Source organism: Streptomyces sp. NPDC005794, assembly GCF_042871445.1.
GTDB lineage: Bacteria > Actinomycetota > Actinomycetes > Streptomycetales > Streptomycetaceae > Streptomyces.
The window spans coordinates 1-55,661 of the sequence record NZ_JBIAIN010000020.1; the positions used below are offsets into that span (position 1 = coordinate 1).

Below are 55,661 nucleotides of genomic sequence, written 5' to 3' on the forward strand. Positions count from 1 at the left end.
ACGGCCGCCTTACCGCCGGACGAGTGTAGGCCGCACAGCCCAACCAGAAACCCGTAGGCCAAAAAGACGAACCACACCTGAATCCTGATAGACCCGTTTGTCGACATTGGACCGGAGGCGAAGCCGTATGCCTGTCGGGCAGCCGTGTCGTCCTCAGCGAGCGAACTTTTCGATGGCGGCCGGCGTGATGGGGGTGAAGAAGTTGACGAGGTTGCCGTCAGGGTCGCGGAACAAGAGCGCGCGGTTGCCCCAGGGCATGGTGGTGGGTTCGTTGACGAAGTCCTCCACGAAGCCGGTCAGGTTCTTGTGCACGCTGTCCACGTCGTCGACAAGGAATTCGAGGATGATGCTGTGGTTGTCGGCCGGGCGGGCGGAGCCAGGCGCGAACAGCGGGACAGTGCGGGTGCTGCCGATCGCGAGGGTGGCGGAAGTGGTTCTGAGCTCAGCAAAGTGCTCGTTGGACCAGTTGGCAGGTACTCCGGTGGCGCGCTCGTAGAAGTCGACGAGGCGGGCGAGGTCGCCCGTGATGATGCGGATAGAGACAAAGTCCATGGGTTTCTCCCTGGTCGGTCGGCGTTTCTGATCGCACGCTACGACGGATACCGGGCGGAATCCGCCCGGTATGTGCGGGAGACTTCTGGGCATGCCTCGCCCCATTGCTCGCGTGCTCGCCCTGCTGGAACTCCTGCAGTCGGGGGGCATCCGGACCGTGACCGAACTCGCCGATCGGCTCGACGTCGACGAACGCACCGTACGTCGCTATGTCGGACACCTCGTCGACCTCGACGTGCCCGTCGAGTCGGTACGCGGCCGTTACGGCGGCTACCGGCTCGCCCCTGGTTACCGCATGCCTCCGCTCATGCTGAGCGACGACGAAGCGCTCGCCGTGCTGCTCGGTCTGGTCGCGGGTCGGCGAGCGGGCTTCACGACTGCCACGGGCACGGCGAGTGAGACGGCGGCGGCCAAGATCCGGCGAGTGCTGCCCGAGCGGCTGAGCCTCAGACTCGACGCCGTGCTCGGGTCCCTTGCCTTCACGGCTCCGCCCGGCGAGGCAATCGCCCCGGAATCCATGGTCCTGCTCTCGATCGCCGACGCGGTGAACCATCACCGGCCGATCTGGATCGGGTACACCGCCACCGACGGCCGGCGCAGCGAACGCACACTGCACCCGCACGGGGTCGTCGCCCACTCGGGCAGGTGGTACGTAACGGCTGCGGATCTCACGACGGGCGAGGACCGGACGTTCCGGCTGGATCGCATCACCGGTGTGAGGCCCTTGCCCGGCTCGTTCGAACCACCCGCCGGACTCGACCCGGCGAAGCGCGTTCTGACAGGGCTCGCCACGGCTCCGTACCGGCATGAGGTGACCCTGTGGGTCCAGGGGACGGCCGAGCAGATCCACACCCGCCTTCCCGCCAGCGTTGCGATCGTGGAGGAACTGCCGTCCCCGAGCAGCGCAGATCCGGAGACCGAGCGCTGGTCACGCGTCGAGCTGCGTGTGGACCGGCTCGACTGGCTGCCTGCTGTACTCGCCTCGCTGGACCGGCCCTTCGTCATCGAACGTCCAGATGAGCTCCGCGGCCTCGTCGAGGCTCTCGCCGAACGGCTCACGAACTCTGCCCGGCGAAGCCCACCTCACGTATGACGGATCGGTATGCCCCTGTGCCGGTCAGTCCTGAGCCCCTCGGAGACGTGGGCTGTTCGGCGCCGTCGAAGCTGCACCGCCGGACGGATTTACGGTCCGACTCCGATGGTACGGTCCACCGCGCGCGAGCCGTGATCATCGCTACCGGCTCCGCTACCGAATCGGGCTGCACGAGGAGACGAGCTCTCCGGCCGAGGAGTGTCCTGGTGCGCCATCTTGACGGGTTCTTCCGCGGCCGGGACACCGTCGTGGTCGGCGGCGGCGACGCCGCTATGGAGGAAGCCACCTTCCTCACCCGCTCCGCCCGCTCCGTCAGCGTCGTCCACCGCCGCTCCGTCTTGCGCGCCTCCAATGTCATGCAGGACCGGGCCCTTCTCCGACGACAAGATCGCCTTCGCCTTCGCCTTCGACAGCGAGATCGCCGAGATCAAGGAGACCGGCGGCATGGTCTCCGGCGTTGTCCTGCGCGACGTCCGTACCGGCACCACCCGCGAGCTCGACGTGATGGGGATGTTCATCGCCATCGGCCACGACCCCCGCACCGAACTCTTCACCGGTCAGCTCGAACTGGACGCGGAGGGCTACATCAAGGTCGAATCGCCACTGGCGGGCATTGGCCCGTCACCTCGGCCGCCGCGAGCACATGAGCGACACCGTCCAAGCCGTCACCGGGCCTGCTGTCCCAGCAGCAGACCGCAGACCTGATCCTGGCTTGGCAAACGTGAGCACCGAGGCCCCACCGGCCCTTCGACGTCCCACCGCTAACCGTGCACAAGCTCGTTAAGGGCTTGCAGATCATTAACACGTCGTCTTGATCTCGTTGTGGGGCCCGCCGGTTTGGGCGAGGACCCGGGCCTGGAGGGCCGCAAGGACGGCTGGTGGCGTCGTCGTGGGCGGGATGACGATGCCGTGCGCTTCGAGCAGTTTCCTGTTCTTCAGAAGTGTGCGGTGCATCGCGGTCCGGCTGCTGCCGAACAGTACGGCGAGAGGTTCCGGCGGCAAGGGCGACCTGCAGATGGAGCACGGTGGCCAGGACCTGCTCGGGGAAGGCAAGCCGGGGTGGACGACCACGCTGAGTATCGCCGTGGGGGGTCAAAGTCCGTGTGAGGGCGTCCAGTTGTTGTCGGGACATGCCGGTCAGTGCGGGATCGGACAGCAGGGCATGGTCCCACCGCGGGGCCGGCTCCTGTGGAGCCCGGGGCGCCGGGACTGCGGGGCAGGGCTGCGGGTGCAGGGCATAGTTCCATTCGCCATGGAATGCGTGCCGGGTCAGCGGCAGAGCGGCCATCTCGGCGTCAGCGATACGGACTCCGGTGGGATATGTGTTGGTGTCGAGTGCGGTACTCACGCTCAGCCCGGTGCGGGTGGTGGTCGCGGCAATGGACTGGACGATGACTTCGTGGCTGGTCAGCGGGCGGCCGCGCCAGTTCATGGTGACGTGCGAGAACAGCCGGTGCTCGATCTTGTTCCACTTCGATGTGCCGGGCGGCAGATGACACACGGTGATCGTCAGTCCCGTTTCGGAGGCAAACCGGGCCAGTTCGAGTTTCCAGGCCCGGGTGCGGTAGCCGTTGGAGCCGCCTGCGTCGGCGGTGATCAGCAGTTGTGCCGCCTGCGGGTAGGCGGCTTGGCCCTGGCCGTGCCACCAGCGGCGGATCGACTCGGCCGCGAACGCGGCGGTGTCGTGATCGGTGCCGACGTTGACCCAGCCGGTATTTGCCGCGACGTCGTAGATGCCATAAAGGACGGCCTTGCCCAGCTGCGGGTCGGCGAAGTCATGCACGCTGACCGGCACCGGCTGACCGGTCGGCCGCCACTGCCAGCCGTTGTTCTTGAACTCGCCGACCAGTTCCTTCTTCTTGGTGTCCACGCTGATCACCGGCTGGCCGGTGTCCCAGTGCTGGCGGGCTTGCTCGTTGAGATAGCGGAACTGGGCATCGCGGTCCGGGTGCTGGCTGCCCTCGATCGTCTTGGCGTTGGCCTGCGGGCTGAAGCCTTCCTCCCGCAGCAGGTCGGCCACGGTGTCGGCGCTGACGCGGTGCCCGGACCCGTTCAGCTCCCGCGCAAGCGTGCGGGTGGACTTCACCGTCCACCGCAGCGGCGACATCGGGTCGCCCCGCACATCCGGCGCGACCAGCGCCAACAGTACCGGCCGAAACCCCGGATTCAGCTCCGTGACGCGTTTGCGGCCTCCGCCCGGACGCCGCACCCGCCCCAGAGGCTCCTCACCTGCTTCGAGTTCGAATACGCCCATGCGGACCGTCGTCTCGCTGACCGCAGCGGCCTGGGCGACGGCCCGGACACCGCCGTGTCCCAGCACCCGGGCCTCCGCAGCCATCAACAGCCGTCGCTGCCGCTCGTCCGAATGAGGAAGCAACACCGCCAACTTCACAGCGAGTTGACCACGGACCCCGCCAGATATGCGCATACCACACCAACGAGCTTCAGGACGGGAAGCAACACCTTGATTCCCCGCAAGCCCTTAGCGCCGAGGTCTGACATTGCCGGCGTCACATGAGGGGCTGGTGTGGCTCGTCGTCGTCCGGGGAAACGACCCCACTTGTCGGGCCAGACAACTTGCCAGACGGGCGGCTGTTCCCCTTGCCGGGCGCGCATGCTGTGGAAGTCGCTGGTATCGCTCGCGGGCCGCAGACGGACCGTGTAGCCGATCAGGAGGTCTTCGAGCTCCAGGCCGTCAGCGGGGTCGAGCTGATCGGCCCGTCTGCGTCGAACACCCACAGGACGTCGTGGCTGTGGGCAGAGGTGAGAGTGCGGACGTCGTTCTCCGAAGCCGCTTCTTGCAAGATTTGCGACGCTGCTGGGGTGGTGTTGTCCTGGAAGGGGGAGGCGTAACTGCATTCCTGCGATCCTCAACTAAAAGGTTGCGTACGACGTACCGGCGGCCCCGATAGGTCGCGCCCAGGGCGCTCGGCGCGAGCCGCAAATTCGGGCTCTCTTGTGCGCCAACCGAAAAGAGGAATCACGATGACACCCCACCACCCGGATATCCGCCCTCGGCCTGACGACCTCATTCTCAGCTGGTCTACTCAGCAAAGAGATCTACGTCACTTCGTCACAGACGCCCGTACACATCCGGAGAACTACCCGCCCATCGATTACTCCGAACCCGCGCAGCCCGAGCCCTCAACCTGGCCGCCCACTTTCCCGATCATGCCGCCCGGGGTCCCAGACTTCCAGCTTTCAGCGAGGTTGACCCATACAGCGAGCGCCCACAGCATATTCTTGACAGGCCAGGACAAGGACTGGGCGAATACTGATCTAAACATGCATCGTGGTCCTGACGGGACACTGGTCTGGGAAGTCGGACAGCCGATGTGGGAGGCGGGGTACCACGCCTGGCGGTCGGAAAACGTAGCCTATGAATACGACGACGCAGAGGAAGTAGTTCGCTTCTGGATGCAACATGATGCGCCGTCGAAATGGGGCCATCGAAACAACATCCTGTACGATGACTGGTATGCATCAGACGACATTCGTGAGGCTGGCTTTGGATATGCGGAAGGTGGCCCATGGGCCCACTACTGGGTGCTAGACATGGGCAGGAAGGAAGGACCGTTCTAATGTCCTCCGGGTTCAGGTGCGGATTGTTTTAGGCGAGGGTCCACGGTTCAGACGGGCGTCCGGGGTGATGCAGTCCATGGGGCGTTCCTCGGACCAGGGGGCGGGGCGGGTGTAAGTGATGTCCGCGACCCAAAGCTGGTTGGGGGCGGTGGCGGTGAACTGCCGCTCAACCAGGTCGGCGGGCCGGTCGGTCTCGGGGCGGGGCGGGTGGTGCGCGGGCTCTTGCCCCGGACCACCCCGCGTAATCCGGCCTGGCGCATGAGGCGTTCGACCGTGCGTCGGGCCACCGTGAAGCCGTCGCGCACCAGGGCAGGCGTGGACTTTGCGGGCTCCGTAGACGGCGTAGTTGGCGGCGTGGATGCGGCGTATCTCGTCGGTGAGTTCCTCCTCGCGCCCGCTGCGGGCCGACGGTGCGCGGGTGTGGTAGGCGTAGTAGGTGCTCGGCGCGATCGGCGCGTCCGTCTCGGCGAGGACGTCGCAGATCGGCTGGACGCCGAACAGTTGTCTTATATCGTCGATGTAGGCGACCTTCATCGCAGTGGACGGTCCAGCTCCGCGGCGAAGAAAGCCGAGGCGGACTTCAGGATCGCGTTCGCCCGCCGCAGTTCCTTCACCTCACGTTCCAGCTCCGCGATCCGGGCGGCCTCGGCGCTGGTGGTCCCGGCACGATGCCTTCGTCGGTCTCGGCCCGCTTGACCCATCCCCGCAGGGCCTCAGGGTGCACGTCGAGCTGGTCGGCGACGCGCTTGATCGCGCCGACTCGGCCGACCGGGTCCTCACGGGCCTCAACCGCCAGACGCCTCACGCGCTCGCGTAGTTCGTCGGGGCATTTACGGGGAGCAGCCATGATCGGCATCCCGGGGCGATTCAATGTGAACTGAGCACTCGAGGCTTTCCCCGCCTGCGGCTTCCAGGAACGCATGGTATGAAGTCGGCAGGGCAAGCCCGATCTCCGACGGTGGTGGTCACCGTCCGCTCAAGGTGGTGGCCGTTACGGACCACCAGACGGCGGCCGGCCTCGTCTAGCACGCCCGCCAACTCGGCTATGTACTGGCTGGCTTCGGCTTCCAGGGCCGCGGCAAGCATCCGACGGGCGCCCTCACGGACGATGTCGTCCATCAGGGAGCCGCTCTGGATGGTGCCGTCCTCGTTGACTCGCTCAGCACGGGCGTGCCTTCCCGACCCGCGCTGCAACGCGGGCCTACTCGATGACCAGAAGTCGATCACTCGGGAAGGTACGCCCTCCGCGTTCCGCGAGGCACGCCTCCCGAGTCCGATCCACAGGTCTTGAGCATTGCTCCCTTTGTCCAGCTGTCTCAGCGAGAACATCGGCTGTGAGCTGTCCAGTCGGTGTTGCGGATGTCCGATGAAGGCCGCGCCCTGCGCTCAGCTCCACGACGGGCTGCGGGATGGGTGCTGCGCATGCGACGCCGGCTCAAGGCAGCCGCCTCTATCTGCGGCATCTGCGACGGCCATGGGCGAGCTGGACCGGCCGTGGATATGAATCGAGCCCCGCAGATGTAGCGACCGGCCTTGCCCCGGTCGTCATGGAACTCAGCAGCCGCATTCCCGCGAGTCACAGGCGGTGACGAGGGCACGGCGCTGGGGAGACTGTCGCGCCTTGACCGGGACAACCGTTTTCGGCCGATCTTGTAGACGCAGGCGACAGCTTGGCCAGGCCTCGGGCGACATGTTGACCGCCGTCGTCACCGTGCTGTCGCACTGGGCCACGACAAGCAAGTCTGGCACGGGCAACGGCCACTCGGTCACCCCGTAACAGCAAACACAACCCCGCCTGCACCCACTACCAGGACAGCAAAACGCCGAGCCCACTGACGCCCACCCACCACCCACTCACAGCCGCCGTGACCACGCCCTTCCTACTATTGTTTAGGCGTGCATCAGAATGTCGGAACAAGGGTGATGGGGTGGCGAATTGAGCATGATTGCGATCGTCGGCGCAGGTCCGCAGTTGGGGCGTGCGATCGGTCGGCGGTTCGCCGCCGAGGGGTTCGATGTGGCGTTGATCGCCCGCAACCGTACGACGCTCCGGGCGGTGGCCGACGATCTGTCCGACACGGGCGTCCGGGTCGGGGTGTTCCCCGCCGACGTCACCGATCGTCCCGCTCTGCACGCGGCGCTGACCGCCGCCGAGGAGCGGCTGGGGCCGATCGACGTACTCGAGTACTCGCCCGCGCCCTCCCCGGCTGACCTGCGCCGCGCGCCGCTCGTCGAGGCCACGAAGGTCACCGTCGACTCGGTTCTGGCCCAGCTGGATCTCTACCTGCTCGGCGGTGTCGCGGCGGTGCAGCACGTCCTGCCCGGCATGCTGGAGCGCGGCAGGGGGACGGTTCTGGTCAGCAGTGGCGCGGGGTCGGGCCCGGTGATCGCCCCGCACGTGGCGAACGTCCAGATCGCCACCGGTGGGATGCGCAACTGGATCCTTAACCTGCATGCGGCACTTTCCGGTACGGGCGTCTACGCCGCGCACGTGGCGATCGCCGCGTTCATCGGCCAGGGCGGCCACGATTCCCAGCCTCAGGCGATGGCCGACGCCTACTGGCGGCTGCACACCGAACGCACCGAAGCCGAACTGGTCGTCCGGGACCTGCCGGACGACTACCTGGAACGGGGCCTGGCGGACAAGTTCGTCGAGTCCTGAGCCGCTGACGGCTTCGCGGGTCGTTGTCAGGCGCGCCGGACGTGGGCGTACTCGTCTTCGTCCTTCCACATACACGTGCTGAGGTCGGGGTCGATGACGAGGTCGACGGTCAGGTCGAAGGTGTCGCACCCGGCCCGGGTGCGGCAGGTGGGGTGCTCGAAGTTGACGTACCAGTTCCTCAGCCCGCCCGCGGTGAAGAAGGCGTTGATGCTGAACCACGCACCCGGCGGCTTCCACAGCAGCGGCTCCGTCTCCTGCCACACCCCGGGCGCCAGCTCCCACTCCCCCGTCGTCATCGCGTCGAACGCCTCCGTGCGCACCGACCGGTCGCCGTCGGCGCGGGCCCTGGCGTACAGGGCCGGCCACAGCGCCTGAGCGCTGGGCGCGCAGGCGGTCACCAGCGCCTCGCTGGTGTCGGCGAGGACGCGTAGTGCTTGCTCGCTCCACACCTGCCCGGAGCGGTGCACATCGCGCCGCGCAGTGGGTGGGCAAGCCCGGTCGCGTCGCAGTGGAAGCACCCGCCGCCCTCGCGAATGTTGCGGGCACTGACGGTGTTGGCGGCGTCCTGGAATAGCCGGGTGAGGCCGGTGGTGTGTGCCGCGTGGATCGGGAGCTCCTGCCGTCTGCAGAGCGTGAGCTCCAGGGCGACGCCGGGGCCGGTGAAGTGGGCGTGGGGGAGGTTGCCGGTCATCGAGCGGAGCGTCTCGTTCACTTGGTGCATCGTCTCCGCGCCGGTCAGCTGCACCCGGGCCGCGAGGATGGTGTCGGCGGCCGCGGTGAAGGACAGCAGTCCGGTCGGACGGGCGAGCGGCCCGACGCGGCCCACCGGGTCAGGATGAGTGTGCTGAAGCTGGGCCAGGGCGTGCCACAGATCACCCGGCCGATCGGGGGTGATGGCTTCTTCTCGGCTGCGTCTCATACGGCCTGTGTACGGCCTCCCCTGGGTTGTGGCCGCCGCGTGGCCCGTTTGTCCCGCGCCGTGACACGGGGACTTCGGTACCCGTTCCGCCCACCAGGCGGAACGCCGGACAGCCCCTCCGCAACGGGGACGTGTCCGGCGTCGTGCGCGGTGTCAGCGGCCGACGGGCTCGGGGTAGCGCCGGTGGCGCCGGTCCGGGTCGTCGACGCCGATCTCGTACCAGGGCTCGCCGCGCTTCAGCCGGGGCAGGGTGTTCACCCACACCGCGACGGCGATGCCCTTCACGTCGGCGGCGAGCGCCTGGCGGCGGTTGTCGAGCAGGTGCTCCTCCTTCCCCGCCAGGACGGCATACAGCAGCGGGAAGCTCTCGGAGCGGGTGTAACGGTGGCGCTGCCAGAACGGGTACGTCCTACCGATCGTGCCGCGGACGCCCTCCCAGACGCGGTGCCCGGCGTAGCGCTCGTAGTCCCAGACTTCCATGGCGAGGCGGGCCTGGGACATGGTGCCGTTGTCGAGCTCGAAGAGGCGCACCTCGCTGGTCTCGGTCGGCACGGCGAGGACGGCGTCGGTGTTGAAGCTGAGGCCCGGTCTGCTTGATGGCGTGGTTCACCTCCACCTGCCAGTCGGTCAGGCACTCGCGGTCGCCGGACAGGACCGTGTCGGCGCAGGCGAGGATCATGTCCGTCACCGCGAGACCGTGCGGGCCGAGCCCGGCTCGGACGGCCTTCGCTCCGGTGCCGGCCTTCGGACGCAGCGGCAGCTCATTGCCATCGGCAAGAGCCTTCTGCCCCGTCACCGTCAGGTTCCAGATCTGGTGCTTGCCGTCCTTGCCGTTCGTCTCCGCCAGTCCGAGCTCCTCCAGTTTCACCATCGCCCTGCGCACGTACGACCGGCCGTCCGACTCCTCCTTCGTGATCACCTCAGCCATCTGCCGAACCGTCGCTATCCGCACACACCCCAGCAACCTCAAGGCATCAGCCCTCACCTTCCCGGCTGTGGGAGTAGACCTCTTCCCCTTCGCCGGTGTCTCAGGTGAGTTTAGAGAGGTGTCAGCCTGCCGGTAGGCCCCCTTACGGGCGGGCTGAGCTGCGGTGATGGGCACGACGTTGGAATCGTTCGCGGCATTGGAGGCGGCACTGGATTCCGGGCCGCCCACAGGGCGCTCAGCACCCCTTGTCCAGGTCGGGCGCGGCTCCGGATCGAGCTGCCGGGCGCGCTGTTGGTGTACGTCGTGGCGAGGCTCCTCACGCAGGTGGCGCGGGGGCCCGGATGGAAATCCCCCGTCAGTTGCTGGAGGTGTGGCGAAATCCAACGGTGTGACATCCGCCCGGACACCGTTACCGAGCCGTGATCACCCGGCGGGCGCCGCTGACCTGTGACAGCGAACCTGGACCGGTTGCCGTCGAAGTTGGACTGGACTGCAATCCGAACAAAGAGGATGGGGATTGTCGGCGCCAGCCCGTGACGCCCAGCCCGTGACGGCCCGTGACGGCCAGTGGCGGGATCGGCCGGTCGCGCGGGAGGATGCCGACCATGACGATGAACGAGAGCCGCCCCTGCGGCTGCCGGTGCGGGGGAGTCCCCGCCCGCGGAAAGTTCTTGCCAGGCCACGACTCGAAAATCGTGCCTCAACTAGAAGCAGACCATGGCAGCCTGATCGACTTCTGGGCTTGGTACGAGAAGGCCATGGTCGGCACACCGCCCACGCCCCCTACCAGTTGAACGACTGCTTCTGAGCTTGGCGTTTAACCTGCGGCGGCCCGGTGCTCTTTGATCGATTCGGCGCGTTTGACTGTCTTGCCGACGCCGTGACGGGTGGCTGGGTGCTTGTTCTTCGAGCCGGGAGGCCCTCCCGGTCCTGGCCGGGACGGTTTCGGTGCGGCCGCCGGATTGGCTGCGGTCGCCCGGATGTTGCGAAACCCCCGCCGGACGCGGGCGGGGGTGAGCCGACGGGGCTCGGTTCGTCGTTCCCAGGGGCGTTTCAGGTCCTCGGTGAGGAGCCTGGCGAGGCGGAGCTGGGTGTGGGCGGCGATGATGAGCCAGGTCCACAGGTCGGCGGTGGCCGCGCGGCGGATCTTCGGGGCGGGCCAGCCGAGGGTCTGCTTCATCAGGCGGAAGGTGTGTTCCAGGTCGAAGCGGCGCAGGAAACACTGCCACCAGCGGTCCACGTCCGCCGGTGTCGCGTTGGCCGCCGAGCTCCACAGCCAGACCGGTTTCGGGTCGCGGTCGCCCGGCAGTCGCTCGACTTCCAGCCGCACCAACATGCCGTGGAGCACGGGGAGTTCTTCCTTCGCGTGTTTCCAGCCAGGGGCCACGGTGGGTGAGCCGGGGGTGCATCCAGTCCCAACTTTTGTGGCGGCCTTGCCGTAGCGGGTGGTGTCGGTGGCGGTGGTGACGTCGGGCTCGTGCCAGATGTCGGGCCGGGCGAAGGCGAGGACGCCGCCGTGCCGGCGTGGCCGCCCGCCCTTCGCTCCCGGCCGGGCGGGGCCGGGGTCGCGGAGCATGACCCGGTCCGAGCGCAGGCGCCCGACCAGGTCGAGGGGAAGGCCGGCCAGGGCGTGGGAAAGGTAGGCGACGTCGTAGCCGGAGTCCATCACGATCAGGATCTTCGGATCGCCCGGTTTCCAGTGCCCGGCGGTGATCAGCCTGCCCACCACCTCGCGGAACTGGGCGGCGGTGACGAGCGTGGCGTCGTCCGCGGGGCCCAGACGCACGGCGTCCAGCAGAGCACACCAGGAGGTGCGGCCCGTCTCCAGGGCGGCGACGAAAGAGTACTGCCAGCCGGGGATGAACTGGTCGGTCTTGCGGTCACCGCGTCCATAGACGTGGCAGAACAACCTCTCGTCGCTGGTGGAAGCGTCGGGGCGGAGCCAGTTGGACACATCCACGGCCAGCACGATCCGCCCGCCGGCCGCCCTGGGCACCGGCAGGCCGATCAGCGTGCGACGCAGCCGTGCCAGCTCGGCCCAGCCCCGGTCCCGGTCCAGGGCTGCGTACAGGGCGCCGTGGCCACGCCGGTACTCGGCGGCCAGTGACAGCTCGACCAGGGAGCGGACCGGACCGTCGGTGCACAAGATCGCGTCGGTGAGCTCGAAGAGCGTGTCCGGGCGGGCGTAGAGGGAATCGTAGAACTCGACCCGAAAGCGGGACAGTACGCCCAACACCTCGCCTGCGGACATCTCACCAGGGACACTCATGGGCAGCGGCCGTTCTCTCGCACTTCCTGACTCGACAACTCGAAGCGTGAAGAACGGCCGTCTCCGCTGTCCTGGGAAGAACCACAGATCAGCAGGCCGAGTGACCTGCGATGTTAAACGCCAAGCTCAGTATCCCCAGCCCGCGTAGATGGTGACGTTCTCGCCATTGTCCCTGGCTCCGACGCACACGTCACGCCAGTCGAGCAGCCAGCCGCTGGAACGGCAGCTCTCCTGCTGGAGGCCCAGTTCGCGGATGATCTCCGGGCGGGACAGGCCGCCCCCGCTGGTGACCGTCGCGGCGCGCCAGCAGCCGCCGGAACCGCAGCTGGTGCCTTCGTCAACCATGCTGAGGCCTGGCGGCAATGAGGGGAGGGCCTTGGGCGGCGGGGCGTCCGATCCTTCGCCGATCATCAGGGCATACAGGAGCCCGGCCACGAGGGTGAGGGCGAACTGCATCCCCAGGAAGCCGATCGCTCCGTTGCGGCGGGGAATCCATTCCGGGGGAGGGGAGTTCTCGTGCCGTCCTTCCAATCCCGCACCGCAGGCGATGAGCAGAGAGGCCAGGGCTGTGAACACGAGATGGGCGTCGGGCCCTGGGGCCTCGATCCAGCCCTGCTGGACACTGATCAGCAGACCGGCTCCGGCGAGCAGCGTGCCGCCGATCGCGAAGCCGACAGGGCGGGTGCGGGCGATCATCATCCAGACGACGGCGGGCGCGACGGCGAAGAGTATCCCCAGGATGATCAGCATGTACGGGGGGACGTGCGGCCCCGAGCGCCCGGTTCCACAGGGCCGGCACTGTCGGTAGGTTCCGATATTCGAGCGTGCGGAATAGAGCAACGAGGCCCATGCCTCCAGCTCGGCAGGGACACGGTGCCGCAGGAGGCGCAGGGGGCCGGAGCCTGCGGCCCCGGGGCTACTCGGTAGCGTCCTTCTGGTGAATCTCAACCTCTTCAACGATGTGCCCGACGGCCTGACTCAACGAGCTCGATCGTTCGTCTCAGTGCACGGAGTCAAAGTCGACGTCAGGCACGTCGAGGACCACAGACAGTGGTGGCTTGAGCGAGATATCCCGGCGGCGGTCATCGACCGGATGGCGGCTTATGAGGAGCGATGGGGCGGTCTGGTCCTACCACCCGCATCGCGGTACGACGGCGGCCCGAGGTACCTCGAAGCAGACTGCCCTGAAGGCTCTGAATCTGAAGGTTGGTGGTTCGAGGCTGGGGTGCAGAGGAGCGCGGTCCCATACGGGTTCTGGATCGGGCCGTCTGGCGAGTTCGGCATTCGCTCAGGGCAGTGGGTGCCTCTCCATGCCACCGTCGAGGGCTGGGTGGAGTCGCTCGCGCTGACCCACCACGCGTCCACGTGGGCAACGCAGATCATCAAGGTCACCGGCGACGATGTCGATGGCATCGTGCTGGACGGGTTCGAGCCGGTGCGCGAAGTGATGGGACTGGCCGACACCTGGTGGCGAGGAGCCGACTCGCTCGTGGCGGTCTATTCAGGTGAGGCCGAGGCCCTCTCCTTTCCGCGGGGCCGCACCGCGTTGATCTATTCCGGCTTGGATGAGTGGGGCCTGCGAGGAGGCGTCGAGGACAGCACCAGCTGAGGACATCAGGAGTATTCCCAGACGTTCGCCGGCGTCTGATCGGCGGGCCACCTCGGCTGCGTAGGCCGTCCTGACGGCTCCAGATGCCCATCGGTCAGCAGCGGCAGGACTGATACCGAGGAGCCGTTCGAGGACGCCCGCCGGCATCGTGGTGCAGATGTCGAGCAGGGCCGCGCAGCGACCGGCCTCGGAGGGAAGCCCGATCTTCCGGAGTCGGGCGAGGAGCTGGCCGCTGGTCAGGTGCTTCCCCGGGTGCTGGGTCGGGAAGAGCCAGGGTGTGTTGGACTCGTTCGCCGTCACGGTGTGCTGGTGATCATTGGCGATGTCGACGAGTCGGAGCACCAGGGTGTCCAAGGGCGGCGGCAGCCTCAGCGGGATCTCGTGGAGTTGAAGGGCGACGCCCTTGTCGTCCTGGATGACATGTGCGGTGGTCAGTCGGCAGGTTCGGGCGGGGGTCTGGCCATAGAGCAGGACCATCAGCCCGGCGACGCGGTCCTTGGTCTCGATCGAGTCGTCGTTGAGGAGCCGACGGGCAATGCTCCAGCGTGTGTCGGCGTCCAGCGGGGGATGGGAGACGCGCCGGGGGCGGGAGGGGATGTTGATGTTGGAGGCGAACTTGCTGCGGACGGCCCAGGTGACGAACGGTGCGGCGGTGTAGGGGCCTTGGTGGTCTTCGGAGGTGAGCCAGAGGTCGATGTGTGCTTGCCGGCAGGTGGCCAGAGTTTCGCCCTGGTCCTTGATCCAGTCGAGCAAAGCGATGGCCTTGACGATCTGGGTCTGGATGATGTCGGCCGCTTGGGCGGATATCGGCTTGCCGCGGGATCGTCGCCTCAGGCGTGCGATGCGGTCCCAGCGAGCGAAGGCGGTGATCAGTTTGCGGTCCTCGGTGTCGTCGATCGTGTCGAGCTTCCGGTCGATCCACTGCTCCAGCCGGGCCATGTATTCGTCGCGGACGGGCAGGATGCCGGCGGAGACGAGGACGGCGCGGAAGTAGTCGAGGGCCATGTCCCTCTGCCCTGTCCTGCGGGCATCGAAGGCCTCGTGGGTGAGCTCGCAGGTTCCGGAGGCGAGGTCGGTGACCAGGCGGGTGGCGGTCGTCGACTCCCGCAGATAGAGCAGTGTCCGTCGCGAGTTGAAGTTCAGCAGGGCGTCCACGATCTTGTCGAGTTCGGGCCGCGTGGTGCCGTCCGGTGAGGTCAGCAGGTTCCGCAGGTGGCGTTCGCCGGCGCATCGGCGGCAGAGGCCGTGGTGGAAGAGCTTCTCGACAGTGCCGCACTGCTGACACGGCTTGCGGGCCTCCGGGGCGACCTCCCAGCAGTTCTCGCAGAACGGCCCCCGAGGTGTCCGGGCGACCACGCGCAAGGTGCGCCCGCAGTCGGTGCAGGGCTCCAGCGTGATCAGACAGGCCCGGCAGCGCGGCGTGCCGGCGGCGGCATGGAAGCAGGGACGGACCTTGCCGCAGCTGCCGCACTGCATCGTGGGCGGCTTGCGGCATGTCTTGCAGAGCGGCCCGTTCTCGGTGCGGGCCGAAACGGCCCGATGACGGCCACAGCCGACGCATACCTCCTGGCAGATGGCGTCCTTGTCGCGGCAGTCGCTGCAGATGGGCGAGCCGTCGGATGTGCGCCCGGCAACGGGCCGCAAGCGACCGCAGTGCGTGCAGGACTGGGCGGTCGAGCGGTTGTAGCAGGTGCCGCAGACTCGGAGCCGCTTGATGGAGTAGCCGAGCCGGACGGTGCGGTCGCAGTGCGGGCACCTCGGCGCCGGGACACCGTCAGCGCCGGCCTGGTGCAGTCGCTCGGCCAGAAGCAGAGTCCGAGGCCCGTGGTGGTGGGCCTGCCCGGCCAGAAGGCCCGGCTGGTTCTGAACATCCCAGAGAAGGCGCCGGGTGCTGGAGGCGCTGCCCTTGGTCACCTCTGTGATCACCTCCTGAAGCACGGACTCGCCGAGCCCGAGGGCAAGGCCGTTGAGATGGCTCAGGAGGTCGGCGGCCGGGTCCTCGGTGCACTCGGCCTGATAGCAGGACCGGCAGACTTCACGACCGGAGCGGTCAAGCCCGTACCGCGGGGTCTTGCTGTTGCCGCAGCCGCCGCACGCCCATCGCGTGTCGGCTCGCCTCCCGCCGCATGGGGCACAGGTCCGCAGGCCAGAGCCGTTGGTGTTCGTCAGAGGCCCCATCCTGCCGCAGCGCGAGCAGGGCGGCCGGACGACGTTGACGGCGCCGGCCTGGACGAGAAGACGGATCAAGCGCTCAACCGAAGCCGGGCCTTCGGCCCGGCCCGAGGTCAGCAGCCCCGGATCGCGCTCCAGCGTCCGGGCCAAAAGGACAGCACGCGGCTTGGCATGTACAGCCTGGGAGATCGCGTGCTGGACCGTCTGAGGCGGTAGGTCGGGCTCGACCGCGGCGACGAGGTCGACGATCACCGCGTTGGGGTCCGTCTCGGCCCTCGGGATGGTGGTCACGAGGGTCCGACGATCCGGGCCCGCTTGGGCCGGAAGGCGCCGACGCCGGTGGTCTCGGTGCCGTCCGCGGCCTTGTTCGCCCGGGGCCTGCCCGCGGCGACCGGCTCGATCAGGTCGTCCATCGAGCAGCCGAGGATGTCGAGGAGGGCAATCAGCACCTTGAGGTTGAGCCTTTCCGGCGTCTCGACCACCAGGCGGTAGATCTGGCTGGCCGACAGGTCGATGCCCCGCTCGGCCAGCAGGGGCCGCAGGTCGGTGGTGGAAAACATGCCCCGGGTCGCCATGACCTCGCGCAGATGCCACTTGTAGTCGAGCTTGACCGTCATCGTCATCCGTTCCGTTCCCGGCCCGTGAGGCCAGAGTCGTTGCCGAAGGCCAGGTCGATGGCCTTGAGCATCATCGTGTTCGCGAAGTCATCGCTGACCGCGGTGTAGAGGGCGGTCGTGGACGCGTAGAGGTGACCAACCTGTTCCTGGATGAACCTGGGGTCGACGCCGTCCTCGATGTTGTGCGTCACGTAGGAGTGCCGCAGGCAGTGCGGCACGAGCTCCTTGGGCAGATCCAGCTCGTCGCGGTAGAGCGCAAACCGGTCCTCGATCTCGCGGACCCGCAGCCGGCCGCCGCGTTCGGTCAGCCAGAGGGCTGGGTGGCCGGGGAAGCCATAGCGGGGCCGGAGGTTGACGACGTAGTCCTCCAGGGCCTCGACCGCCCACGGCTTGATGCTGGCGACGTTCCGCCGCCGGGGTCCCGAGCCCTTGGTGCCCTTGGCCTTGCGGACGTGCACCATGCCGTAGCGGCCGAACTGCGGGGCCTTCGCGTTGCGGTAGAGGTCGACGACGTCCAGGCCGGATGCCTCCGAGGCTCTCAGCCCCCACCCGTAGATCGTCTTGAACAGCGTGGAGTCCCGGTAGGCGGTCAAGGCCCCCTTGCGGCCCCGCTTGATGGCCTTCTCGACCCGCTCGTCGATGTGGTCGAAGAAGAGCTGGCACTCTTCCCGCGTCATCGGCCGGCGGTCTTCCTCGCCCTCGTAGTCCACAAGGTGCTCGCGCCGGTTGCCATCGTGGAGGATCGGCGTCGGGTGCGTACCGAACCGCTCCAGACAGACCTCCACCCACCCGTAGACCGGGTTGAGCAGATAGTCCATGAACACGCCCACGGCCCCCTGGTAGGTGCGGAGCGTCGTCTTGGCACGGTCGTGGCGCATCACCAGGTCGGCCATCCACTCGTCGATGTCCGCGGCCGTCCACTTCCACGGGTACTCGTTGGTGAAGTCCCTGAACTGCTCAACGATCTTGCGACGGTCGTGGACCGTCTTCTTCGCAAGGCCACGGCCGCCGATCTGCTGGCGCGCCCATCCCGCCAGCATCGCCTCCAACACCGCGTCCTCGGGGTGCAGCAGATGCACCCCCGAGACCAGCTCCAGCCGAGCCGAGCCAGCGACTTCACGCGTACCTTCGGACCTCAGGCCCGCAGGCCGGTCGTTCATGCCGTGTAGTGCGGCGGAGTCGTCGTTGTCAAGGTCTCACCCGTGCGCACCTACGGCCTTACCGGTGACAACAAGTCTGCCTACGTGACAGCTATCGCGCTTCGGCTCAGTACGGTGGCCCGCAGATTTGGTTTATAGCAGGTCCGGAATTCGGCTGGGCCAGAACCGGAAAGAGATTGACGACACGGACGTGAAATCCGCGCGGAGGCCATCGGCCCGTGTGCCCCATTCCGTGAAATACGACTCGGTGATGGCCTCCGCGACGATCGGATGCAGATCCTCCTCTGCCGCACCGGCCTCCTGGAGATCCAGGATCTGCTCCACCCAGGCAGATGAATCCGAAGTACGCCGTCACGTCCACCATCATGCCTCTGGAGGTGGCAGCCTTTGCGCGCTTGATTCGGTCTCCTCCACTGAGGTCAGGCCGTGGCAGGCCGGCCGGTGGCGCCGGTGATCTGGTCCCGGATGGCGAAGCGGACGGTCATCTCGGCTCGGTGGTCGGGTGTGGTCATCAGGTGGCGGCGGGGATGGAAGTGGGGTGAGATGCTGCTGAAGGCGGACAGGAACCGCTGGGCTCCGCCGACGCTGCGGAAGTCTTTCGTGACGCGCTCGCGTTGCCGGGGGCTGGTGGCTGTTCTCCGCCCGGTTGTACAGGCCCTTGTGGGAACGGTGCTCGACCGAGGGCACGACCTCGCGGTGGGCCGCGCCGTAGGAGCGGAGCTTGTCGGTGACCACCACCCGCGGCGCCGCCCAGGTCTTCTGCATCAGGTGGCGGAGGAAGTGTCTGGCGGCGGCCTTGTCCCGGCGGTTGTGCAGGAGGATGTCGAGCACGGTGTCGTCCTGGTCGACGGCCCGCCACAGGTACTCCAGCTCACCGTTGATCTTGACGAAGACCTCGTCCACGTGCCGTTTGTCCCCGGGCCGGGGCCGGCGGCGGCGCAGTCCGCTCGCGTAGGCCTGCCCGCTCAACGCTCCACAGCGGCAACTGCTCGAAGAAGCTGACCGCCTCGTCCCGCCACTGCGGCCGCCAGCCGACGGCCACCGCAGACGCCTGCTGCGCACAGCGGCGCATGTCCGCCCGCATGTGGTCTGCCACGCCGCGGTGTTCGCCGATCTCACGGACGGCAGCGATCGTCCCCGGCGTGCAGGACGCATCACCGAGCGCGCCTTCCACCACGCGCCGCTCGGCGTCGTCGACGGCCGCGAGGAGGGCACGGACGGTGTAGCTGTGCTTGCCGTCGCGCAAGTCGGTGCCGGTCTGCTTACCCATGGTGTCCGCGTCACCGAACAGGTCCAGGTAGTCGTCGCGCATCTGCCCGCAGTTCCCTACCGGCCTCGCGTACTCGCGCAGCTCCCCCTCGAAGAGTCGCGGTTCGCCCGCGGCCAGCAGGCCGAGCTGAAGGGCGGCGAGGACCGAGTACCGCTCTCGTGCGCGCTGCGCCTGGCTCGTGGCCATCTCGTCTCTGGCCAACCTGCTGTCCATGAAATCTCCAAGAAGAAGCCTGTCCGCGGTCAGGCAAGGTCCGCCGACCGCGTCGACTCAGTGCTTGACGGCCAGCGCCTGAGCTCTATCGGCGGTGGGGGGCGTGATCAGTGCGCTCCGGGGCTTGGGGCTGCTGCAACGTTCAGCTTCCGGGACTCTGCGGATAGGTGTGAACGATGTACGCCCAGCGTGCTACGCCGACCGCCAGGAAGATCAGTGACGGTGCCAGCCACCAGCGGCTGAGGGTCTGCCGCCGCACGGGGACCAGAGCAAGCAGAAAGGTGATGACGCCGAGTGTGATCAGCAGGGCTGAGGCGAACTCGATTCCTGTCAGGGTGCTTTCGTCCTAGGCGCCTTGTGGCTGGGTCACGAGTGCGCCGTAGGCGACGTAGGCACTGAGCAGGTTGGCGAGGATGAGGAGCACACCCCACGGCCCTCGCAGCAGGCCGGTCACTTCAGGGCGCTCCTCGCGTCGTCCAGATTCATGTCGAAGCCCCGGCCGTATGCCTGGGCGCTTTCATCCTGCCAGTAGGGGCCGCCGTTGTGGCGGGCGGCGAGTTCCTGGCGCTGTTCTCGTGTCATCTCGTCCGCCGGTACGTCGGCGAAGCCGCTCTCTTCCTTGAGCATGGCCAGGTATTCGGAGGCTATGAAGATGTTCTGGCCGGGGTCCTGGAGTGAGGCTTCGATGGTGTCCCGTTGGCCGTCTGTGAGGTTTACGGAGTCGTATCCGAGGACCTCCGCTGCCCTTCTCACCTGGATGGCGATGGGTCCGAAGGATGTCTCGTCCGGAGATCCGCCGAGCCGTGAGGGCAGGTTCTCCGGGGTGACGTCCAACCAGCCGTCCTCGGCCAGACCGCGGACGGTGTCGTCGGGGAAGGGCAGTTGGCGGCGGCATGGGTGAGCATCGCGTAGGCGGGCTGCCAGGTGCCGAGGATTGCGGTCGTCTCGCAGCGCAGCCAGCCCCGGCCATGTGTAGGTTCTCAAATTCCGTGTTGGCTTCTCAGGGCTGATGTCGGATCAGCGTCGGATACGACACCCTGCTGAGACCCGCAGGTCGCGGCCACCGCTCGTTTGGGTGAAGTCGTGAAGGTGTGCCCCTGTCAAGGGGCCGAGCTCTCACAGCTCCACCAGGACCGCGCCCACGTGGCGGCCTTCGACCAGTTCGCGCAGGGCCCTGGGGGCGTTGTCGAGGCCGTGCAGCCTGGAGTGCGGGAAGGTCAGCGTGCCGTCGCGCAGCCCGGCGCCGAACTGGTGGTACCACTCGGGGATCAGGTCGAGGTGGTCCGCATGCAGGACGGTACCGCGCAAGGTGATGCCCCGGGTCAGCAGAGAGAAGGTGTCGATGGCCGTCGTCGGGGAGCCGGAGGCCGCGAGCTGGGTGCCCAGCGCCCCGACGATGGCGATGCGGGCGCCTCGGTTGGCGACGGCGATGGACGCCTGTAGCTGCTCGCCGCCGACGTTGTCGATCACCGCGTCGATGCCCTCCGGAGCCACGGCGCGGAGTTGCTCCTCGATTGATCCTTCGCCGCGGAGGATCGCGGCGTCGTAACCGAGTTCCTCGCGCAGGATGTCCGCCTTGCGCTGCGAGCCGGCGCTGCCGACGACCCACCGGGCCCCGCGGAGCCGGGCGGCCTGCCCGGCGAGGGACCCCACACCGCCCGCGGCGCCGCTGACGAAGACCGTGTCCCCCGGGCGTACCTCGGCTCCGCGGGTGACGCCCATCCAGGCGGTGGGGCCCTGGGACAGGTAGGCGGCCGGGTCGGGCAGCAGGCCGGGGTCGACGCGCTTCGCGGCGGAGGCGTCCTGAAGGGCGAACTCGCGCCAGCCCAGATCGTGCTGTACGAGGTCGCCGGGGGAGAAACGGGTGCCGGGGGCGGACACGACCTCGCCGATCGCGGGGCCGTACAGCGGCTCACCGAGCGTGAAGGGGTGCATCGGCACGTCGGTCGTCTCGTCCATGAGCGTCCGCATCACGGCGGCCACGCTCATCACCCTGGTGCGTACGAGGAGTTGGCCGGGCTCGGGGGAGGGGGTCGGGACCTCGACGATCTCGAAGAGTTCGTCCGTGAGCGGCGCCCCCGGCGCGGGGCGGGCCGTCAGCCGGATCTCGCGGTGGGTGCCGAGGTCGTGGCGGGTGCGAGGGGCGTGGCGGCGGTCGGACGGTGCGGTGGTCATGGCGGTCGGCTCCTGGAGAAGTGGGCTCGTACGCCTTCCACACTCCGTCCGCCGGTGGATCACGTCCAACGAATGATTTTGCTCGCAGCCATCACCTTGAGAGATGATGAGGAATGGAACTGCGCCAGTTGGAGTGCTTTGTCGCGGTAGCTGAGGAGTCGAGCTTCACGCGCGCCGCCGCCCGGCTGCACGTCGTGCAGTCGGCTGTGTCGGCGACGATCGCAGCCCTGGAAGGGGAGCTGCACACCAGACTGCTGGAGCGCACGTCCAGGCGGGTCAGCCTCTCGGACGCGGGACGCGCGTTGCTGCCGAAGGCCCGGGCTGCCCTCGACGCCGTCCGGGACGCGCGTGACGCCGTCGACGACGTCAACGGTGGCGTCCGCGGCACCCTGCGCGTCGGGACGCTGAGTTCTCTCGGGATGATCGACCTGCCGGCGCTGCTGGGCCGCTTCCACCGTGAGCACCCCGCTGTCTCCGTGCGCCTGGCCACCGCAGCGTCAGGCGGCGGCTCACCCGGGCTCCTCGATGCGCTCACCGAGGGCAGGCTCGACCTCGCATTCGTCTCGATCCCTGGCTCGCCGCCGCCCGGCGCGCAGTGGAGAGACCTCACCACCACGCCGTTGGACCTCGTCGTTCCTGCGGGGCACCGGCTTGCCCTCCAGAGCCGGGTGGCGCTCGGGGATCTGGCAGGTGAGGCGTTCATCGACTTTCCCTCCGGTTATGGCAACCGCGCCGTAACGGATCGCGCGTTCGCCGCGGCCGGACTTCAACGCCATGTCGCCATCGAGATCACCGCGATCGGGGCCGGCGCCGACTTCGTCCGCCACGGCCTGGGCGTCGCTCTGCTGCCCCGGGGCAGTACCGAGCCCGGCGCCGACCTCGTCTCGCTGCCCATCACCGGAGCGGACCTCAACTGGCCGATATCCCTGGCCACGCCCGGCAACCGCACCCCCAGTGCGGCGGCCCGGGCCTTCGAGCGCTTGGTCGACCAGCCTCTGCGGTGACGCGGCTGCCGCGTACGGGAGAGCCGAGCCGTCCGCGCGTGCAAGGGCTTCGCCGCTTGATGGTTCTGAACGGTCCCTTCCATAGTTGCGGCCCGCAACCAGGCAGGACGCTACCTACCGGAAGGCACGCACTCATGCGCACTCTTTACGTCGTCACCCATCCGGAGGCGACGCACCACGTCGAGGGAGTCGTCGGCGGGTGGCATGACTCGCAGCTGACGCCCGCCGGCGTCCGTGCGGCGGTCTCCATCGCCCAAAGCGCTACGGGCCCAGATCCCGGACGGCACCGAGGTGGAGCTGTTCTCCTCGGATCTGCAGCGCACCCTGCGGACGGCCGATGAGGTGGCCGAGCTGTTCGGCGTGAAGACGGTCCTGGATCGCAGGCTGCGGGAGAAGTCCTACGGCGAGGCAGAAGGAAGGCCGCAGGAGTGGCTCGACCGGCGCTTCATCCCACCGCCGGCTGTCGGGGAGCGAATGAACCACGACGAGGGCCTGCAGGGTTCAGAGACCAAGGCGGTGTGGGCACAGCGCATCTACACGGCCATGGACGAGATCCTTCGGGACCCTTGCGAACACCAGATCATCGTGACGCACGGTGGCTCCCTGACGTGCGTCGTGGCGTCCTGGATCAAGATGCCGATCGAGTCAGCCGGCTATGCCAGTTTCCGGGCTCCCTCCGGCAGCATCACCACACTGCGCGAAGACGACGTCTTCCACAACCGCCAAATCGTCAGCCTCGGTGACACCCGTCATCTCGACTCCGCCAAATCTGGCTGACCTCAACCTGGCCCGCTTCGACGGCCCGTCGGGCCGTGGGTTGCGGGGATTCCGTGCCGACAGGCGTGTAGAGCCTGGCCACCTTGCCGACGCGCTCCACGATGTATGGCTGGCCCTGAATCCCGCACGAAGCCCTGGCGGCATCTCTGAGCGTGTCCACCGTGACGCGTATGAAGACCCCCTGACGAACGGAAACTACCAGCGCCTTGCCCGCCCTACGTCCGTGATCAGCAGTACCGCCCGAGGTCCGACCCTTCGCGCAGGTACGTGCCGCAGCCATCAGGCGCCCGCTGAAGCACACCTGTGGCCATCGACCGGATCCACGGGTCTCGGGCTGTGGCGTCCCTTCCCGACCTGCCCGAGCGGATCCTCCTCAAGCTCCCGCACCTTCGATGAGAGGTAGAACCATGAGTTACACCGACAAGCCCGCCGCCGACATAGCCTTACCCCGCTTCCACAAGCGCACCAACTGCCGGGAAATACCGAGCCTTTTTGCTCACGAGTACGACGAACGGGGCAGCGCAGTCAGCCAGCGTATCGAGGAGGCCCGAGCCCGTTGCGTAGTCTGCCCAATCGCACCTCAATGCCTCAAGTGGGGCACTCGCACACCCGGAAGAGACCACAACGGGTATCTGGGGGGGCACCACCGGTCGCGAACGAACGGTGCTCCGCACCCGGCTGGTCGCCTGTCTCGGCCCCGACTGGGTCGCAGTCGTCGCCGCCGCGGACCGTGCGCAGCGTGAGCGTGCATTGGCTCAGCGGCATCAACCACCAGCCGTCGGCCAGACCCGTCTCGTGCACCTGGACCCTGCGTACAGGACCAGCCGATAGGTGCTCCCCGGCGTTGTTGACACGAAACACAACGGATCCTGGGCATCCGCTACCCGGACATGCGAACACTGGCGTTGGCGCCCTTCGGCAGCGGGTGATCGAGCACGCGGGGCTTGTACTCGACCAGCTGGATGCGGCCGTCGAAGGTGCGATGCTCGATCATCTCGAGAGCAACGTCCGGATAGCCGTCGTAGATGCGTTCTTTGCCCGTGGCCCCGGTGATCACCGGGAACATCACGACCCGGAAGCGGTCGACGAGTCCGGCGCGTAGTAGGGAACGGCACAGGCTGAGGCTGCCGATCGTGCTGAGGAGCCCTGTGCCACTCGACTTCATGGCGCGGACCGCCTCGACAGCGTCGTCGCGGACGAGCGTGGAGTTGCCCCACGCCAGTGGCTCCTTGAGTGAGGAGGAGAACACCACCTTGGGCGCTTGCGTGAGCTCGTTGACGGACGCCTCTTCTTCGGGCCTGAACTCGTCGTGGCCATTCGGCACCTCGCCGTCGGCGAAGCCCGACATCAGTCGGTAGGTGTTCGCTCCCATCAGGTAGGTGGACTCTGGCTGCTCACCGAGCCATGCGAGGTACTCCGGGCCCTCGAGGCCCCAGAACCCCGGCCATCCCTCTCCCGATGCATGGCCGTCAAGGGAAGTGATGAAGTCGACGAGAAGCTCCGACATGGCGGTGTCCTTTCCTGGGGTGTCACAAGTTCGGACCGACCGGGAGCAACAAACTCATCGGCCCGCTGTGGAGTGGCGAGGAAACGGCCCGGCCGACCATCACGCCTAGCCAGGCCGAGCGCAACGCTCAGGGGCCAACCGAAACGCTCAGTCACAGGTGGCGAGGGTGATCGCCGACGTGTGGACCTACAGGTCGAATTCGATGTGCTCGACCTCGGTGAACTCCACGAGGAGTCTGCCTGCCCGGCTGGTACCTCCTGGGATTGGTCACCGCCGATACCCATCGACTCGGGGCCTACTGCACGCGCTACTGCCTCATGCGCAGCTGGGAAGGCGCCGCAAGCGGGCGGCTGCCCCGGGGCGCGGGTCCCGGACGAGGATCAGGATCTTCAGGAGCGGCGCGAGCAACTGGAACAGCTCATGGGCCTGCTGCACCAGGGGCGGACCGTCCGGCAGGCCGGTGACTGCCGGGAAGCCGCCGAGATCGCCGACGTCGAGAGACAGGCCGCGGAGCGGCGACAGCCAGGAGCAGCGGCCGATCAGCCGTGAGCAGGCGCTGGCCGCGCTGAGTGAGGGGGATACGGGCATGCGTGCACTGCCGTCGGGACACCTCGCTCGGCGTGCTGTGAGCAGCACGGCGCCGCAGGCTGGGGGTATGAGCGCGCCGATAGTCATCCATCGCCCCTCACCCAGCGGCGGCCGACGGGTCACCATCCGTGACCAGATCGCCGGGCTCGCCCGCGACGACCGTGACGTGGAGGAATTCATCCGGCGGGCAGGGCTCCCTGACGCTGAGCGACTACTGGATGACCCGGGATGGGTGGAGTGGCGAGGCGGCCGGGCGCACCACTACGAGGCCGCTTAGGGCGTCGGCCCGATTCCTGTGGTCTTGTCGCCGGGCTCCTATGTGGTCAGCCCGTCTACGAGGAGGCCCTGGTCGGGGCTGTTCTCGTAGGCCTGCGCCACGGGTTTTTCGCGGCAGTGCAGCGCTCGTCCAGGGCGCGCACAGGGGTTAGGTTCGCTCGACCGCCCACCGCTTCGGGATCGGGGTGAAGCCTCTGCTCCCGGGCTTGCGGGCGGTGATCTCCATGTCGATGCCGAGGGTGGCGGCATGCTCGACTAGGTGCTGGCAGTAGCCGCCGTCGACCCACACCTTGAGGAACCTACTAGGGCATACAGCGCAATACGCCTAGATCAAATGCCCTCTTAAAGAGCGTTTTTTCGCCAGGGGCGTTTGATAAGGCGGCGAAGTTGAGTAGGTCACGGTCGCTCGAGAGGGTGGCACGTGGGATTCAACGGCCCGGCTGCGGCTCGTCCGCCAGTCCCCCCATCCGCCGGTCAGCGAACAGTGAGCGTACTTGCGTACCGTCTCCGTGGATGCCCTGAAGTCCGTTGGCACACGCGTGTTTGATGCGCCTTCCGCGCAGGCCGCAACGATCCGGGCCCGCTCCGCCACACGAGCTGGGACGTGCCACACAAGGCCGCCCTACCTCACGTGTGATGAACTGTGGCCCGGTTTCGAGACGTTGATCTCGTCTCGAACAAGAGAGTGGGAGAGACCATGGACCTTGGTGGGGGGACGTGGCAGCGACTGACCGTCGTGGCGCTCGTCATGGCGGTGGCGGCCGGGTGTACGGGGCGGGGCGAAGGCGCGGGCGGCGGAAACGACGAAGACCTGCTGCGGAACCACGACTGGACGCAGATGCCGGGCACCACCGCGCGGAACGACATCCTGCGGGTCAGCGCATTGGATCGGCACATCGTGGAGCAGGACTCCTCCGGCGGCCAGCCCAACCCCTCGCTGAACTTGGCCGGCCCGCATCTCAGGTCCGATGGCGACTTCACCGTCACCGCGCGCATGTCCGGTGTGGGTGACGATGACGGCGACTCATGGCTGCGGCTGTACGGACGTGTACCGGTCATCTACGACGAGTGGCGGCAGGAGCGGCCCTCACTCCGCGTCGGCGTGACCGCTGACGGACAAGTGAAGGTACAGATATGGGACGGCGAGGGCGATGAGCCGGCCACCTCCAAGGATTTCGACTGCGGCTGTTCCGGGACGGTGACGCTCGCCGTGTCGAGCATCGGTGACACCTTCCGCGTGAAAGCCGACGGGCGGCGGCTGGGAACCGTGCAGGACCCGGGGGTGTTCGCCGAGGGCACTGTCTGGTTCGGTCTGGAGGCGGACGCGGGCGAAGACGAGCGCCGCGAGGGATGGCGTCTGACGCAGCTGATCGCGCGGGCAGAGAGCGGGGACTCGCTCCGCGTGATCAAGGCGCCGCAGCTACGCCAGGAGCAGTCCGACGACTCGCTGCGTGCGCGGGCCGCAGACGTGGGGCGGCCGTTCGACGTCGGCGCCGCCCTGGCCGAGAACCCGCTGCTCACCGACTCACGCTACCGGGCGCTCGCGGGGAGCCAGTTCTCCATGCTCACTCCGGAGAACGCGTTCAAGCCACAGTTCCTCCACCCACGCCGGGGCGTCTACGACTTCCGCGACGCGGACCTACTCGTACGCTTCGCCCGCGCAAACGACATGAAGGTGCACGCGCACACCCTCGTCTGGCACGAGGCTCTGCCCAACTGGATGCGGGAGGACGACGACCCCGAGGAGGTGCGCAGGACCATGCTCCGGCACATCGCCATGGTCGCCGGGCACTTCAAGGGAAAGGTCGCGGAATGGGATGTGGTCAACGAGCCCATGTCCGACGACGAGAAGAGCTACACCAACGGGGATCTCGGTCTGCGCTCCGAGCAGAGCCCGTGGTTCGAGGCCATGGGCGAGGAGTACATCGACGAGGCGTTCAGGGCCGCCCACCGGGCCGATCCGAAGGCACGGCTGTTCCTCAACGAGTACGGGGTCGAGGAGGAAGGCGAGCGGTGGGACGCCCTTTACGATCTGGTCAAGCGGCTCAAGGAACGCGGCGTACCGATCGACGGCGTGGGTTTCCAGAACCATGAGTACGCACCCGGCGACCGCATCGACCCGGAGACCTTCCGCAGCCATGTGCGGGATCTGGCGGAGCTCGGGGTTCATGCGCGGGTGTCGGAGATGGACGTCCCCATAGGTGAGGACGAGGAGGACGGGCGGCAGACCCAGGCTGATGAGATGGCGGGCAAGCTGCGGGTCTGCCTGGAGGAGCCGAACTGCACATCGTTCTCCACATGGGGATTCACCGACCGGTACGGTTCCACCGCCGACACCAAGACCTATCCTCCGCGCACGGCCGATTCCCTGCCGTGGGACGCGGCCCTGCGGCCGAAGCTGGCGTACGAGCGCTTGCTCGAGGCCTTTGACGAGGCGTGAGGAATCAAGGTGCGACCTCTCGGTTTGGTGTCGATGGTAGTGAGAGTCAAAGAGCGTCTTGTTCCGCCAGGGACGTTTGATAAGGCGGCGAAGCTGAGTAGGTCACGGTCGCTCGAGAGGGTGGCACGGGATTCAATGCAGGTATGGAGAACGCCTTGTGGGGCCGGCTGTCCGCGGAGGTCCGCCAGGAGGTGGACAGCCTCGTCTCGGCCGGTCGAAACATGCAGGCCATTTCCCTGATGCGTGAGCATGCCGGCCTACCAACGCCGCATCTGCATGATTGCGTCGATGTAGTGGGCCAGCGATTCAGCGTATTGCGGCATAGGCCGGCGAGCTCGTGACAGTGCTTTACACCGTGGTCGCACGTGGCGCCAGTTCGGGGTCGATTCGCGAGTGAGCGTACGGCTCATGAGGTCGATCATGGCGAGGTGGACCATGGCCTCGGGGCGGTGAGGGAGGGCCTCGTAGTCGCGGGCCAGGCGGCGGTGACGCATGAGCCAGCCGAAGGTCCGCTCGACAACCCAGCGCCGCGGAATCACCTTGAAGCCCATCTGGGCGGGATCGCGGCGAGTGACGTCCACATCAATGCCGAGGCGGGCACCATGGTCGATGGCTTTGGTCCGGTAGCCGTTGTCGACCCACGCTTTGGTGTTGCGCGGGTGGTCAGCGGCGATGCCCGAAAGCACATGAATGCCACCGGCATTGTCGGAGACGCCGGCGGCCGTAACCAGCACGGCCAGGAGAAGGCCGAGTGTGTCGACGCCGATGTGGCGTTTGCGGCCTGCGATCTTCCTGCCTGTGTCGATGCCCTGACCTGCCGCAGGCACGTCAGCTGAGGTCTTGATGCTCTGGGCGTCGAGCACGCAGGCGCTCGGCTCGGCGTCACGGCCTCCGGCTTCGCGGACGAGGCGTCGGAGCAGGCCGTTGAGATGGTCGAAGACCGCGTCCTTCTGCCAGGCGGCGAAGTACCCGTAGACGGTCTCCCACGGAGCGAAGTCGTGGGGCAGATAACGCCAGGGAATTCCGGTCCGGTCGGCGTAGAGGATCGCGTCCATGATCTTTCTCAAGCCATCAGTTGGCGAGGCTGAACCACCCCGGTCGCACCTCGGTCAGAGCGGTTGCAGGGACCGCACCGCGGTCCGTAGGTCCTGATCCGTGACGTCAAGAGGCTCGGGCAGGCTCAGCCCATACCAGCGCAGCCGCCAGAGGTCGAAGATTTCGCTCCCGTCGGCTGCGAAGTCGACATCGACCTCACGTCATCGTCGACGGCACCCTGATCCCCACCGACCGAATCCGCGCGGACGAGCCGTACTACTCGCAAAAGCACCGCAAGCACGGCATGAACGTGCAGGTCATCGCCCGACCTGACGGCACACCGCTCTGGTTCTCCCGAGCCACGCCAGGACGCACCCACAACCTGACCGCGGCCCGCGCCCACGGCATCGTCCAAGCCTGCCTCACCCGGCAGATCCTCGTCCTCACCGACCGCGCCTACCAGGGCGCCGGCGCCACCTTCCGCACCCCGTACTACCACCACCGCGAACAGCCCGAGCACTACCAGGAGTTCAACCGGAACCACGCCCGGCTGAGAGCTCCGGGTGAACGCGCCTTCGCGCAGCTGAAGTCCTGGCGACTGCTCCGGCGAGCAAGATGCTCCACCCGCCGTATCGGCACCGTCGTCCAGACCGTTCATACCCTACTGACCTGCGGCTATAGAGGATGAAAGAGGTTCACTGAGTGCTTTCAGCGTTGTCTCTCCAGGGCGAGGGCGGCTTCGGCGATTGACGTCATGCGGTTGGGGCGGTATCGGGACCAGCGGAAGATCCCCCAGGACTTCAAGCGGCGACGCAGAAGAGGCGGCTGTGCCGCATGGGTTCGGGGACGTGGAAGCGGGGTCCCGTGATCCCCACAGGAGTGTCATGACACCGTAACCGCGCTTCCGCAGGGGGGCGTGCACCGTTCAGGATGGTGATCGACAAGGCAGAGGCCAGCCGGAATGACCAGTCCGGCCCGGCCACATCACCATCAGCAGGGGGAGCCCCACTATGCTTCGCACGCACCGCCGCAAGTCCGTCCTCGCCGCAGCGGCTCTGGTGGCCACGACGATGTTGCTGACCGCCTGTCAGGGGGAGGACGCGGTGGACGGCGGCAAGTCGGCCGGGGCCACGGTCTCTGACTCGGCCGCCAAGGGGAAGTCCGACGACGGCGGGAGCGGCACCGGTGCCGGCAGCGAGTCCCCGTCGGGCGAGAGGGGCTCGAAGAGCGGCACGGTGTCGGGCAAGTGGGTCGGCACGGTCTCCTACCTCGCCCCCGGCAAATACACCGTCACGGACGCGAACGGCGCGGAGCAGGCGTTCTTCACCTCGGAGGACACCGACATCGAGGGCGCGGGCAAGATCTGCGGTGACGCGGACGGCCAGGCCGCCACGCCGTGCACCGAGGAGGAGCTCGAAGCCGCGGCCAAGAAGGGGTTCGGAGCGACGGTCGACGTCAAGGACGGAGTCGCTGTCAGCATCATCGAGGACCACACCGACAGCGGCAACGGTATGGGCGAGGGCGAGAAGTCGGGGCTCTTCTCCGGCACGCTCGGTTACATGGCGCCGGGCAAGTACTCCCTCAGCCGCGACGGTAACGAGCGTGCGTTCTTCACCGCCACCGGCACCGTCATCAACGGCGCCGGCTGGATCTGCGGTGACGCGGAGACCGTCACGCCCTGCACCGAGGAAGACCTCGAAGCCGCGGCCAAGAAGGGCAGCGTCGCTGTCGTCGTCAAGGTCGAGGACGGGGTCGCCGTCACCATCGACGAGGAGCACAACTGATCGCGGACCCGAGCGGGGCAACGGGGCGACGTGCTCTCCACGACGCTCCGCGACGGCACCTTCCACGGACTCCGGATTTCCACGTCCCGCCCGACGGGAACGCGGCCCGTCCTTCCCGTTCACAGATCCGGTGCCGTCCCTTATCCCTTCGGCTCTTCTTCACTGAGCGTTTTCAGAGGGCCCACCGATGGGGTGACGGCTGGGTGGGCGCAACGCACGAGGCACCTGTGCCGTTGAGAGAGATGTTCGAAGTCTCGACTCATCAGCGCGGGTGCCTCGTTGGCCTACTGTCCTGCCGCACTCGACCTGCCTCATGCGCTGGTCGAGTGGGTCACCATGCTCACCCGCGAAGGTGACCGCCGCTGCAAGCTCCCGCCGCGCCAACGCGCGCTTGTCGGTCTGGCGTACCTGCGCAAGCACGACACCCTGGCCCAGATAGCGGCCGCCGGCTTCGGCATCTCGGTCGGCACCGCCCACGCCTACACCACCGCGGTGGTCGACCTCCTGGCCGCCCGGGCGCCCGGCCTGCTGAAGGTCCTGCGCGAGCACGAACCGGAGTACGTGCTGCTCGACGGGACGCTCGCCGACTACTCGTACAAGCATCGTCGCCACGGCGTGAACGTGCAGGTCGTGACCGGCCCGGCCGGACAGGCGCTGTGGATCTCTCCGGCCCTGCCAGGCCGGTGCCACGACCTGACCGCGGCCCGCACCCACCGGATTATCCGGATCTGCGAACGCCAGGCGTGCCCGTATTGGCCGACCGCGCCTACCAGGGCGCCGGCTCCTGGGTCACCACCGGGCGCAGACAGCCGCCCGGCGGGGCAGTTGTCCCCTACACAGCAGACGGTCAACCGGGCACTGGCCATGTCCAGGGCACCCGTCGAACGAGTCATGGCACTGCTGAAGTCTGGCGAATCTTCCGAAGATCCCCGGATCAGCCCGGACCGCATGACGTCAATCGCCAAGGCCGTCCTCGCCCTGGAGAGGCAACGCTGAAAACGCTCACCAACTTGCGGAAGATACGCGGGCTCAGCCCGGTGAACGGGGCTATCCAGGACGGCTCCGACGCCGTGATCACACCAGCCACAGCAAGATCATCTCACCTGTAACCGGTAGTTACGGGACAAGTCTAAACAAATACCGATCAAACATTGTGTCCGCGTAGGCGAGCCGACCGAAACTCTTGACACCCGGGACCAGGCGTCCGGTCTCGGCCAAGCAGGCTCGTCAAAATTGGATCGAATTCCCGGCGGAATGATGTTTGAGGGCCTCGATCACACCGGATCAAAGCGGGGCACTGTGGAGGCTAACGCACCAAATGACCGGCCGCGACTAACACGCGTCCCACCTGACGGCAAGAGCGCAATCGCCTTCCACTGTTACATGATTGGAAAATGGTGGGCGCAATCACTTTAGGCCGAAAGTTGATCGTTGACCCCCCGGGAGGCGCGCCGCTATCTTCAAATGGCAACCCCGTTCAGCAGGAGAGATTCGGTTCGGGAATCACACATTCACAGGAATGGCAATCAACGAGGGGCGGCCAGGGATGCATTTATTCTCGCCCACCGCCCGGGTGTAACCATGCAAGGGACATGCTTCGTCGCGCCGTCGTGTGCGTTTCACGACCCCGGTCAGCCATGCGAATTCGCCTGCGGTCGGGACAGAGATGAGGGTGATGCACGTGGTGAATACTGTCTTTGTCATGCCCGGTACGGTGGCCGCCCCACGCGGCGGAATTCTGTGTGATTTACACAACCGTTACGAGACCGTACGTGAAACACTTTCCCGCATCGATAAAGCGGCCCGGGAAATGGGGCTGCCCAATATCAGTGCGCGGCTGATCGAGCACAACGGGACGAGCGACCAGCGCGGCCCGGAGGTGCAGTATCTGGAGATCTTCGCGGTCAGCATCGCGACGCACCACATGCTGATCGCCGAAGGGGCCCGGCCCGTCGCCATCGTCGGGCAGAGCATCGGGGAGCTGTGGGCCCTGGCCGCTGCGGGACACCTGTCCGTGGAGGACGCCGCGCGCCTGGCCGTCGCCCGGTCCCAGGTACTGACCCGGCAGAGCTGGGACGGAAAGATGCTGGCGGTCGGGGTGGACGGCCTCAGGGCGGAGTCGCTCGCCGGGCTGATCAACCATCCCCACCTGGTACTCGCCTGCGAGAACGCCCCCCGGCAGAGCGTCATCAGCGGCCCCGAAGCGCTGATCGAGCAGGTGGGGCGGGTGGCCGACGCACTGGGCTGGCCAAGTTTCCCTCTGGGCGTCCCGCATCCGACCCACTCCCCGGCCATGGCGCAGGCCGCGCGCGACCTGCGGGCGAGCGCGCCCCGCGTTCCGTACGGGGCCGGACGCTGGCGAGTGTGCTCCCCCTGGCTGGGGCGGGACATCGGCGACGACGACCCGGTCGACCTGGTCGCCGGCGCGCTCACCGCCCGCGTCCGGATGCTGCACACGATCCGCGACCTGCACGCGGCGGGCGCCGACGCCTTCGTGGAGTGCGGGGAGTGGCCCGTCGTCACCAAGTTCGTCGAGGCGTCGGTCCCGGGCGTGCGGTGTGTCGTCCCGCTGAGCGAGAGCGATCCGGCCGAAGCCGTCCGGGCGCTGGTCACCGAGTCCGCCGCGGGCGGCCCGTTCCGCTCCGGCGTGCCGGCGCCGTCGAGCAACGGACACGGTCCTGCCGCGCAGGTGAGCGTGCCCGTGGCGGCCGAGCCGGTTCCGGTGCTCCCCGCAGCCGTTCCGCTGCCCGGTGTGTCCGTACCGGCGGCCCCCGTGTCCTATGTGGCCCCCGTCGCCTCTTCGGTGACCGCGGCCGCGGTGCCGGTCGCACCCGTCGCCGTTGCCCCGCCCGTGGTCGCCGCAGCCCCCGCCACCACACCCACGTCCGTCGGATTGGACTACGAGTCGGTGCTGGCCGAGTTGCAGACGCTGTACGGGGACTTCCTCGGTTATCCGCCGGACCTCCTCGGTGAGGACGACGGTCTGGAGTCCGAACTGGGTGTGGAGTCGCTCAAGCAGGTCGTCCTGCTGGGGCGGGTGTCCGACCGGTTCGACCTGCCCGATCTGCGGGCGAACTCCTCCCTGCTGACCGTCGGCACCCTGCGCCGGATCGCGGAGACCGTCGTACAGACGCGGGCGGAGGCTGCCGGGCGATGACCTCCACAGACAGCCTGCGAGGCCGGGTCGCACTGGTGACCGGAGCCGCGAAGAGCCTCGGCGCGGACATCGTCCGCCGCCTGGCACAGGGCGGCGCCCATGTGATCGTCAACTACTTCCACTCGGTCGAGCAGGCGGAGCTGCTGCGGGCCGAGCTGGAGCGGGCTGGTCACAGCTGCGAGTTCATCCGTGCCTCGGTGGCCAAGACCAGCGAGATCGACCGGATGTTCGACCTGGTCCAGGAGCGCCACGGCGGCCTGGACATCCTGGTCAACAACGCCGCGGGCGGGGCCTTCCTGCCTCTGTTCGACATCGACGACACCTACTGGCAGCGGGCGTGGTCCACCAATGTGATGGGCGCCTACCACTGTTCGCGCCGGGCGGCCGAGCTGATGAAGGGCAGAGAGGGGGCGAGCATCCTCTGCCTGTCCAGCGTCGGGGCACACCAGCCGGTTCCGGGTTACGGCCCCGGCGGGGTCACCAAGGCTGCCCTGGAGTCCCTGGTCCGCTATCTGGCGCTCGAACTGGCCGGCCAGGGCGTCCGGGTCAACACGCTGCTGCTGGGCTCCGTCGACAGCGAGATCGTCGTCAATCTCGACGACCCGGCGGCGGTGCACACCGACCCGGCGGGGACCAGCGAGCTGATGCGCCGTACCCTCTCGACGCCGGACGCCGCCAAGTTGATCTGCCATCTCCTGCATGAGGACACCGCCTTCATCACCGGGCAGACCATCGTCGCCGACGGCGGAATCAGCATCGGCGGGATGCAGGGCATGCGGCTGCACAGCAGGCTCGCGGACCAGGTGAGTGGGCCCGCCCGGCGCCAACCGGCCCCCTCGGCGGCGGTGACGGCGCCGTCGGAGGCTCACCGGCCCGCCCCCGAGCGGCCGACGGCCCCCGTTCCGGTACGTACACCGGAGCCGTCCCCCGCGGCGGCCGCTGCCCTGCCGACACCCCCACCGGCGGCCGCACCGACACCCCCACCGGCGCCCGCAGCGTCCGCGCCGGCGCCTGCACCACCGGCAGTTGCCCCCGCGCCGGACGGAGCGCCGGACGGAGCGCCGGACGGAGCGCCGGACGGAGCACAGGAGACGGATCCCGGCGCCGTCGCGGTGGTCGGTCTCGGCCTGGCCCTGCCCGGCGCGAACAACACGGCCGAGTTCTGGGACCGGCTGCGGGAGGGCGTCCTGCTCTCCAGCGAACCGTCCGCCTTCGACCTGAAACACTTCTGGGCCCCCACCCGTGAGGAGACCGACGCCTTCTACGTCCGCGAGGCCGGTTACCTCCACGACTTCGTCCCGGACCCTGCCTCGATCGCCGAACCGGACGGGAACGCCGACCACCCCGGCTGGCCGCGGACCACCCGCTGGCTGCGCCACTGCGCCGTCCAGGCGCTGGCAGGCGTGAACCGACGCGCGACGGACCGGTGGCTCGCCGCGACCACCGGTATCCACGACCAGACCGGGCTCGGCCCCCAGGGTGTCGTCCTGGGTGACGAGTACCGGCGGATGGTGCGCGACGCCGTCCCGGCCGACGCGGACGGTGACTGGCTGGCCGAGCTGGCCGACCACGCGCTCAGCGCGCACTACGGCGGCGACGGCGGGGATCCGAAGGCGTACCTGCCCGCGTCCGTCTCCCGCGACGCGCTGCGCGGGCTGATCCCCGCCGGTTCCCAGCATCTGACCCTCGACGCGGCCTGTGCGAGTGGGCTGTTCGCCGTGGACGCCGCGGTCAAGGCACTGCGCGAAGGCTCCTGCGACGTGGCGCTGGCCGGTGGGACCTCGGTGATCGAGCCGATCGGGTTCACGCTCTTCTGCCGCGCCCAGGGCATCTCGATGAGCGGCAGGGTGCGCCCCTTCGACCAAGCGGCCGACGGCACCCTGATCGGTGAGGGCGCCATCGTGCTCACCCTCAAGACGTACGCGCGGGCCGTGGCCGACGGCGACCCGGTACTCGGTGTCATCCGGGGCACCGGTCTCGCCGCCGACGGCCGGGGCAAGGGCATTCACGCTCCGGCCACGCGCGGGCAGGAGCTGGCGATCGCCCGGGCCTGGGCGGACGCGGGCGTCGAGGCCGACGACGTGGACTGGGTCGTGGCGCACGGCACCGGCACGCCGGTGGGCGACGAGATCGAACTGCGCTCGCTGCTCTCCCGGCTGGGGCCGCGTGAGCGGGCGTGTCTCCTGACGTCGAACAAGCAGGTCTTCGGGCACACCGGCGTGCTGGCGGGCCTGGTGTCCGTCGCGCACGCGCTGGTCGCCCTGGAACGCGGAGCGGTTCCCGGTCAGCCCGTGGTCACCGACCCGCATCCGCTGCTGGGTGACGGCACTCACCTGACCGTTCCGGTCAAGGACGCGCCCTGGCCGGCGGACGAGGCACGACCGCGCGTGGTCGGGGTGTCGTCGTTCGGCCTCGGCGGAGCGGACGCGCACGTGGTCCTGTCCGACCGCGTGCCGCGGGCCGCCCCCGTGCTCAGGCGCGGAGGCGACGCGGCCGCCGACACCGAGGACCTGGTCGTCGTGGGCTGGAACACCCACCTGCCCGGTCTGGACGCCGCCCGAGTGCCCGCCTGGCTGGCCGGTGACGGCCCGCTCCCGGAATCCGGCTTCGGTACGCCGTACCCCCTGCCGTCCCCACGGGACGTGCGCATCCCGCCGCTGACGATGCGCCACATGGACGCCGCCCACCTGATGATGCTCGAGGCCCTCGGCCCGCTGCTGGACCAGCTCGGGGAGCCGGGCACCAGCCTGCGGCCCACCACCGCGGTGATGGTGGGATCGACGCTGCCGACCACGCACAACACCCAGGCCGCGCTGCGGGTGCACGCCCGCGAGGCCGCCACCACGTTCGACATCCTGCCCGACCCGGTACAGGCGCGGACGCTGAGGGAGTACCTGGCGAAGGGGATGGCCGAGGCGAAGGGGGTGATCCCCGGCGACCTGAACGAGGACGACTTCACCGGCGCGGTCTCCTGCATCCTGTCGGGCCGGGCTGCCAACTACTACGACTTCCAGGCCATGGGAGCCAGCCTCTACTCCCAGCGGGACTCCACACACACGGCTGTCGACCTGGCCCTGCGCCAGCTCCGGCACCGGGCCTGCGATCTGGCCCTCGTCGGAGCCGTATGCCTGCGGCCGATCAGCGGCTGGGACCGCTACCTCGACGGTCTGGTGCCGGAGGGCCGGTCCATCGCCGAAGGTGCCGCCGTGCTGGCGGTCACCCGGCGCTCGACCGCGCTGGAGCACCGCCTGCCCGTCCTGGGCACGCTCTCCACCGCGATCGATGGTGCCGGTCCCGGACACCCGGCCACGCCCGCGCACGCCCTGCCCGTGCTGGCCGGCGCCGGACACACCTATCTGTCACTGGACGCCCTGCTGGCGGTCCTCAAGGGCGTCGTCACCGCGACGGACACCGTGGTGACGCCCGCCGCCGCCGGATCACCGCCGATCCGGTTCACCCCGCCCTCCGACGACCGGCCCCGCAACTCCCCGGAGGCCGCCGTACGTACCGGGCCGGAGGAGTCCGTACGCACGGAAACGAGTCACCCCGCGAGGACCGGACCGGTGCCCGCCGCGCCCGGACGAACGGAGGAGTTCACCGGCCGACGCCAGACCTTCCGGCTCGTCCCGACGGCCCCGCCGCCCGGAGAATCGGGCACGGCGCCGATCCCGCCGGGCAGCATCGTCCTCACCGACGCCCCGGATCTCGCGGCTGCGGTCACCGGCCCGGACATCGCCGTCTGGTCGCCGCGAGCGGGCGTCGGGGCCGCCGACCATGTACCGGCCGAGGAGGCTCCCGGGGCCCTGGCCGGCCTGCCGTTCGTCCCCCGTCACATCCGGGTCATGTCCCGGCTGCCCGCCCACGACGACTTGGGTGACGAGGCCGAGGCCACCCGGCTGGAAGATCTCCAGGACCTCACGTTCACCACCCTCCAGGCGGCACTGCCCGCGCTGCGCACCGGCGGCTCGCTCAGCGCGGTCCTGCTCGGAGAGGTGCCGCACGACCTGCCACCCCCGCTGAGCGGCCTGTTCACCGGCCTCATCCGATCCGTCCGGGCCGAGGTCCCGCAGTGCGGCGGGGTGACCCTGCTCAGCGACGCACCGGACGCCGCCACCGCCCTGGACCAGCTCGCGCGCGCGGGCTCGGCCCAGGTACCGACGCACACGCTTGTCCACCGCGCGGACGGCTGGCTGACCCTGGCCGTCGCCGACGACCACGCGACACCGCCCCCCGCGGGAGAGGCCACGCTGCCGCCCGGCGCGGTCGTGGTCGCCTTCGGCGGCGCCCGGGGAATCACGCCCGAGCTCCTCCACGCCCTCGCCCGCACCAGCGAACGGCCGCACGTGTACGTCATAGGCCGCACCCCGCTGCCGGAGACCGGCGACGCACTGCCCCCGCAGGCCGCGTTCATGGCCGCCGAACGCCGCAGGCGCCCCGACGCGTCGGTGCGCGAGCTGCGAGCCGCGTACGAGAAGGCCGAGGCGCGCCTGGAAGTGCACCGTACGGTGGAACGGCTGGCGGAGCTGTGCGGCCAGGACCGTGTGCACCACCGGACGTGCGACATCCTGGACGCCGAGCGCACCACCGCCGTCCTCACCGAGGTCCTCGCCCGGCACGGACAGATCGACCTGCTCGTCAACACCGTCCTCGACCTGCGGTCGCGTGCGCTGCACGCCAAGACCCTGACCGATTTCCGGGCGGTCCGGACCACCAAGGCGACCGGCTACCGCAATCTCAAGCGGGCCCTGGCCGGTCGTCCTCCCCGGATCTGGTGCAACTTCAGCACCCTCGCCACCCTCGCCCCCGCGCCCGGTGACATCGACTACTGCGCCGTCAACGAGTACCTCGCGTACGCCAGCGCCCAGGCCCAGCGGCAGGGCCCGGACGGCCACCGGGAGGTCGCGGTCCTGTGGAGCGGCTGGCGGGAGGTCGGTGTCGCCAGCAGCGTCAGCATGCGCGAGACCCTCAAGCGCAACCAGATGGACGCCTACATCAGCACCGCGCAGGGACAGGCACAGTTCCTGTCCGCCGTGACCCGGCCACCGGCCGGCGGGGTGTCGTTCTTCATCCGGGAGGAAGAACGCCGCCTGCTGGCCCTGCGCGGGATCAGCACCTACGGGGCCGCCGCCGATCCGCGTGTCCCCGCCCCGGACGCGCCACCGGCCGCTCCGCCGGATCCGGAACTGACGACGCCACTGCTCGACGGTGTCCAGTACCGCGGCGAGGACTGGGCCGTCTTCACCAAGACCTGGGATCCGCTCACGCTGGCCGAGCAGGACGGCCGGTGGATGCGCCACCACCGGGTCAACGGCGAGTACACACTGCCCGGTACGTTCACCCTGGAGGCAGCGGCCGGCGCGGCCGCGGCCCTGTGCCCCGGTCTCGTGGTCACCGGGTTCCGCGGCCTCTCCTGCCGGACGTCGATCACGGTCAGGCTCGGCGGACCGTTGCGCACCGTCGCAGTGGAGGCCCGGGTCACCAGCCGCGAGCGCGACCGCGCCGAGGTGTCCGTCAGGATGACGGCCCACCGGCTCGGCAAGAACGGCAAGGTGCTGCGCTTCAACGACCTGCTGTGCGAGACGAAGGTCCTGCTGGCGGATCGCTACCCCGCGCTCGCCGGCCCTCCCGACTGCTCGTCCTACGAGCCCGAACCCGATTTCGCGATGCCGGTCTACTCCCCCGATCCGCCGATCTCGCTCACCGGCCCGTTCGCCGGCACCAGCGACTACGCCCGCGGCCCGGACGGGAACAGCGCCAGGTTCGGGCTGGACCACGCCGCCTGGGCTCCGGCCCTGGCCGGGATGACCGTGCCGACGATCCTGCTGGACGCGATGGTGCACCTGTTGTTGCTGCCGCCGCGCGGTGACAGCCCGCCGTCGGTGGGCCCGATGGCCGGCCTCGACGAAGTCGATCTCGGCGGGCCGGGCAACGACTGTCGGCTCAGCGCGGACCATCCGGCCATCCGGCTGCACTGCGACTACGCCACCGGGGACCTGACCGCCGCGACCGGTGACGGCCGGGTGCTGGCCCGGATCGCCGGGGTCACCGCACACCCCCTGGACCACAGCGGAGAAGTCATCCGGCCTCGCGCCCGCGTTCCCCAGTCGCCCCTTTCGTGACAGCCGAGGAGACAGCAGTGTTGTGGCAGGACATCACGATCGCCGGGACCGGAGCGTGGGTACCCCCCATCAGGCCCGCGGAGCAGGAGCCGCAGGGCGGGCCGGGCACCCGGCAGCCCTCGACCCTGACGCTCAACGGATTCACCTCGGCCGCCGTCTCGACGGACAACACGGCGACGCAGATGGCGGCCCGGGCGGGCCTCAGGGCGCTGCGCCACGCGGACGTCCCCAGTGCCGACCTGAGTCTGCTCGTGCACGCCGGCTTCCAGGACGGAGACCACTACACGCCCGTGGCCTACCTGACGCGGGTGCTGGGCGGGAAGGACACCACCGGGATCGAGGTGGGCGCGGCCAGTGACGGCGGGGCCGCCGCACTCGTCACCGCGGCCGAACACCTCACCGCCCGGCCGGCCGCGCAAGCCGCGCTGGTCACGACCGGTGCCCGGTTCCCGGACGAACGATGGGGGTACTCACGGGAGTTGGGTTACGTCGCCGGTGACGCCGGTGCCGCCGCCGTCCTCACGCGCGGTACGGGCTTCGCCCGTCTGGTCGCGACCGCCCATGTCACCGAGCCGCAACTGGAGGCGCAGACCCGGGCGAGGGAGGGGTACACCGGTGCCGCCCGGCGGTTCCCGGTCGAGGAGACCGGGTTCATGCCCCACATCGAGGTGCTGCAACGTGCCACCCACCGCTGCATCCGGACCGTCCTCGACGAGGCCGCCGTGAAGCCGGCGGACATCTCGCACGTGGTGCCCATCGCGATCGGGTCGGTCGTCCTCGAACTGCTGCTCAGCGGCTCCCCGCTCGGCCTGCGTGCCGACGACACCACCTGGACCTACGGCCGGCACCTCGGCCACGCCGGCCCGTCCGACGTCCTGCTCGCCCTCGACCGGACGTTCCGCTCCGGCACCCTGCGGGCCGGGGACCGCGTCCTCGTCGTGAGTTTCGGGGTCGGCTTCCGCTGGACCACCGCGCTGATCGAGATCACCCGCGATTCCGTCGGCGCGGCATCAGCCGGTGGTTCACCTACAGAATGAGGTTGTCCATGAGAGACACGAGTACCGCGGCGTCGGTTCCGCTCGCTCCCCGGGCCCTGCCGCTGCTGGGCCACGCACTGCCACTGCTCCGCGATCCGCTGGCGTTCATCATGTCCCTGTCCGGGTACCGCGAGATGGTCCGCGTCCGGCTGGGCCCGAGTACCGCCGTGATGGTCTGTGACCCGGCCCTGACCCGGCAGGTGTTCCTGAACGACCGCGTCTACGACAAGGGCGGCCCGATCTACGACCGGATCCGCGAGGTCATCGGCGACGGCCTGTCCACCTGCTCGTACACCCTGCACCGGCGGCAGCGGCGGCTGTGCCAGCCCTCTTTCCACCCCACCCGGCTCCCCGGGTACGGCGCGGTGTTCGCCCGAGCGGCGGTGCTGAAGGCCGGGTCCTGGCGCGACGGCGACGTCCTGGACGTCACCCAGGAAATGATGACGCTGACGACGCGAGCCACCATGGAGACGATGTTCAGTGGCGCGCTGCCGGAGGAGACCATGCGGCGCGCCCTGGCCGACACCGCCACCATCGTGAGCGCGTTCTTCCGCCGGATGATGACGCCTGCTCTGCTGCGCCAGCTGCCGACTCGGCAGAAACGGCGGTACGACCAGGCACGGCACCGGCTGTCGGACACCATCGCGGAGATCATCGCCGAGCGGCGTGCCGATCCGACGGACCGTGCCGATCTGCTCTCGACGCTGGTCGGGGCGGTCGACGAGGAGAGCGACGACGGCCAGAAACAGCTGAGCGACGCCGAACTGGCGGACGAGGCACTCACGTTCTTCCTCGGCGGCATGGAGACCACGGCCATCACCCTGGCCTGGGCGCTGCACCTGCTCGCCACGAACCCGGACATCCAGCGCCGCCTCCAGGCCGAGACCGACAGTGTCCTGGCCGGCGGGAAGCTCGATGCCGCGCACCTGCCGTCGCTCGGCCTGGCCTCCCGGGTCGTGACGGAGACGCTGCGGCTGTACCCGCCCGCCTGGATGATGACCCGCACCCTCAGGCAGGACGCCGAACTCGGCGGAGTACGGCTCAAGAGCGGCAGCACCCTGGTGCTCAGTGCGTACCTCCTGCACCGGCGGTCCGACCTCTTCACCGATCCCGACCGCTTCGACCCGGACCGCTGGCTGGGCGTCCAGCCCGACCGGGCCTCCTACATCCCCTTCGGCGCGGGCCCCCGTAAGTGCATCGGGGACCAGTTCGCCCTCACCGAGGCCATCCTGGCCCTCACCGCCATCGTCTCCCGCTGGGAGCTGACCCCGGCCGGCGAGCAGCCGTTCAAGCCCAAGGTGGAGACCAGTCTGAGCTCGCGCGGGCTGACCCTGCGGCTCAGCGAGCGGCGGACGGGCAGCGGCGACAGCACCGAGCTGCACGCCGCCTCGCCGCGGTCCGCGCCTGCCCAGCCGTCCACCCCCCGGGCGGGAGCCTCCGCCTGCCCGGTGCAGCACCAGGAGTGACGCCATGAAGCCTCACCTGAAGCCGCTGGTGAAGCGGCTTCTCAGCTCCCGCGAGGTCGGCCGGCCCGGCGCGGCCCCGGCCGACACCCTGCACGCTCCCTCCCGTCCTTACCCGAACGGGTGGTTCTGCCTGGCCTTCAGCGACGAGCTGAGACGCGGGTCCGTCATCACGCGTCCCCTCGCGGGCGCGGAGGTCGTCCTCTACCGGACGACCCGGGGTCTGCTGCGGGCCGTCCGGCCGCGGTGCCCGCACCTGGGGGCGCATCTCGGGGTCGGCGGATCGGTCGAGGGCGAGGACATCGTCTGCCCCTTCCACCGCTTCGCGTTCGACCCGGCCGGTGTCTGCGTACGTACCGGGTATGACAAGCCGCCGCCGAAGGCGTCGCTGTCGCAGTACCCGGTCTGCGAGGTCAACGGCTCGGTCTACGTGTGGTGGCACGCCCTCGGTCTGCCCCCGGAGTGGGACGTCCCGGCCCTGCCCATGGATGAGCGGCAGCCGTACAGCCACGACACCTTCGACATCGCCGGCCACCCGCAGGACGTCATCGAGAACGCGTTCGACTGGGGTCATCTGCCCGCGCTGCACGGTCTCAAGGATCTGGAGATCGGGGGCGCACCGGTGGCCGGGAAACCGATCAGCACCGTCACCGCCACCGCCCGCGGCACCATGATGCGCGGGTCCCGCCAGTCGTACACGCTCACCGTGATCGGACTGGGCACCATCGCGGCGAGGACGGTCCTGCCCCGGGACGCGGGCAACCTGTACGTGATGCTCCACGCGACCGCGACCGGCGCGGGACGTATACACCTCCGGTTCGGTACGAAGCTGGAGCTGGCCGGCATCCCCGGCGTGCCCGAGCGGATCGGGCGCGCGGCGGCGCTGCCCGCCGCCCGGCTGCTCAGCGCCGTCCTCCAGCGGGTGGCGAGCGTCGACACCGGCGCGGACCTGCTGATGTGGCACCACCAGGAGCACGTCGAGCACCCGAAGCTCGCCAAGGGCGACGGTCCGATCGGCCGGTACCGGCAGTGGGCGCAGCAGTTCTACACGGAACCCACGGGCGGTCTCGCACCACCGTGGCCTTCCCGGGCCGAAGCGGGCCGCCCGGAGGAGTGACCGCGGGCGGCGGCCCGGGGGTCCTCCCGTGGCCGCCTCGGCGATCACTGTGTTTCGACGTAGCCCGGAAGCCTCCCGGCCGGGCCGGGACCGAAAGAGGGACGACATGGCAGCGGAGAGCGATACGCCCGGCGCCGGGCTGCGACTGGCTGTGCTCGGAGCGGGGGTGATGGGGTCGGGCATCGCCGCGCTGGCCGTCGGGCACGGGATCGCGGTGTCGCTGATCGACCTGGACCGGCGCCGGCTGGACGAGGCACCGGCGAGGATCGGCCACCAGGTGCGGATGGCGCAGCTGATGGGCGCACTGCCGGACGGGGTGGCCCCCGGCGCTCTCGTCACCGGCCTGTCGCTCGCCGATCTGGTGACGGCCGGCGACGCGGGACCCACCGCGGTGATCGAGGCGGTCACCGAGGACGCCGACGCGAAGGCGAAGGTCCTCGCGGACTTGTCCACCCTGGTCGCGCCCGGCGTCCCGATCATCTCGAACACGTCGGCGATCCCCATCGACGAGCTGGCCCGGGCGGCGGCCCGGCCGGAGGATCTCATCGGCACCCACTTCATGAACCCGCCCTACCTGATCCGGACGGTCGAGGTCATCCGGGGTACATGGACCGGCGAGGCGACCCTGGACGCGCTGAGGGCGCTGCTCGCCGCGCTGCGCCGGGAGCCGATCGTCGTCGCGGACGCGCCGGGTTTCGTCACCAGCCGGATCCTGCACCCCATGATCAACGACGCGGTCCGGGTGGTGGCGGCGGGCACCGCCGACGTCGAGTCGGTCGACCGGCTCATGCAGGGATGTCTGGGTCATCCGACGGGCCCGCTGCGCACCGCCGACCTCATCGGGCTGGACAACCTGGTCGACTCGCTGTGGGTGCTGCACAGCCGGACCGGAGACGAAGGGTGCCGCCCCTGCGACTTGCTGCTGGAGATGGTGCGGGCCGGCCACCTCGGCCGCAAGAGCGGGCGCGGCTTCTACGAGTACGAGGGAGAACAGACATGACCACGTCACCCGACCGTTCGGTGCCGGAACCCGCCGGCGACGCCGGCACGGTCCGGACGGACCTGCTGCAGTACCTGGCGAAGCACACGGGGAGGGACTGGGCGACCGACGCCGACGTCTTCGGTAACGGTGGGCTGTCCTCCATCTTCGCCATGGAACTGGTGGTGCATCTGGAGAGGACGTACGGCATCGCCATCCGTGGCGCCGACCTGCGGATGGACAACTTCCGCACCGTGCAGCGGATGGGCACACTGGTCGAGCGGCTCCGGCAGCCGGCCCCCGGCGGTTCCGGTGCGTGACGCCGTCGCCGCAGCGGCCTCGGCGGTCACCGAACTGGTCGGCGACCGGGCGTCCGACTGGGACCGGGCGGGCCGGCTGCCTGAGGACGTGGTGCGGAGACTCGGTGCGGCCGGGCAGCTCACCGCCCAGATCCCGGCGAGGTACGGCGGACCGGGGTGGAGCAGCGCGGACAGCGGCGAGTTCACCGCCCATGTCGGCAGTCTGTGCAGCTCGCTGCGGAGCGTCATGACCTCGCAGGGCATGGCCGCGTGGACCGTCGAACGGCTCGGTGACCCGGAGCAGGCGTCGGATCTGCTGCCGCGGCTGGCCTCGGGCGACACGGCGGCCGTGGCCTTCAGCGAACCTCAAGCGGGCAGCGACCTGTCGGCCATCGCGACCACCGTCACCATCGACGGCGACACCCTGTCGCTCACCGGCCGCAAGAAGTGGGTGACTGCCGCCGAGTACGCCGATCTCTTCCTCGTCGTCGCCCGGATGGGCCAGGACGGTGCCGTGGTGGTGGTGCCCCGCAACGCCCCTGGCGTCCAGGTGCGGCCGGTGGCCGATCCCCTGGGCTGCCGGGCGGCCGGGCACGCGGAGGTCCTGCTCGACGACGTGCGGTTGCCGCTCGGCAGCCTGCTGGGTGGCGGGCGGCAGCCACTGTCCCTACTGGTGACGACGGCCCTGGCCTATGGCCGGATCTCGGTCGCGTGGGGATGTGTCGGAATCCTGCGGGCCTGTGTGAGTGCGGCCGTCGACCACGCCCGCTCCCGCCACCAGTTCGGCCGCCCACTGGGGCAGCACCAGCTCGTCGCCCGGCACCTGGCCGACCTGTGGACCGCCGAACAGGTCGCCACCCGCGCCTGCGAGTACGCCAGCCGCCGCTGGGACGAGAACGCCCCCGACCTGGTCACCGCCGTCGTGATGGCGAAGTACGTCAGTGCCGGGCACGCGGCCAGGGGCGCGGCCACCGCGGTACAGGTGCTCGCGTCGGCCGGGGCGCGGGACGGTCACCTCGTCGCGCGGGCGTACCGCGACGCCAAGCTCATGGAGATCATCGAGGGCAGCGACGAGATGTGCCAGCTGATCCTGGCCGACCACGCGCTCAGCCGACGGTGACCTCACCCGTGGCCGCCCTCATCACCAGGACGTCATCACAAGGAGCCGAACATGAGCGACACCGCGCCGGAGGCCCCGCCCGGGATTGTGAAGTGCCTGGTCTGGGACCTCGACAACACGCTCTGGCACGGCACACTGCTGGAGGACGAGAACGTCGTCCTGTCCGAGGCGAACCGTGAGTTGATCATCGGTCTGGACGCGCGGGGCATTCTGCAGTCGGTGTGCAGCCGCAACGACCATGACATCGCCTGGGCACGGCTGAAGGCCCTCGGCGTCGCCGACTACTTCGTCGTCCCGGAGATCGGCTGGGGGCCCAAGTCGGACGCGGTACGCCGGATCACCGACCGGCTGGACTTCGCTCCCGGCACCATCGCGTTCATCGACGACCAGCCGGCCGAGCGGGCCGAGGTCGCCTTCCACCTCCCCGAGGTGCGCTGCTACGCGGCACAGGAGGCGGCGACACTGCTGTCCCTGCCCGAGTTCAGCCCGAGGTCGGTGACCGTCGACTCGCGACAGCGCCGGACGATGTACCAGGCCGGCTTCCGGCGCACGGACGAGCGGGAGCGGTTCGCCGGTTCGTCCGAGGACTTCCTCCGCTCGCTGGACATGGTGATGCGCATCGGGCGGGCCACGGACGACGAGCTGTCGCGGGTCGAGGAACTGACCCTGCGCACCAGCCAGATGAACGCGACCGGGGTGCATTACCCGGACGAGGTGCTGCGCGCGCTCCTCGCCTGCCCGAGCCATGAGGTTCTGGTCACGACACTCACGGACCGCTTCGGGCCGCACGGTGCCGTGGGCGTGGTGCTGCTCGAGAAGCACGGACGGGCGTGGCACCTCAAGTTGCTCGCCACCTCGTGCCGTGTGGTGGCGTTCGGCGCCGGCACGATCATCCTGAACTGGCTGGTCGACCAGGCCGCCCTGGCCGGTGTCCATCTGCTGGCGGACTTCCGCGCCACCGACCGCAACCGGGTGATGGAGATCGCCTACCGGTTCGCGGGCTTGGACGAGCAGTCCTGCGACTGCCGTGACGAGGTCTCGGGGAGTTCCGGTGAGGACGTCCTGTTGCTGCACCTCACCGCCGAGCGGCGGGAGCCTCCGACGACGGTCCGGCTGATCGCTCCGGACCTGGCCGACCGGGCGCCGCCCCGGGCCGGGCTCCCGGACTGAGCGCGAAAGGGTGCCCGGATCGGGGCCGGCCGGCGGGCCCGATCCGGCAGCCACCGGTAGTGATCACCTGCGGCGGACCAGAGTGATGCCGTCGGCCATCGGGAGCATGCAGACGTCGACCCGCCGGTCGTCCCGGATCGTGGCATTGACCTCACGGACACCGGCAGTGTCCGCGTCGTCGGCGAGGGGGTCAATGACCCGGCCGAAGAAAAGCGTGTTGTCCACCACCACCAGCCCGCCCGGCCGCACAAGCCGCAATGCCAGTTCGTAATAGCGGGGATAATTCGCTTTGTCGGCATCTATGAAAACGAGACCGAAGCTGTCGGAACAACCGTCGGCGAGCATCTTCCCGAGAATATCGGTCGCCGCACCGATACGAAGCTCGATACGCTCGGAAACGCCCGCGCGCCGCCAGTAATCGGCGCCGATCTCCGGCCATCGCTCGGTGATGTCACAGGTGATCAACCGCCCGTGCGACGGAAGAGCACGGGCCATGCACAGGGTGCTGTAGCCGGTGAAGGTGCCGAGTTCCAGCACATCGGTGACGCCGGCCGACGCGATCAGAAACGCGAGGAACTGCCCTTCTTCCGGCATGACCTGCATCGCCTCTCCATGGGGTAACTCCGCGGTCAGCTGTCGCAGATCGCGGAGAATTTCATCCTCCCTGAGAGAGGACTCCCTGACGTATTCCAGAAGCTTCGCTCCGACTGCAATCTGATTCGCCATGGCGACAACTCTAGATGATCCGCCACCGGAATTGAATAGCGCATTGCCGGGACCACGTTGGTACCCGGCCCCGGCATGGCACGTACCCAAGGCCGTACTGATTGGGCACTCCTACGGCACCGATTCGGCGAGCCGGTTCTGCCTGACGCACTCTGACCGTGTTGCCGCGATGATGCTGATGTGCGGCCCATTCGTCGGTGATTGGCGTACCGGGGACCGAGCGGAACGCCGCCGTCGTATGTCCGCAGCGCAGCAGGAGCGGCTCCGCGACTTGGAGGAGCTGCCGCACCGCGCGGTGGAGCAGGAAGTCGAGCTGCTCACCCTGGCCTGGTTCACCGACCACTCCGATCCCGAACGGGGGTGGCACTGGGCCGCGCAGGGTGCCCGGCGGCGTCGCCCGTCAACTGGGCTATGAACGGTGCGCTTGGCAGGAAAGGACGTGCGGACCCGCTCGATGAGCATCTTGCCGGCGTCTGACCGCGCCGCCCGCGCTTGTCTCGACGTCTGCTTCTTCCATCCCTTCGACGACGGCAACGCCTCGTCCGCCTTCCTCGCCCTCCTCTTCGTCCTCGCCCGCGAGGGCGTCGCGCTCAACGGGGTCGGCCTGCCCCGTCGCATCACCTTCCAAGCCGGGTTCCAGGGCGCCGGACGGTGACCCCGAGTTTGGTCAACTCCCCTGTCAGTACGTGAAGTTCGGCCTCGGTCTCCTTGATCACGCGCTCCGGGTAGGCACCCGAGGGAATCTGTTTCTGGCTCTCGTAGTCCCCCGCGTACTCCACGGCGAAGACACTGCGGTCGGCGGTGGGCACCCGGGCGCCCACCGCTGTGCCGACGATGACCTCCTCCAGCGGGTCCCATTCGTTGTGCACGCTTACAAGGCTCATAACTCTCCTCCATCAGGCGGGACATGACGGCGGCTGAGGCGGCAGGAACACGGCGGCGGACCGTCCGCCCTGCGCGGGACCGAACGGGAGCGCGGACCGGGGCTGGCGTGGTCTGCCGCGAACGACTCGACTCGGCAGTGCTCGGAGGTACAGGGCACAGGTGCGAACACGCGCGTGCACCGGACAGAACCGGGCGGGTACTCGAGGGGTGCTGCGGATCCCGCTGCATTCAGCGGATCCTGACGGGCAGGAAGCGAAGGGGGAATCCGGTGATCTACCGCGGTTGCCCGCTCCCCCGCACTCATCGAAGGCTAGCGGCGCCGCTTCACTAAGGGCATGCGTCCACCGTGCCGGGTCCACGGCTCCGGGCCGACGCCGGAAGCGTTCGACTGCGTGTGGTCAGCAGTCGAACGCTTCGGAGGAGCCGTAGGGTGCGGGCCGCTCGGCAGCCCGCACCCTTGCTGCAGTGCTTCAGTACTTCACCAGCGCGTCGGCCACGGCAATCCGGGAGGGGTCGATCGCTGTCCGCCCGTCCTCGATGTCCCACAGGGTGTTCTGCAGCAGCCGGGCCAGGGTCCACCCGGCCGCCCTCCCGCGGTCCAGCTCCAGCGCTTCGGTCACCAGGTCGAAGCGCCGCCGGACCACCCGCAGCGTGTCACCGGTGGCCTCGACCCGCTCCCCACCGGTGTCCAGGGCCGGCCACAGGTCGAACCCCGGGTCGCCAACCAGTGGCTCAGGGTCGATGGCCAGCCACGGTTCACGCTCGGCAGCAAGCACGTTCCCGTAGTGCAGGTCCCAGTGCAGGATTCGGTCACCGGGCTCGCCCACCAGCTCGGCGGCGGCCGACGCCCAGCCGCGCATCCGGCTACGGTCTTCCGGATCTGTCAACGAGCTGACGGCAGACGGCGTTTCCTCCACCATGGCGCCGGCGATCTCACCCAGTCCACGCAGCCCCGAAGGCGCCGGGACGGAGTGCAGCCGGGCCAGCAGCCCGGCGAGAACACGCATGGCCTCGTCGTCGTCCTCGACCGACTCCAGGGTGTGCGAACCGTCCAGGCGTTCCAGCAGTATGGTGCTGCTCGGCGCGTCGTGGTCGAGCAGCCGCACCATGCCGTCCCCGTTCCAGGTGCGCAACCCGATCAGCGCGGACGTCGTCTCTTCCCGGGGCATCTGGAGCTTGAGCGCGGCCCGGGTGCCATCCGTGCGCAGCACCGGCACCACGAGGGAGGCCTCACCGGAGCAGATGCCGCCATCCCTCTTCAGATCCCAGCGGTCGATGCACCGCTCGACGAGAGCGGGCAGCCCGGCGACCCAGGCGCGCCCCTCCTCGCCACTGCTTCTGCTGTACGACTCGGCCAGGCCGTCCGGGACGAGGAGCTGTCCGACGAACTCATGGGGCATTTCCTTACGCATGGAGAGAGCTTCCCGCCGCGGCTGCCTTGCGTGGTTCACTGGTTCACTTGCTTCAGGTGTGGCGGCTTCGGACAACCAGAAATGCCACCTTGACGCAGTGCGGAGGAACGTTACCCAAGAGGCGGTCCCACTCCTGGTTGCGCACGGCCACCACGTTCAGCCAACGTAGCAGCGCCCGGCCGTCCTCGGTCAGACGTATGGACGGGTCGCGGCTGAGGTGGCGCAGCGCCATGATGTGCGGCGCCCAACTCCCTTCGTCCCGGGCCGCACGGGCCGGCGGCCGGGCGGCAATCGGCTCTTCCTGTTCACGATCGCGTTCTGGCAGCGGGCTCTCACCGCGACTCAGCCGCTTGCGGACATCGGAGGCGGTGCTCAAGGACACGCCGGCCTGTGCAGCGATCTGACGCAGCGGCGCCGAGGGGTTCTCCTGGATCAGCCGACTCGCCGGCTTCCGTCCCTCCGTGGGGTCCAGCGGCCGGGCCCACCCGTCCCTGCCGATCCGTACGCTGCTGCTGGACAGGCCGACCCGTTCTCCGATCTTCCGGATCGAGGGCCCTTCACCGTGATCCACGATCCGGTTTCTGATCACCCGCAGGATCTGGACCTGCCGATCGACCGGGTGTCGATCCTCATGCCACCCTCATTGCGCGACGGTCGCCGCGGGCCTGGCGGCGCAGCTCGATCCGGTCCGCCGGCCTGCCGGGCGGTCGGGTGTCCCAGAAGGGGTGCCACCCCGTCAACGACCAGGTCGCGGGCATCGGGCAGATGGTTGTGCTCGGCACCCCGCAACGGAGGTCCGGACGGTCGCGGACAAACAGCTGCACGCCACCGTCGCGGGAGCCGCCCGCCGCGCGGACGCGGCGCTGCCCGGCAAGGACGTCGAAGAAGAGTCCGGTGGTGATGGCTTCGAGGTCGCGTTCCAGGTGCCGGGCGAATCGCTGGAGGCTCGGCAGGTCGGCGGTGGTTGCGGCTTCGATCCATGCCGGCAGTTGGTGGCCTTGCAGCTGGGTGCGTGTGGGCGAAGGAGCGGACGTGCCCGGCGAGTGCGTCCAGTTCGGGGCAGTTGGCCAGTACGGCCTTGAGCTGGAGTCGGTCGCACTCGGCCAGGGCGTCGGGGCGAGTAAGGATCCAGCGGGTGACGGCACGGGCGGATGGCGGCCGGGGGCCGACCGGCTGCGGTTTGCCACGTAGGTTCCGGCTGAACGTAGGCGCGAACGTTGCCGTAGCCGTCTGGACAGCCCTGTGCCTGGATCTCTTCCCACAGCGTCCAGGCGTTGGTGCAGCCCTCGTGCCATCGCCTGGTCGAGGTAGGGCTTGAAGGCATCGAGCTTGGTGGGGCGGCTTGCGGCCCGGACCTGCCGTCACGTCACCCCGGAGGGGCTGCTAGGAGGTGGTACCGCCCGCAGGAGCTCCCACAGGGGACGGGATCCGCCTGCCCATGCGGCGAGAGTGTGACGGTCGACGAGGTGCAGACGCTGGGACTTGGCGAAGTCGGTGGCCGGTTTGGTGAAGCGGCCGTTGGTGACCAGGACGATCACGTCGCCCTTGTGCACCGGGCGCCCCGTGCCGTTCAGGACGTGCAGATCGGGTGTGCCGACGGCGGCGCCGTCAAGGCCGGCGCGGCGGTGTTTGCACTGGATGACCCAGCGGCGGCCGAAGGGGTCGGTGGCCTTGACGTCCGCGCCGTTGTCGCCGGCGCCGCCGACCTGGACGGCGTCCGGGCAGCCGTCCCGGAGCATCAGGTCACGTATCGCATGCTCGAACTGGCGATGGTGCAGCTGGTCCAGGCGAGTCATCGGGTACCGCAGGCTGTTCATCTGGAGTCGCCTTCGGTCCTTCCCCCGCACACGGAGCCGGAACCGGAGAAAGGCTCCGGCTCCTGCCGTCAGCAGGACCAGAGGAAGGACCCAAGGGTGGTCGGTGAGCCACTGCAGCAGCCCGGCGGCCAGCCACCCGATGACGACGACGCCGAGGAGCACCTCGCCGCCGGTGTAGGCCTGCTTGCGCTTACGTGCCCGGGACCGGCGTCGTGGGGTGGGGCGGCGGGCGGTCATCGCCCGCTCCGGTCCCACGGGATCGGATACGTCACCGTGGACCGCGGCCCCGGTCGCACCGGAGCCTTCCGCGTCTCGGGAAACTTGATCGGGTAGGAGACCGTGGGCTGAGGCCTCGGCCTGGTCGACGCCTTCTGCGTCCCGGGGAACGTGACCGGATACACGGCGCCCGGCTGCGGTCGGGACGTCTCCCCCGGGCCGTCGGCCGAGCTCGAGGAATTGCCGAGTACGACCACCACCAGCCCCGCCATGACCACGATGGACATCTCCCGGCGCCCGCCCGCAGCCCACCGGGAATGGCCCTTCACCCTCGTCCCGTCCCTGCGCACGTACGGTCTCACCCACGGCATAACGAACTCCCCTCCCCCAAGCGGCCGCGCCCCCTTGCGCAGCCGATCCATCAAAGCAGCTGCCACTGACAACACGTCACCAAAAGATCACTTCCGGTCACGAAGATCACTTCCGGTCACACGGCCTGAACCGAATGGCTCTCCGTACAGCGGCGCTGCGCACGAAGGGGAAAGCCCCGCCTGGCCGGAGGGCCAGCCGGGGCAGTAGGGGGGTGCGGATCCGTACGGAGCGGGCCGGAGTCAGTGGCGCGACAGCGCGTTCCACGTACCCACTGCGGATTGAGGCGACGGGCGGCGGTCGCTGTGTTCAGATGCCAGTGGCTGCTATCGCTGCCGCAGGGCCACGCTGGGAGCGGGGGGTCTTGTCGCCGACGCGGCGGGGTTCGACGGTGCGGGGGTCGATGGCTTCGCCGGGGGCGCCCTCGTGGTACGGGCCGTCCGGGTTGGTATCGCGGTCATGTGGCAAGAGGAAAAAGACGCGGCGGAGTTGGAGGCCGCTGTCAGGGTCGGCTTCGGCCTGACCGTCGAGTTCGGTGTAACCGACCATGCGTCCGTCGCGCTCGTACCGGGGCTTGCCGCGGCGCCGTGGGGTCTTGTCGAGTGCTTGGCGGACGTAGTCGAGTTCGTCAGGGTTCTCCAGCCAGACCACTGCGTTCTCATGGCGGAGGTCGCTCTCGTTCAGCAGCGAGCTCATGGCTGCAGCCCCTTTTCGTTGTCGTCGGCCGATTGCGGACCGGAGAGGGTGTGGTGAGCACGTTCCCGGGTGAGGGCACCGTGTCCAGGATAGGCGGCCGTGGTGCGCGCGCGTAGGGCGCGAGGGTCAGCCATGGTCGGCCTGCGAGTCTTCGTCGGTGAGTAGCCCGAGGCCTGGGTAGTACTTCTTGCCACTGGATTTCATCATGTCGGCGGGTGAGGCGAGGGAGAGTTCCTGGCGCACTCGGGTGGCGAAGGCGCGTGCGGTGGCGGGACGGATGCCTTCGCCGGCGCTGCACCAGCCGCTGTAGGTGGCGTAGAGCAGGCCCTGCTCCACGCGGAGGTCCCCGGCGGCCCGGTCCGAGCTCTTGTCGGGGCTGTCGGTGGTGCAGCATTCGGTGAGGAAGCGGCCGATGTGGTCTTCGGTGGTGGCGTAGGCCTCGGTGGCTGAGCGGACCGTTGCGGGGCCTGCGAGGGGGTCGCGGGTGGCGAGGTAGAGCTTGGCCCCTTCGATGAGCCACTGCAGGATGCCGGGGCCCTCGCTCTGGACGAGCTCTTTCGCCAGGTTGTCGATCTTGCGGGCGGCGGGGACGATGCGCTCGAAGGGGATGAGCCGGATACGACGCCAGAAGGCGTGGCCGCCGGTGCCGACCTCGGGGCGGTGGTTGCCGAGCAGCCAGAGCTTGTGGGTGGGGTTGAAGCTGAAGTAGTCCTGCCGCATCCGGCGGGCCATGATGCGGTCGCCACCGGTCAGAAGCTTGACCCGGGATTCGTCGAACTTGTCGTTGGGTTTGAGTTCGGAGCACACCACGATGCGGCGGCCGTGAAGTTCGGTCAGTTCGGTGGAGTGCTCGGAGAACTTGCCCTTCTCCATGAGGAAGCCGGGAGGGGCGGCCTGGGCGTAGTCACCGAGGATCTGCGTCATGACGTCGAGCAGGACTGACTTGCCGTTGGCGCCGGTGCCGTAGAGGAACGGCAGGACCTGGGCGCCGACGTCACCGGTGATCGAGTAGCCGAGCAGCAGGTGGAGGAAGTGGATGGTTTCCTGGCCCTTGGCGTCCTCGCCGAAGGTGTCATGGAGGAAGCGGTGCCAGCGGGGGGTGGGCATCTCCTCGGGGGCGACGCTGGTGGCCCTGGAGTGCATGTCGGCTACGGGATCGGGCTTGTGGAGCTCGCCGCTGTGGAGGTTGACCACTCCGGCCGGGGTGCAGAGGGCGTAGGGGTCGCCGTCCAGGACGTCGGGGTCCAGGGCGAGAGCCGGAGATGCCTTTGCCTGAGTGAGCAACGCCTTGATGCCGGGGGTCGACATGGACCGGCGCCGGTGCGACACGATCTCCCGGTCGTTGAAGGTGCCCGTGGGATCAGTGGCGGGCATTTGCTCGGCCAGGTCACCGGCAGCCCAGACCGCGGCCTTCTCTCCGCCGGTGCGCTTCCACCGGTACTGGTCCCAGTGGTACCAGCCGAGGCCTTCTACATGCCGGAACTGGTCGCCGAACATGACGGCGAACAGCTTGGCGTTGCCGCGGTCGGTGAGCATCGCCGGAAGCCTGCCCTGCGAGGCTGCCGGCTCGTGCACGGTGACGCTCGTGGTGTTCTGCTGGGCGGGGAGAGTGGGCTGCGTTGCCTGCACTTCGAGCTCGAGCATCTGCTGGGCCGCAGCCGTGGCGTCGAAGCGTGGGCTGTCAGCGCTGCTCATGGGCGTCCTTTGAGATGGAGCGGCCGGGTTGCGCCGGCGGACAGGGCAGAGGAAATGACGGCGCTGCTGTGACGGTGACGGTGGGGGCGTGCGGCATCGGCGGCCGCAGTGAGCAGGTCCTGAGCTTGGTCGTGGCCGAGGTGGCCGCCGGCTACCAGACCTCCGGCAGTGTAGGCAGCACGATTCAGCTTCTCGGTGAAGGCCGTTCCCTCGGATGCTGCTGCGCAGGCTTCGACTTGGGCCAGGAGCGGTTCGAGGAGTCGGTGTGCCTTCTGCCTGTCCGGAACGGAGGGGCGTGTTCGCGGAGGAAGGGAGGGCGTGGGTTCGTTGTTGACGGGGTGGCCTGTGCGTTGCAGTTCGGTGGCGAGCCAGCTGGGGAGGGGAGCTGCCATGCGGGCCGTACCGAGCGCCTGGTAGGTGCCGGCGTCTGTCCGGGTCGTGGGGGTGACGATGTACCCACCTGCGGCTCGGATGTCGACTTGCCAGGCAAGGGAGACTTTCGGGCTGGAACCTACGGAGGAACGGTACTGGGGCCCGTGGTCGGGGGCCTGGTACCAGACGTGGAGCCCTCCGGATGGTGTGCGGACCCGGAGGGTGGAGTCGTCGTCCGCCGGGCTCTTCTTGCCGCGGAGCGCGGCAAGAAGAGCGAGCGTGTCGAAACCTGAGGCCAGCCCGTTCAGGTTGACGCTCTCGTGAATGGGGATGCCAGGCAGGAGCCTGTCCCGGTCGGGGACTTCCGCACTGTGCGCATC

Annotated in this window: 46 protein-coding genes, 11 pseudogenes and 1 other annotated feature (1 of these 58 running past the window's edge); of the genes and pseudogenes, 25 read left to right on the top strand and 32 right to left on the bottom strand. The window is 68.9% G+C overall.

Annotation, left to right across the window (positions count from 1 at the left end; all coding sequences use genetic code 11):
- Positions 1-153: 153 nt before the first annotated feature.
- Positions 154-552 (bottom strand): VOC family protein, encoded by a 399-nt coding sequence (locus ACFYQ5_RS27820; RefSeq protein ID WP_389201473.1) that lies wholly within the window; start codon positions 550-552, stop codon positions 154-156.
- A gap of 91 nt (positions 553-643) precedes the next feature.
- Between ACFYQ5_RS27820 and ACFYQ5_RS27825 the strand changes: the two genes are divergently transcribed.
- The gene (locus tag ACFYQ5_RS27825; protein WP_389201475.1) at positions 644-1,645 is read left to right on the top strand and encodes a helix-turn-helix transcriptional regulator; all 1,002 of its coding nucleotides are present in this window, start codon (positions 644-646) and stop codon (positions 1,643-1,645) included.
- Complete coding sequence (locus ACFYQ5_RS27830) at positions 1,642-2,292, top strand: NAD(P)/FAD-dependent oxidoreductase (protein ID WP_389201476.1); 651 nt, start codon at positions 1,642-1,644, stop codon at positions 2,290-2,292. The genes ACFYQ5_RS27825 and ACFYQ5_RS27830 overlap by 4 nt, the downstream gene beginning before the upstream one ends.
- Positions 2,293-2,443: 151 nt before the next feature.
- On the opposite strand, the pseudogene ACFYQ5_RS27835 reads toward ACFYQ5_RS27830, so the two are convergent.
- Positions 2,444-4,073, bottom strand: a pseudogene (locus ACFYQ5_RS27835) (ISAzo13 family transposase).
- A gap of 743 nt (positions 4,074-4,816) precedes the next feature.
- Here ACFYQ5_RS27835 and ACFYQ5_RS27840 point away from each other — a divergent pair.
- Entirely contained in the window at positions 4,817-5,227 is a 411-nt protein-coding gene (locus ACFYQ5_RS27840) for a CAP domain-containing protein (protein WP_389201668.1), read from the top strand.
- A 47-nt stretch (positions 5,228-5,274) separates the two neighbouring features.
- On the opposite strand, the gene ACFYQ5_RS27845 is transcribed toward ACFYQ5_RS27840, so the two are convergent.
- From ACFYQ5_RS27845 to ACFYQ5_RS27855, 3 genes and pseudogenes are all read right to left on the bottom strand, one after another.
- On the bottom strand, positions 5,275-5,532 hold the full coding sequence (locus tag ACFYQ5_RS27845; protein WP_389201478.1) for a transposase: 258 nt from the start codon (positions 5,530-5,532) through the stop codon (positions 5,275-5,277).
- Positions 5,533-5,668: 136 nt separating this feature from the next.
- Positions 5,669-5,797: a sequence feature (AL1L pseudoknot), on the bottom strand.
- A 40-nt stretch (positions 5,798-5,837) separates the two neighbouring features.
- Positions 5,838-6,074: a transposase gene (locus tag ACFYQ5_RS27850; RefSeq protein WP_389201480.1), complete on the bottom strand. Its 237-nt coding sequence runs from the start codon at positions 6,072-6,074 to the stop codon at positions 5,838-5,840.
- Between the two features lie 104 nt (positions 6,075-6,178).
- A pseudogene (locus ACFYQ5_RS27855) lies at positions 6,179-6,346 on the bottom strand (IS256 family transposase); the annotation flags it as partial.
- 817 nt (positions 6,347-7,163) lie between these two features.
- On the opposite strand from ACFYQ5_RS27855, the gene ACFYQ5_RS27860 reads away from it, so the two are divergent.
- Positions 7,164-7,889 carry an SDR family NAD(P)-dependent oxidoreductase gene (locus ACFYQ5_RS27860; RefSeq protein WP_389201481.1) on the top strand — a complete coding sequence of 242 codons (726 nt, stop codon included), beginning with the start codon at positions 7,164-7,166 and terminating at the stop codon, positions 7,887-7,889.
- Positions 7,890-7,915: 26 nt separating this feature from the next.
- Here the strand turns inward: ACFYQ5_RS27860 and ACFYQ5_RS27865 are convergent, their stop codons facing one another.
- The 6 genes and pseudogenes from ACFYQ5_RS27865 to ACFYQ5_RS27890 all read right to left on the bottom strand — a co-directional run bounded on the left by ACFYQ5_RS27865 (position 7,916) and on the right by ACFYQ5_RS27890 (position 12,755).
- The gene (locus tag ACFYQ5_RS27865) at positions 7,916-8,287 is read right to left on the bottom strand and encodes a DUF402 domain-containing protein (RefSeq protein ID WP_389201483.1); all 372 of its coding nucleotides are present in this window, start codon (positions 8,285-8,287) and stop codon (positions 7,916-7,918) included.
- On the bottom strand, positions 8,284-8,808 hold the full coding sequence (locus ACFYQ5_RS27870; RefSeq protein ID WP_389201485.1) for a hypothetical protein: 525 nt from the start codon (positions 8,806-8,808) through the stop codon (positions 8,284-8,286). The genes ACFYQ5_RS27865 and ACFYQ5_RS27870 overlap by 4 nt, the downstream gene beginning before the upstream one ends.
- Before the next feature lie 153 nt (positions 8,809-8,961).
- A complete protein-coding gene (locus tag ACFYQ5_RS27875) occupies positions 8,962-9,360 on the bottom strand; it encodes a replication-relaxation family protein (RefSeq protein WP_389201486.1) in 399 nt (132 codons plus the stop codon).
- Between the two features lie 91 nt (positions 9,361-9,451).
- A pseudogene (locus ACFYQ5_RS27880) lies at positions 9,452-9,736 on the bottom strand (replication-relaxation family protein); the annotation flags it as partial.
- Between the two features lie 817 nt (positions 9,737-10,553).
- A complete protein-coding gene (locus ACFYQ5_RS27885; RefSeq protein ID WP_389201488.1) occupies positions 10,554-11,987 on the bottom strand; it encodes an NF041680 family putative transposase in 1,434 nt (477 codons plus the stop codon).
- Between the two features lie 144 nt (positions 11,988-12,131).
- Positions 12,132-12,755: a hypothetical protein gene (locus ACFYQ5_RS27890; protein ID WP_389201489.1), complete on the bottom strand. Its 624-nt coding sequence runs from the start codon at positions 12,753-12,755 to the stop codon at positions 12,132-12,134.
- Positions 12,756-12,942: 187 nt separating this feature from the next.
- Here ACFYQ5_RS27890 and ACFYQ5_RS27895 point away from each other — a divergent pair, with 187 nt between their 5' ends.
- Entirely contained in the window at positions 12,943-13,614 is a 672-nt protein-coding gene (locus ACFYQ5_RS27895; protein WP_389201490.1) for a hypothetical protein, read from the top strand.
- Here the strand turns inward: ACFYQ5_RS27895 and ACFYQ5_RS27900 are convergent.
- The 8 genes and pseudogenes from ACFYQ5_RS27900 to ACFYQ5_RS27935 form a co-directional block, all read right to left on the bottom strand.
- Positions 13,507-16,077, bottom strand: a complete 2,571-nt coding sequence (locus tag ACFYQ5_RS27900; protein ID WP_389201492.1) for a hypothetical protein — start codon at positions 16,075-16,077, stop codon at positions 13,507-13,509. The two genes, ACFYQ5_RS27895 and ACFYQ5_RS27900, sit on opposite strands and share 108 nt — an antisense overlap.
- On the bottom strand, positions 16,074-16,403 hold the full coding sequence (locus tag ACFYQ5_RS27905) for a helix-turn-helix domain-containing protein (protein ID WP_389201669.1): 330 nt from the start codon (positions 16,401-16,403) through the stop codon (positions 16,074-16,076). The genes ACFYQ5_RS27900 and ACFYQ5_RS27905 overlap by 4 nt, the downstream gene beginning before the upstream one ends.
- Positions 16,404-16,405: 2 nt before the next feature.
- A complete protein-coding gene (locus ACFYQ5_RS27910) occupies positions 16,406-17,563 on the bottom strand; it encodes a tyrosine-type recombinase/integrase (RefSeq protein ID WP_389201493.1) in 1,158 nt (385 codons plus the stop codon).
- A gap of 132 nt (positions 17,564-17,695) precedes the next feature.
- Complete coding sequence (locus ACFYQ5_RS27915) at positions 17,696-17,887, bottom strand: hypothetical protein (RefSeq protein WP_389201495.1); 192 nt, start codon at positions 17,885-17,887, stop codon at positions 17,696-17,698.
- A gap of 95 nt (positions 17,888-17,982) precedes the next feature.
- Positions 17,983-18,526, bottom strand: a pseudogene (locus tag ACFYQ5_RS27920) (IS6 family transposase); the annotation flags it as partial.
- The gene (locus ACFYQ5_RS27925) at positions 18,435-19,046 is read right to left on the bottom strand and encodes a polyprenyl synthetase family protein (protein ID WP_389201497.1); all 612 of its coding nucleotides are present in this window, start codon (positions 19,044-19,046) and stop codon (positions 18,435-18,437) included. The gene ACFYQ5_RS27925 and the pseudogene ACFYQ5_RS27920, both read right to left, overlap by 92 nt.
- A gap of 450 nt (positions 19,047-19,496) precedes the next feature.
- Positions 19,497-19,880, bottom strand: a complete 384-nt coding sequence (locus tag ACFYQ5_RS27930; RefSeq protein WP_389201498.1) for a hypothetical protein — start codon at positions 19,878-19,880, stop codon at positions 19,497-19,499.
- Positions 19,881-20,162: 282 nt separating this feature from the next.
- The gene (locus ACFYQ5_RS27935) at positions 20,163-21,221 is read right to left on the bottom strand and encodes a zinc-binding dehydrogenase (RefSeq protein WP_389201501.1); all 1,059 of its coding nucleotides are present in this window, start codon (positions 21,219-21,221) and stop codon (positions 20,163-20,165) included.
- Between the two features lie 113 nt (positions 21,222-21,334).
- On the opposite strand from ACFYQ5_RS27935, the gene ACFYQ5_RS27940 reads away from it, so the two are divergent.
- From ACFYQ5_RS27940 to ACFYQ5_RS27950, 3 genes are all read left to right on the top strand, one after another.
- A complete protein-coding gene (locus ACFYQ5_RS27940) occupies positions 21,335-22,225 on the top strand; it encodes a LysR family transcriptional regulator (protein ID WP_389201502.1) in 891 nt (296 codons plus the stop codon).
- Positions 22,226-22,516: 291 nt separating this feature from the next.
- Positions 22,517-23,002: a histidine phosphatase family protein gene (locus ACFYQ5_RS27945; protein WP_389201504.1), complete on the top strand. Its 486-nt coding sequence runs from the start codon at positions 22,517-22,519 to the stop codon at positions 23,000-23,002.
- A 407-nt stretch (positions 23,003-23,409) separates the two neighbouring features.
- Positions 23,410-23,745, top strand: coding sequence for a WhiB family transcriptional regulator (locus ACFYQ5_RS27950; protein ID WP_389201506.1), 336 nt, complete (start codon positions 23,410-23,412; stop codon positions 23,743-23,745).
- Positions 23,746-23,882: 137 nt separating this feature from the next.
- Here ACFYQ5_RS27950 and ACFYQ5_RS27955 read toward each other — a convergent pair whose 3' ends face one another.
- Together ACFYQ5_RS27955 and ACFYQ5_RS27960 are read right to left on the bottom strand one after the other, a co-directional pair.
- Positions 23,883-24,509 (bottom strand): dihydrofolate reductase family protein, encoded by a 627-nt coding sequence (locus ACFYQ5_RS27955; RefSeq protein ID WP_389201507.1) that lies wholly within the window; start codon positions 24,507-24,509, stop codon positions 23,883-23,885.
- A gap of 315 nt (positions 24,510-24,824) precedes the next feature.
- Entirely contained in the window at positions 24,825-25,097 is a 273-nt protein-coding gene (locus ACFYQ5_RS27960) for a hypothetical protein (protein ID WP_389201508.1), read from the bottom strand.
- A 67-nt stretch (positions 25,098-25,164) separates the two neighbouring features.
- Between ACFYQ5_RS27960 and ACFYQ5_RS27965 the strand changes: the two genes are divergently transcribed.
- On the top strand, positions 25,165-25,374 hold the full coding sequence (locus ACFYQ5_RS27965) for a hypothetical protein (protein ID WP_389201510.1): 210 nt from the start codon (positions 25,165-25,167) through the stop codon (positions 25,372-25,374).
- Positions 25,375-25,524: 150 nt separating this feature from the next.
- Here the strand turns inward: ACFYQ5_RS27965 and ACFYQ5_RS27970 are convergent.
- A pseudogene (locus ACFYQ5_RS27970) lies at positions 25,525-25,665 on the bottom strand (IS5/IS1182 family transposase); the annotation flags it as partial.
- 405 nt (positions 25,666-26,070) lie between these two features.
- On the opposite strand from ACFYQ5_RS27970, the gene ACFYQ5_RS27975 reads away from it, so the two are divergent.
- Complete coding sequence (locus tag ACFYQ5_RS27975) at positions 26,071-27,813, top strand: endo-1,4-beta-xylanase (protein ID WP_389201511.1); 1,743 nt, start codon at positions 26,071-26,073, stop codon at positions 27,811-27,813.
- Positions 27,814-28,181: 368 nt separating this feature from the next.
- Here the strand turns inward: ACFYQ5_RS27975 and ACFYQ5_RS27980 are convergent.
- A pseudogene (locus tag ACFYQ5_RS27980) lies at positions 28,182-28,892 on the bottom strand (IS5 family transposase); the annotation flags it as partial.
- A gap of 173 nt (positions 28,893-29,065) precedes the next feature.
- Between ACFYQ5_RS27980 and ACFYQ5_RS27985 the strand changes: the two are divergent.
- From ACFYQ5_RS27985 to ACFYQ5_RS28000, 4 genes and pseudogenes are all read left to right on the top strand, one after another.
- A pseudogene (locus ACFYQ5_RS27985) lies at positions 29,066-29,536 on the top strand (transposase family protein); the annotation flags it as partial.
- A gap of 322 nt (positions 29,537-29,858) precedes the next feature.
- Entirely contained in the window at positions 29,859-30,632 is a 774-nt protein-coding gene (locus tag ACFYQ5_RS27990) for a hypothetical protein (protein ID WP_389201512.1), read from the top strand.
- A gap of 336 nt (positions 30,633-30,968) precedes the next feature.
- Positions 30,969-31,142: pseudogene (locus ACFYQ5_RS27995) on the top strand (transposase family protein); the annotation flags it as partial.
- Entirely contained in the window at positions 31,125-31,628 is a 504-nt protein-coding gene (locus ACFYQ5_RS28000; RefSeq protein WP_389201671.1) for a transposase family protein, read from the top strand. The pseudogene ACFYQ5_RS27995 and the gene ACFYQ5_RS28000, both read left to right, overlap by 18 nt.
- Here the strand turns inward: ACFYQ5_RS28000 and ACFYQ5_RS28005 are convergent.
- Positions 31,588-31,719, bottom strand: a pseudogene (locus tag ACFYQ5_RS28005) (IS5/IS1182 family transposase); the annotation flags it as partial. The gene ACFYQ5_RS28000 and the pseudogene ACFYQ5_RS28005 sit on opposite strands and share 41 nt — an antisense overlap.
- Positions 31,720-32,334: 615 nt before the next feature.
- Between ACFYQ5_RS28005 and ACFYQ5_RS28010 the strand changes: the two are divergent.
- The 9 genes from ACFYQ5_RS28010 (at position 32,335) to ACFYQ5_RS28050 (ending at position 47,093) form a co-directional block, all read left to right on the top strand.
- Positions 32,335-33,789: an acyltransferase domain-containing protein gene (locus ACFYQ5_RS28010; RefSeq protein WP_389201513.1), complete on the top strand. Its 1,455-nt coding sequence runs from the start codon at positions 32,335-32,337 to the stop codon at positions 33,787-33,789.
- Complete coding sequence (locus ACFYQ5_RS28015) at positions 33,786-39,908, top strand: SDR family oxidoreductase (RefSeq protein ID WP_389201515.1); 6,123 nt, start codon at positions 33,786-33,788, stop codon at positions 39,906-39,908. The genes ACFYQ5_RS28010 and ACFYQ5_RS28015 overlap by 4 nt, the downstream gene beginning before the upstream one ends.
- A gap of 17 nt (positions 39,909-39,925) precedes the next feature.
- The gene (locus ACFYQ5_RS28020) at positions 39,926-40,945 is read left to right on the top strand and encodes a 3-oxoacyl-[acyl-carrier-protein] synthase III C-terminal domain-containing protein (protein ID WP_389201517.1); all 1,020 of its coding nucleotides are present in this window, start codon (positions 39,926-39,928) and stop codon (positions 40,943-40,945) included.
- 8 nt (positions 40,946-40,953) lie between these two features.
- Complete coding sequence (locus ACFYQ5_RS28025) at positions 40,954-42,411, top strand: cytochrome P450 (protein ID WP_389201519.1); 1,458 nt, start codon at positions 40,954-40,956, stop codon at positions 42,409-42,411.
- Between the two features lie 4 nt (positions 42,412-42,415).
- Positions 42,416-43,525, top strand: coding sequence for a Rieske 2Fe-2S domain-containing protein (locus ACFYQ5_RS28030; RefSeq protein ID WP_389201521.1), 1,110 nt, complete (start codon positions 42,416-42,418; stop codon positions 43,523-43,525).
- 106 nt (positions 43,526-43,631) lie between these two features.
- Positions 43,632-44,525, top strand: a complete 894-nt coding sequence (locus ACFYQ5_RS28035; RefSeq protein ID WP_389201523.1) for a 3-hydroxyacyl-CoA dehydrogenase family protein — start codon at positions 43,632-43,634, stop codon at positions 44,523-44,525.
- On the top strand, positions 44,522-44,824 hold the full coding sequence (locus tag ACFYQ5_RS28040; protein WP_389201525.1) for an acyl carrier protein: 303 nt from the start codon (positions 44,522-44,524) through the stop codon (positions 44,822-44,824). The genes ACFYQ5_RS28035 and ACFYQ5_RS28040 overlap by 4 nt, the downstream gene beginning before the upstream one ends.
- Positions 44,817-45,923, top strand: a complete 1,107-nt coding sequence (locus ACFYQ5_RS28045) for an acyl-CoA dehydrogenase family protein (protein ID WP_389201526.1) — start codon at positions 44,817-44,819, stop codon at positions 45,921-45,923. The genes ACFYQ5_RS28040 and ACFYQ5_RS28045 overlap by 8 nt, the downstream gene beginning before the upstream one ends.
- Positions 45,924-45,974: 51 nt before the next feature.
- Positions 45,975-47,093 (top strand): HAD-IIIC family phosphatase, encoded by a 1,119-nt coding sequence (locus tag ACFYQ5_RS28050; RefSeq protein WP_389201528.1) that lies wholly within the window; start codon positions 45,975-45,977, stop codon positions 47,091-47,093.
- 63 nt (positions 47,094-47,156) lie between these two features.
- Here ACFYQ5_RS28050 and ACFYQ5_RS28055 read toward each other — a convergent pair whose 3' ends face one another.
- Positions 47,157-47,819, bottom strand: a complete 663-nt coding sequence (locus ACFYQ5_RS28055; protein WP_389201530.1) for an O-methyltransferase — start codon at positions 47,817-47,819, stop codon at positions 47,157-47,159.
- Between ACFYQ5_RS28055 and ACFYQ5_RS28060 the strand changes: the two genes are divergently transcribed.
- On the top strand, positions 47,818-48,234 hold the full coding sequence (locus ACFYQ5_RS28060; RefSeq protein ID WP_389201531.1) for an alpha/beta fold hydrolase: 417 nt from the start codon (positions 47,818-47,820) through the stop codon (positions 48,232-48,234). The two genes, ACFYQ5_RS28055 and ACFYQ5_RS28060, sit on opposite strands and share 2 nt — an antisense overlap.
- A gap of 39 nt (positions 48,235-48,273) precedes the next feature.
- Entirely contained in the window at positions 48,274-48,474 is a 201-nt protein-coding gene (locus ACFYQ5_RS28065; RefSeq protein ID WP_389201533.1) for a hypothetical protein, read from the top strand.
- Here the strand turns inward: ACFYQ5_RS28065 and ACFYQ5_RS28070 are convergent.
- From ACFYQ5_RS28070 to ACFYQ5_RS28100, 7 genes and pseudogenes are all read right to left on the bottom strand, one after another.
- Positions 48,437-48,703: a hypothetical protein gene (locus ACFYQ5_RS28070; RefSeq protein ID WP_389201535.1), complete on the bottom strand. Its 267-nt coding sequence runs from the start codon at positions 48,701-48,703 to the stop codon at positions 48,437-48,439. The genes ACFYQ5_RS28065 and ACFYQ5_RS28070 overlap by 38 nt on opposite strands.
- Positions 48,704-49,174: 471 nt before the next feature.
- Positions 49,175-50,097, bottom strand: a pseudogene (locus ACFYQ5_RS28075) (APH(6)-I family aminoglycoside O-phosphotransferase).
- Positions 50,098-50,168: 71 nt separating this feature from the next.
- A pseudogene (locus ACFYQ5_RS28080) lies at positions 50,169-50,717 on the bottom strand (streptomycin biosynthesis protein); the annotation flags it as partial.
- Between the two features lie 760 nt (positions 50,718-51,477).
- Positions 51,478-52,170: a restriction endonuclease gene (locus ACFYQ5_RS28085; RefSeq protein WP_389201536.1), complete on the bottom strand. Its 693-nt coding sequence runs from the start codon at positions 52,168-52,170 to the stop codon at positions 51,478-51,480.
- A 657-nt stretch (positions 52,171-52,827) separates the two neighbouring features.
- Entirely contained in the window at positions 52,828-53,214 is a 387-nt protein-coding gene (locus ACFYQ5_RS28090; RefSeq protein ID WP_389201538.1) for a DUF6009 family protein, read from the bottom strand.
- Between the two features lie 126 nt (positions 53,215-53,340).
- Positions 53,341-54,909 carry a phage/plasmid primase, P4 family gene (locus ACFYQ5_RS28095; RefSeq protein WP_389201540.1) on the bottom strand — a complete coding sequence of 523 codons (1,569 nt, stop codon included), beginning with the start codon at positions 54,907-54,909 and terminating at the stop codon, positions 53,341-53,343.
- On the bottom strand, positions 54,906-55,661 hold the 3' portion of the coding sequence (locus ACFYQ5_RS28100; RefSeq protein WP_389201541.1) for a bifunctional DNA primase/polymerase. Its footprint extends 321 nt past the window's final position; only the last 756 of its 1,077 coding nucleotides appear in the window; the start codon falls outside the window, past its right edge; it ends in the stop codon at positions 54,906-54,908. Before ACFYQ5_RS28100 ends, ACFYQ5_RS28095 begins: the two co-directional genes overlap by 4 nt.

Excerpts from the sequence above, each read along its gene's own strand:
- ACFYQ5_RS27935 (WP_389201501.1), bottom strand. The coding sequence starts at position 21,221 with ATGACCACCGCACCGTCCGACCGCCGCCACGCCCCTCGCACCCGCCAC.
- ACFYQ5_RS28040 (WP_389201525.1), top strand. The coding sequence starts at position 44,522 with ATGACCACGTCACCCGACCGTTCGGTGCCGGAACCCGCCGGCGACGCC.
- ACFYQ5_RS28065 (WP_389201533.1), top strand. The coding sequence starts at position 48,274 with ATGAGCATCTTGCCGGCGTCTGACCGCGCCGCCCGCGCTTGTCTCGAC.
- ACFYQ5_RS27940 (WP_389201502.1), top strand. The coding sequence starts at position 21,335 with ATGGAACTGCGCCAGTTGGAGTGCTTTGTCGCGGTAGCTGAGGAGTCG.
- ACFYQ5_RS27950 (WP_389201506.1), top strand. The coding sequence starts at position 23,410 with ATGAGTTACACCGACAAGCCCGCCGCCGACATAGCCTTACCCCGCTTC.
- ACFYQ5_RS27965 (WP_389201510.1), top strand. The coding sequence starts at position 25,165 with ATGAGCGCGCCGATAGTCATCCATCGCCCCTCACCCAGCGGCGGCCGA.
- ACFYQ5_RS27925 (WP_389201497.1), bottom strand. The coding sequence starts at position 19,046 with ATGGACAGCAGGTTGGCCAGAGACGAGATGGCCACGAGCCAGGCGCAG.
- ACFYQ5_RS27825 (WP_389201475.1), top strand. The coding sequence starts at position 644 with ATGCCTCGCCCCATTGCTCGCGTGCTCGCCCTGCTGGAACTCCTGCAG.
- ACFYQ5_RS27820 (WP_389201473.1), bottom strand. The coding sequence starts at position 552 with ATGGACTTTGTCTCTATCCGCATCATCACGGGCGACCTCGCCCGCCTC.
- ACFYQ5_RS28025 (WP_389201519.1), top strand. The coding sequence starts at position 40,954 with ATGAGAGACACGAGTACCGCGGCGTCGGTTCCGCTCGCTCCCCGGGCC.
- ACFYQ5_RS27960 (WP_389201508.1), bottom strand. The coding sequence starts at position 25,097 with ATGCCCGTATCCCCCTCACTCAGCGCGGCCAGCGCCTGCTCACGGCTG.
- ACFYQ5_RS27870 (WP_389201485.1), bottom strand. The coding sequence starts at position 8,808 with ATGAGACGCAGCCGAGAAGAAGCCATCACCCCCGATCGGCCGGGTGAT.
- ACFYQ5_RS28095 (WP_389201540.1), bottom strand. The coding sequence starts at position 54,909 with ATGAGCAGCGCTGACAGCCCACGCTTCGACGCCACGGCTGCGGCCCAG.
- ACFYQ5_RS27905 (WP_389201669.1), bottom strand. The coding sequence starts at position 16,403 with ATGACGGTCAAGCTCGACTACAAGTGGCATCTGCGCGAGGTCATGGCG.
- ACFYQ5_RS28035 (WP_389201523.1), top strand. The coding sequence starts at position 43,632 with ATGGCAGCGGAGAGCGATACGCCCGGCGCCGGGCTGCGACTGGCTGTG.
- ACFYQ5_RS28050 (WP_389201528.1), top strand. The coding sequence starts at position 45,975 with ATGAGCGACACCGCGCCGGAGGCCCCGCCCGGGATTGTGAAGTGCCTG.
- ACFYQ5_RS27955 (WP_389201507.1), bottom strand. The coding sequence starts at position 24,509 with ATGTCGGAGCTTCTCGTCGACTTCATCACTTCCCTTGACGGCCATGCA.
- ACFYQ5_RS28085 (WP_389201536.1), bottom strand. The coding sequence starts at position 52,170 with ATGACCGCCCGCCGCCCCACCCCACGACGCCGGTCCCGGGCACGTAAG.
- ACFYQ5_RS27850 (WP_389201480.1), bottom strand. The coding sequence starts at position 6,074 with ATGGCTGCTCCCCGTAAATGCCCCGACGAACTACGCGAGCGCGTGAGG.
- ACFYQ5_RS27890 (WP_389201489.1), bottom strand. The coding sequence starts at position 12,755 with ATGCTGATCATCCTGGGGATACTCTTCGCCGTCGCGCCCGCCGTCGTC.
- ACFYQ5_RS27830 (WP_389201476.1), top strand. The coding sequence starts at position 1,642 with ATGACGGATCGGTATGCCCCTGTGCCGGTCAGTCCTGAGCCCCTCGGA.
- ACFYQ5_RS28010 (WP_389201513.1), top strand. The coding sequence starts at position 32,335 with ATGCCCGGTACGGTGGCCGCCCCACGCGGCGGAATTCTGTGTGATTTA.
- ACFYQ5_RS28055 (WP_389201530.1), bottom strand. The coding sequence starts at position 47,819 with ATGGCGAATCAGATTGCAGTCGGAGCGAAGCTTCTGGAATACGTCAGG.
- ACFYQ5_RS28090 (WP_389201538.1), bottom strand. The coding sequence starts at position 53,214 with ATGAGCTCGCTGCTGAACGAGAGCGACCTCCGCCATGAGAACGCAGTG.
- ACFYQ5_RS28015 (WP_389201515.1), top strand. The coding sequence starts at position 33,786 with ATGACCTCCACAGACAGCCTGCGAGGCCGGGTCGCACTGGTGACCGGA.
- ACFYQ5_RS28030 (WP_389201521.1), top strand. The coding sequence starts at position 42,416 with ATGAAGCCTCACCTGAAGCCGCTGGTGAAGCGGCTTCTCAGCTCCCGC.
- ACFYQ5_RS27840 (WP_389201668.1), top strand. The coding sequence starts at position 4,817 with ATGCCGCCCGGGGTCCCAGACTTCCAGCTTTCAGCGAGGTTGACCCAT.
- ACFYQ5_RS27885 (WP_389201488.1), bottom strand. The coding sequence starts at position 11,987 with ATGTCCGCAGGCGAGGTGTTGGGCGTACTGTCCCGCTTTCGGGTCGAG.
- ACFYQ5_RS27990 (WP_389201512.1), top strand. The coding sequence starts at position 29,859 with ATGCTTCGCACGCACCGCCGCAAGTCCGTCCTCGCCGCAGCGGCTCTG.
- ACFYQ5_RS28060 (WP_389201531.1), top strand. The coding sequence starts at position 47,818 with ATGGCGACAACTCTAGATGATCCGCCACCGGAATTGAATAGCGCATTG.
- ACFYQ5_RS27910 (WP_389201493.1), bottom strand. The coding sequence starts at position 17,563 with ATGAACGACCGGCCTGCGGGCCTGAGGTCCGAAGGTACGCGTGAAGTC.
- ACFYQ5_RS27975 (WP_389201511.1), top strand. The coding sequence starts at position 26,071 with ATGGACCTTGGTGGGGGGACGTGGCAGCGACTGACCGTCGTGGCGCTC.
- ACFYQ5_RS28070 (WP_389201535.1), bottom strand. The coding sequence starts at position 48,703 with ATGAGCCTTGTAAGCGTGCACAACGAATGGGACCCGCTGGAGGAGGTC.